Below are 54,969 nucleotides of genomic sequence, written 5' to 3'. Positions count from 1 at the left end.
AACTCAGAGCGGACCTACGACCGGAACCAAAATGACGATCTGTCTGCACTTCCGGCAAATGGCAGTATTACTGAGGTAGCGATTGGTCCGTCCAAGCTCTCAAAAGCTACCGTATCTGATCCGATCTATCAGAACGGCATACTTCGCTTTAGCGTGACCTCGCAAAGACGGTGTGCCTGACGCTCGTCATGGGTCAGCGATGGCGCTGAGGGTTAGTCCAGTTTCCAGTCTGTGAGCATACCTAGCACGGCTTCCAGCCGCGCCCTGACTTCACTTTCCAGTCCACCATTCCACCATGCGCGCTGCCGGGACCGACCACGTCCCTCCCGCCGGTAGGCGGCCGATTTCAGGGACATTTCCCTATAAGTATTCCGTATAGGGATTTGTCCCCGATATGCCCCTCGCTGGAAGGCTTTCTTCGCCTGCTCGACATTTGGGAACAAACTGGGATGCAGCGCTGCCGCATCTGCCTGACTATCCACCGCAAGACCCGCGAGCAGCATCTCTTGCATCACATCCGGAACCAAGCTTTCCCATGGAACCACACGATCACAGACCATCGGCAGTGCCTCGTCGGCCAGCACCTGGAATTCGAGTGAATTCGCTTCAGTCCGGTTGACCCCGTGACCCCGACCGATGGCCTGGATCGAAGAACCACCGGGGGCGGTCATGAACGCACAGACCAAACCCCTCGCCCGCAAGCTCCGCTGCGGTGTCTACACCCGGAAGTCAACCGAGGAAGGGCTGGAGCAGGAGTTCAACAGCCTCCACGCCCAGTGGGAAGCCTGCGAGGCCTACATCGCCAGCCAGCGCTCCGAGGGCTGGGTGCTGGTCCGGGATCAGTATGACGACGGCGGCGTGTCGGGCGGCACGCTGGAGCGCCCCGGCCTGAAGCGGTTGATGGCCGATATCGAGGACGGGTTGGTCGATGTGGTGGTGGTCTACAAGATCGACCGCCTCAGCCGCTCGCTGGCGGACTTCGCCAAGCTGGTCGAGGTGTTCGACCGGAATGGCGTGACCTTTGTCTCGGTGACGCAGTCGTTCAACACCACGACGTCCATGGGGCGACTGACGTTGAATATCCTTCTGTCCTTCGCCCAGTTCGAGCGGGAGGTGACGGCCGAGCGGATTCGCGACAAGGTCGCCGCCTCGCGGCGCAAGGGGATGTGGATGGGCGGGGTGCCGCCCTTCGGCTACTGGGTGGAGAACCGGAAGCTGCTGGTCGACGAGACCGCCGCTGAGCATGTGCGCTGGATCTTCGCCCGCTTCCTCGAGATCGGCTCCTGCACGCTGTTGGCGCGGGAGGTTGAGGCCAAAGGTCTGCGCACGTCCCGCGGCAACCGGATCGACAAGAAGTACCTCTACCGGATGCTGTCGAACCGGGCCTACATCGGCGAGGCGGTCCACAAGGGCGACAGCTACCCCGGCGAGCACGACGCGATCATCGACCGCGCACTCTGGGACAAGGTTCACCTGATCCTGAAGGAGAGCCCTCGTGCAAGGGGAACTCGCACGAGGGCCCAGACGCCTGCACTTCTCAAGGGCCTGGTCTTTGGCCCTGATGGTGCAGCCTTCTCGCCCACCCACACGCGGAAGGACGGTCGTCTGTATCGCTAATACGTTAGCCAGACTGTCTTGAAGTTCGGTAAAGGCGCGTGCCCGATCGGGCGGGTGCCCGCGGGTGATCTGGAAACTGCGGTGGTCCAGCAGCTGCGGGCGGTGTTCCGGCAGCCGGAGATCGTCGCAGGGACGTGGAAGGCGGCGCGGGCGCATGACGCCACCATCACCGAGGCCGACGCCCGCGCGGCCCTGCAGCAGCTCGACCCGCTGTGGGACGAACTCTTTCCCGCCGAGCAGGCACGGATCGTCGCGCTGCTGGTCGAGCGCGTGGACATCGGCACGGATGGGCTGAACGTCCGACTGCGCGTCGATGGTCTTGGCGGCCTAGCGAGAAAGCTGCTGGCAGATGGTCATGGCAAGGCAGCCTAGAAATGGGAAACGTTCACCATCAGCTAACCATTCTGAGGTCTACTCAACCTTGGCGCGAGTCGCCCAATAATGACATCAACTTGCTCCCAATCCCAGCAATGCTCACTTCACGACCGACGTACAAGACCGACCGAAACGCACAAACAGGCACCTACAAGCAGCAATCGAACAGTGAATGGTGGCCACGATGAAGGCCACCCCAAAGCGCACAGAGTATCCCGACACCATCTCCATCCTGATCCCATTCTGCCTTGCCAAACGCGGTGGTCGGAAGGAAATGCAGCTGCCCGAGGACGCACCTAGGCCGCACCGGACTGCACCAAATAACAAGGCGCTGGCGCGCGCGTTTCGATGGAAGCGGATGCTGGAAACGGGCGAGTTCGCCAACCCTGCCGCACTGTCCGAGCACGAAGGGATCGCGAGCTCCTATATGACCAGTGTCCTACGCCTCACGTTGCTTTCGCCTGAGAAGGTCGCGGCAATCCTAGGGAGAAAGCAGGAACGCAACATAACACTCCTACAAGTTCTGAAAGTCAGTTCTGTTGAGTGGGACCAACAAAGCTGGTAGACTGTATTCTTGCCACTTCTGCAATTAGATGAGACCGCATGATGCTATTTGAAAGAAGATACATGCCCGCGTGAGATTATTGGACGACCTCGCGCCCCAAGTGAATAGAAACAAGAGAGTAATTCGAGTACAATTACGGCGTCATTTATTCTGCTTTGGCTCTAACGATAGGTGACCAGTCGCTCGAAGCGTTCAGCCGGATAGTCTGAGAACGACGGTTGGGTGACGGTCGGGCGTTGGCCGATCTCCATCGCGGACATGAGGGCGTGGCAGTCAGCCTCTATGCGCCGAACCTCCGCAATCCGCCGCCGCAGAGCTGACACCTGCAAGTCGTCAGTGTCAGCCGTGGCAGATGCGAGTGCTCGGATTAGGTGGTTTGCGTGGTCAACGAACTGGTTCTCGGAGGTGTCTGTTTGGAATGTTATGATGCTGCCCACGCCCTGGAAGCTGTATACTCCACCAGTCACCCGGATTGCGGCGGATCGCGCCAAGTCACAGCTCCGCCGTGTACGTTCGACCGAGGTCCGCAATTCACCGATCAACTTGATCTGCTTGGACGTCGAACCCGATGCGAAGCTTAGGCACACAATCGCCAGTGAGGACCACACCAAGGTCAAGACAGTGTAATAGGTGTAGAGTTGCAGAGTATCCATGTCCATTAACCCGCAAGATCTATTTGTTTTTCGCTAGCTCCGAAAATCAGGCGCGTTTGGTAGGCGTAATCTCTAAGGTCACGGGGCACCTGCCCTCCCTCCATGACCATGGCTTGAATCGCTCTGGCACAGGCCAGGTGCAGGTTCTTGTCAGAAGTCTCTGTCGCATGGGCGCGGGCTATGCGGATGACTGACAGCGCGTCCCTTTGCCAAGCCTTCATTGTTCGCAATCTCCAAGTGGTCTGTGCCCCCCGAAGAAAACTGCATTTCAGTTAAAGTTTACTTAATTGGCCGCCTCAAGCAGGTGGAGGCCGCCGCCGGCCGCGTACGGCAGGTCCTTTCTGACTCCTACGGACGTTGGAAGCAGGAGCTGACGCGCTTCTTCCGCACAGGCAATCGCCAGGAGTTTGAAGGCTTCGGCAGTCGCGGCAAACCCGTTGTGCTCCGCTATCGCGGCGGCGACCAGGGCTTGGTTCTGGAGGTCTCTGGGATGCATGGGACACCTAAGATTCGATCAACTTTAGCCCACGTTATGCCGCGACGGTTAATCGGGGGTTAATCGATTCCATGTGGTGGACAATGAACCCTGCGTTAACGGATGCAACCTGCAGACCACTTCAACATCTTGCGGTTGACCCTCACTGGACTACCACAGTGTGCTCAAGAAAGAGTTTGGCAAGCTGCGTCTGGGCACGATGCTGAAGTCAAAGGATGCATTAGTGCTTAAGTTATCCACAGTCGTTAGAACGGAAAGTGTCGTCACTGGCGGGTGGCTATCGTTCTCCCAGGCTGCCTGCCACAGATTTGGCCAACCCATGCTGAGCGGTTCGTGATTCCAGGAAGCCGAGTGCCGCACGGAGACTGGTTGTCGCAAACGCATCAGTCTCATTCCAGAGCCCAAGAGCTTCTGCCCGGTGATTGTGCATACGTACCGTTCCGTAATCGACCAAGTCCTTCAACAAGAATGCGAGTGGCTCAGCTGGACGGTCCGCCATTTGAGTTTTCCGTAGCACTACCGCTCGCTGACTGTCCGCAGCGGACAGCTTGGAAACATCGACTGGTCGAAGGTCTACCAAGATGCCAAGGTGTTCTCCTGCTCCCGAGCCGGGAACGCCTATCTCGCGCGCGACGTCGACAATGACAGTGCCTGTGAATGGTTCCCTGTAGGTGACCACCAATAGGTGCCATTTCTCAATCAGCTTTAGTGAGTGCAAAGGATCAAACCCCAATGGCCACAGCGGGCTACTGAACTCACATCGAAGGCACTAGGCAACGGCCACCCAGAGCATTTATGAGGCTCACTCTACCATCGCCAAAGCGGAGGTACTCGCACCGATTGATCCGACGGGCATTTTCCCACCTAGACCATCAAGAGCAGCCCAGAAATCGTCTCCAGCGTATTGTTTGGTGCATTGAAGGGAACGATACCCGCCCCAAGTCCAATAAGAGAGGTGGCCTCAGAGGCGCACGTTCTGGCGATTTCTGCCCAGGTCTCTGCCGTGCCGGGGAAGCCATCGCGCTCAACCCGGCCTGGTGCTCCTTGGACTTGCCCGGAAAAAGTGGAGAGCACCAACTGAGGAACCAGGAGGTGTTCTATGGGAAACGGGAACAGACCGACGCCGGAGTTTCGGCGTGAAGCGGTGCGGCTGGCACTGACCAGCGGTCGGACGCGACGGGAGATCGCGGAGGATCTGGGCATCGGGCTGTCAACGCTGACGCGGTGGCTCGGGCAGGAACGGGATGGCAGGGAGCCGAGTGAGGTCCCGGTCGATCTGCATGCCGAGTTGAAGCGGTTGCGGCGAGAGAATGCGGTTCTGAAGCAGGAGCGCGACATTCAAAAAAAAGCCGCGGCCTTCTTCGCGAGGGAGGGAAGTCGGTGAAGTTCGCCTTCATCGATGCAGAGAAGGCCCGTTTCCCGATCAGCCGGATGTGCAGCGTCCTCGGGGTCAGCCAGAGCGGCTTCTTCGCCTGGCAGGAACGGCCAGCTTGCCTGCGCCAGCAACAGGACATGGTCTATCTGGCGCATATCCGGACGGCCTTCGCGCTGTCGAACGGGACCTATGGCAGCCCCCGAATGCACCGCGATCTCGTCGACGAGGGCCATGAGATCGGGCGGCATCGCACGGCACGCCTGATGCGCGAGAACCAGTTGATCGCGCGGCAGAAGCGACGGTTCAAGCGCACGACGGACAGTGAACATGCTTGGCCTGCCGCGCCCAATCTTGTGGCGCAGGACTTCACGGCGGATGGCCCGGACCGGAAGTGGGGGGCAGACATCTCCTACATCTGGACGGCAGAGGGTTGGCTCTACCTCGCCGTCGTGCTGGATATCTTCTCTCGGCGCGTCGTCGGTTGGGCCACGAGTGGTCGCCTGAAGCGCGATCTCGCGGTCGAAGCCCTGCGCCGTGCTCTGGTGGCTCGCAACCCTGCACCGGGGCTGGTCCACCATTCCGACCGCGGATCACAATACTGCTCGGTCGACTATCAGGCGCTGCTCCGCAGACGTGGCATCCTGATCTCTATGAGCGGGCGCGGAAACTGCTACGACAACTCGATGGTGGAAACCTTCTTCAAGACCATCAAGTCGGAGCTGATTTGGCCCGTCGCATGGCAGACGCGCGTCCAGGCAGAAAACGCCGTCGCCAGATACATCGACGGGTTCTACAACCCCGTCACGCGACATTCATCGCTCGGCTTCCAGAGCCCCATCGCCTTCGAACGAAAGGCCCGGGAAGTGAGCTAAACGCTCTCCACCAAAGCAGGGCAAGTCCACCTTCAGCACGCCGATGATCTGCTCTTCCGTGAACCTGCTGCGCTTCATGTCCGTCTCCCTCACTGGAGAACAGACTAACCTCAAAGTGCGGACGTTTCAGGGGAGCAGGTCAGGGAAGGCCGTGGCACGCCAAGAGTAGGTCGACAGCAATCCTACACTTCCGGTGTCACCTTGCCGCGCCGATCGGTCGAGTTCATGTCGACCTAGTGGCAGCATCGTGGTCTCCGCTCAGTCAGTTGGAGACAATCCGTTCACGAGTATCAGTGCCGTGGACGCGTATGCAGTTCTCGAGCATCGTCACTGTTGCAGGACTGGCTGCAATGGCGCGCCGGCGCACAGCGACTCGGGCAGAAGCCAGTCAGGAGCTTGATCGTGTGCCGCGTTTTCACTGACTACATCATGGGGCTACGGTTAGGTTCCATCCCAATATGTGCTAGGGGTGCTATTTTGTTCTCACGCAGGGCTCGGATCGACGTGGTTAACTGAACGTGGATTGTTGCCTCGTTTGACGCGCTTAACGCTCTGTTAAGGGGCGGGGCATAACGTTGTCTAAAGTTCATCGAATCTGAGGTCCAACATGCATCCGAGTGAGATGAAGAACTCCGCCCTCGTCGCCGCAGCCAGAGCTGAGCAGAATGGCTTTGTAGAGACGGCAAAAGCGTTCCTGCTGCTCGCTGATGTCTGCGCCGGGGACGCTCGAGAACTCGCGCATGACGTCCTTGGAGGTCGCACGGCTGAAGCTCAGAGAACTCCCAGAGGTAGAGTACGGCTATCTTTGGTATCGCATTAAGGGTGCGTTAACCAACCTCTGCTCTTCTCTGGGACATTGAGTTCCCGGAGTTTAAGCAAGATGAGTACCTGGCAGCAAGACGCCAATGACCTGTTTCGCGAAGCAAGAGCCCGAGCGACGGAAACCTCCAACATCGCACTGCACCAGGCCTGCGGCCGTGCCATTGAAGCGATGGTTGCAGAAGGAGGGCCCGTACCAGAAGACTTAAGGATCTATGCGCGCACGGTCCGTATCCTTCATGGAATCCCGACATCACGCGCCGTTTCAACGGTAGCCGATGCTTATGTGGGGCAATGAGATGCTCGAAGCTTTTCACATCCTCAATCACCTGTACTTTCTCACCCTTGTGGGCTCGCTGCTCTCGATGCTCACACTGCGGATTCTGACTGGATCTTCCACCCAGCAGATCAGTCTGAGCGCCGAGTACCGGACTGCTGCCGAGCGCGCGGCCCGGAACTGTCTCAATGCCCGGGCTGTGGCTTTGTCCCTGGAGAGTACCATCGCGAGGCGGCCTCAGACGGACCAGGACGGAACCATCGTCTCGATCCATGATCCGAGCCTACTGATACGACCGACGGTCGAAGAGGTCGATCAACTCATGCGCACTCTTTCAGCCCTGCCGAAGCGCTGCTCTGAAATGCGGGCTTTGCAGCTCCGCCGCAACCTTCGGAAACTTAAGCAGGTCGAGCGCGAGAGCGTGAAGCTGCTCGCCAGGCTTGAAACTGCCAATCGCTGGTGCGCGGTTTAAGCAAAGACGCCTGGCGTCATTGACCTTCAGATCAGTATCAAGAATGGCGGCAGCTTCGATTGACGTCAGATCGCCATTGACTCAGGCGCCTTGCCTGCCTCGATTGCAGCCGTAAACCAGCCGGGCTTCCGGCCCCGACCAGACCAGGTTACTTCCGGATTTTCTGGATGGCGGTACTTCGCCGCACCGGATCCTGCTCGGGCTTTACTGGCCTTTACGCCAGTCAGTTCTGCCAGGCTGAACCCAAGGGCCTTGGCATGCTCTTCCAGAGCACTGAGCGCCTCCACCTTCTTCCTGTTGCCGAAGTCAGCGATTGCCTTGGCAACATCCTTTTGCAGGGATTTCAGCTCGGCAAGGGAGAGCTTGTCGAGATCGATCGCAGCCATGTTGGTACCTCTTTCTTTGGTTGCGGGACGCTAGGGTCAGGGCCCATTGATCTTGCTGTTGCAGCATGATTCAGGCTCTGCGAGGAGACTGACCCATGAGCAACCTTTTCTGGTTTACGGAAGCCCAGATGGCTCGTCTTGGGCCCTTCTTTCCCAAGAGCCGTGGCAAGCCGCGCGTCGATGACCGTCGTGTGCTGAGCGGCAAAATCTTCATCAGTCGCGACAGCTTGCGGTGGCGCAACGCTCCTAGGGAGTATGGCCCCGCGAAGACGCTCTACACTCGCTGGAAGCAGTAGGGCGAGAAGGGCATCTTCGCCCGGATGATGCGCGGCCTCGCGTCCGAGGCGGCTGTCCTGAAGACTGTGATGATTGACGCGACTTACTTCAAGGCGCATCGCACGGCGAGCAGCCTGCGGTCGAAAAAGGGGGCGAAGGAGACCAAAGGAGGAGCGCGATCTGCCGAACCAAAGGGGGCATGAACACCAAGTTGCATACTGTCGTAGAAGCCGATGGCAGGCCGATCCGCTTCTTCATGACCGCAGGCCAGGTCAGTGACTACACGGGTGGCGCAGCCCTGCTGGGCAGCTAGCCAAAGGCGGACTGGCTGCTGTCGGACCGCGGCCATGACGCCGACTGGTTCAGAGAAGCTTTGAAAGACAAGGGGATAAAGCCCTGCATCCCAGGACGGAATTCGAGCGGCAAACCAATCAAACACTACAAGCGGCGCTACAAACGCCGAAACAGGATCGAGATCATGTTCGGGCGGTTGAAGGACTGGCGACTGATCGCTACCCGCTACGACCGATGCCCCAAGGTCTTCCTATCCGCCATAGCCCTTGCTGCCACCGTCATGTTCTGTCTATGAAACGAGAACGAATCCTAAGCCTAGATGGCTGCGTCACTCATCTAGAGCGGCGGCGAGCACATCGGAAGGGGGCGATAGGTCATACGCTTTCGTTGGAGAAGCGCCTCACTCGCAAGCCCGCTAAGATCCACCAGAAAGTGTATTCGGGCGGATTTACATCGCGGCAGGCAAGAACATTGCAACCACTGTACCCCTTTTGTCAGACTGAATTTCTAAACCTCCGCCCATTTGCATCGTGAAGCCCGAAACCATCGAAAGTCCAAGTCCCGACCCTTTACCTACCGCCTTTGTAGTGAAGAATGGATCTGCAACTCGGTCCACAACATCAGGTGGAATGCCCATTCCCGTGTCGGTAACTGCAAATTCAACATAGCTCCCTGCAGGTAGAAGCTGACCTGAAACACATTTCATGGGCTTAGCAACGAGCCGAGCGTTGGCAGATAGGGTGACCTGGCCAGTCTTGTCTATCGCATCTACGCTGTTCTTGATCAAATTTAACATCGCGGTCACAAAAAGTGCGTCGTCTACGACGACGGCCATCCTTTTGCTCGGCAACGAAACCACTAGTGAAATTGACTCTGGAACTAATGTCCTACACATAGTCTCAACAGATCTCAACAGATCGATGGCATCTAGAGCTCTTGGCGTACCTTCAGCCTGTCTCGCATACGTAAGCAACTGTCGAACTACTGTTGATCCACGCAGTGCGGCTGACTTCGCATCTTCCAGAAGTTCGGCCCGCACCTTCGCGTCTTCGACTTCATTGATCAGATCAAGGTTACCCATTATGACAGTAAGCAGGTTGTTGAAATCATGTGCAACACCCCCTGCGAGCTTGCCGATTGCTTCCAGCTTCTGCGCCTGGCCTGTCCGGACTGCAATCTCATCAGCCCGAATCCGCTGCTGTCGAACTATGATCGCTGCCTGCGTCACATAGAATACGAGTGTCAATGCCCCAAAGATCAGTCCCAGCCAAGCCAATGGGTTTTCGTAGCGGGCCAAGATTACCGCAACACCAACCCCTAGACAAACAGCCAAGACTGCAATCTGGAAGAGCATCATCTTGAGATACTCTTCGGCTCTTCTGACCACAAAGACGATGACGCCGGACATTATCGTGAAACCAGACACTGAAAGAACGTCGTCAGGCGACGTTATCATCAGGATCGGCATCCAAATGAAGCTTACCAACAATAGCGGGAAAATTAAGTGCGCTAGCATAACATCAGTCCGTGATGCGCACTTGAGTTTGGCTCGCAGAAATAGGAAGAAGGCAAGTTGAAGCGTTGCATAAACGCCCACCCATACCCAGGCAAGTATCCAGCCTGTATACAGCCATATTATGCACGCTCCGAGCAGGCTCCCAATCATGCGAAACCAGAATTCGCCCACGTCTCCATAGTCCAGGCGGTAAAGCCGCTCGATGTCTTTGTGGTTTTCGGAGGGCATTCTTTGTTTCGTATCGAAGTCCATGAAGAAGCCTTGGCAACCTCGCCCTTGATCAGTTGGAGTGAAACCCGTTACACGGTTTAAGGGCTGTTCGGACGGGTTCGGTGAACAGCAGACATTCATGATCTATCGAGAAACTGCGCTTCTGTGAACTTGTCGGTTTCGACAGGTGCCTGTCTTGGAAAGCGGAACAGAAACCAAGTTCTGGCGATTCAGTTCAGCGACGGGAAAGTACTCAGGTCGCTTGTTTGATGACCTCTAGCTGTCGGATTCCAAAAGCTTTTTGCGGTCACCCGAGTTCTCGTTGCTCCTCTTGGTTCGGTCGCTGCTGTTCGTGGGCCACTCACGACTGGTAAGTCCGGTTAGGGGGACTATCGGCGCGTTGTGCTCTGCTCGGAACTCCGCACAACGCAGTCTATGCAAGATCGTACGCCATGCGGATGTGGGGTTATGCAACCGGACAGTACTGTCCACCCCAGCGGTCATCGTGCAAGTAATCGCCTCACGTTCCCTACGCCCCACTTCCCACCTCGCCGCGTCATTAGCCCGCGCGCCGTCAGTTCCGCAGCGATTGCACGAAGCGACGTATGTCCCGCAGCCCGGATGTCTGCGAGCACCGGCGCCAGGTCAGCCGCAAAGGCTGCAGCATTCGCCGACACAGCCGCCCTGAGCGCCCTACCGCCCTTACCGGCCCGCCGCAGGCTCGCAGCCCCGTTGGGGTTCCCGAGCTTCACCCCACGCGCCTTGACGACTGCCAGTGCCTCCTTGGTCCTCCGGGAGATCGCCTCCCGCTCGGCTTGGGCGACCAGAGCCATTATCCCGACCGTCAGGTCGTTCGTCTCTGGCATGTCCACGGCCACGAACCGCACCCCACTGTCCCGCAGGGCGAGGAGGAACGCCGCGTCGCGCGAGAGCCGATCCTGCTTGACGATCACCAGCGTCGCCCCGGTGACCTTCGCGAGGTGCAGCGCCTTGGCCAGTTCCGGCCGGTCGGCCTTCCGCCAGCTCTCGACCTCGGTGAACCGCGCCAGGACCTCCGCCCCGCGCGACGCAGCGAAGTCCTCAATCACCTTGCGCTGCGCTTCGAGTCCAAGCCCGCTTGCTCCCTGCCGCGCCGTCGAGACCCGCTCGTATCCCACAAGACGTAGTCCTGCCGCCGTCTTGCCCCCCGTCCACACCTGCCTAACGTTGGTTAGGCAGGTGTGGACTCCGTGGAGATGAGACGGGATATGGCCGCTGGTATAGATTGAAGCGCAAAGCGGCCATTCGTCCACATCGGCCTGTGTCCGCTTTCCGCCCTTAGCTGCCGCTTTCGACGGTTCTGAGGACCTTTCACTCCGGCTTGCTTTTCTGTCGCGCCTTGACGAAGCGATCCGGTCCGAATACCTACCGAGAGCAGCGCGGGCGTTGTGTAATGGTAAGACCTCTGCCTTCCACGCAGAAGACGCGGGTTCGATTCCCGCCGCCCGCTCCAAGAAATCATCTCCGACAAATTGCCGACACAACTTCTGCATCTTTCAGTGCAAGTTATTGATTTTGCTTGAGTAGTATTCACTATAGCGTTAGCCTTCCAAGCTAAAGACGCGGGTTCGATTCCCGCCGCCCGCTCCATCCTTCCATTGCTGTGCCAACGGGTCTGTCCACGCTGGACAGGTCTCAAGCGTCCTTTTGTATCAATGCCTTGCGCGTGGGCGTTTACGAAGCGGCAATCCTGTTTCGGGGGGCGGAAGCGGCGGGGCGCTGGTCGCGACGGAATGGCGACATACCATCGTATCAAACCGCACTGGCACAGGAGCATTGCGGATGACCGACAACGATGACCACGGACCGGAGGGGCTGGCGGCCGATCTGCCGCATCTGACACGACGGAGGCTGGTGCTGACCGGTCTGGCGATGGGCGGTGCGGCGCTCGCACTTTGGGGTGCGCGCGGCGGTGCGCAGACCGTGACGGGCACCGCCGCCGATGGGTCGGTCTGCGTTGCCGTTCCCGCCGAGACGGCAGGGCCGTTTCCGGCGGACGGAACCAATGTCCGGGCCGGTCAGACGGTCAACATCCTGACCGAGGCGGGCGTGATCCGCGAGGATATCCGGACCAGCATCGGTGGGCTGACCCCGGTGGCCGAAGGTGTGCCGCTGGTGCTTGAGATCACGCTGGTCGACGTCCGGAGCGCCTGCCGTCCCTTGCAGGGCATGGCCGTCTACGCCTGGCAATGCGATGCCGAGGGGGTCTATTCGATCTACGGCGCTGCCGACCGCAACTATCTGCGCGGGGTCGGGATCAGCGATGCGGACGGAAAGGTGCGGCTGACCACGGTCTTTCCGGGTTGCTATCCCGGGCGCTGGCCGCACATCCATTTCGAAGTCTTCTCCAGCACTGAGATGGCGGTGTCCGGCAAGGCGGCTTTGTTGACCTCGCAGTTCGCCTTTCCCGAGGCAGAGTGCCGCGCGGTCTATTCCGGAGCCCCGCTCTATGCCGCAAGTCTGCAGGCCTTGGACGGGGTCAGCCTGCGGCGAGACCGGATCTTCCGGGACGGGACCGAGGCAGAGCTTGCGGCGCAGACGCTGGCACAGGCGGGTGATCCCGCGGTCGGCTATCGCGCCACCGCGCGGGTCGGACTGGTGCTGTAGGGCGCAGGTCGACCGGCCCGCCCGGCACAGGCGTGAGTACTCGCGACGTCAGTCTTCCTTCGGGGGATCGGGCGGACCGAGGTCAACGAAGCCGTTCACCGTGTTCAGTGTCCGCTTCGGGAAGTACTTCTGGTACTTGTGGACAAAGCGACGCCGGACGGACCGATACTTGCCGCCCGCGACGCCCTGGCCCGTATGGCGAAGGTGGAAGTCGATGGCCCAGGCGCTGCCGCCCAGAAGCTCTGCCTGCATGCAGAGATCGGCGCCGTAAAGGTGAAAGCCGCCGATGTCGTAAGAGCTGATGACCGGGCGCGACCGCCGCATCAGCATGAAGCATTCGTCAAGGCTTTCGACGCGGGCAGGCAAGGTCCCCCGGCGGCGATTTCCGCCGAACTTGTCGGTGATGTGCAGTGCCAGGGCCGGTCTCGGATGGCTTTCGGTATGCCAGATGCCCCCAGCGATCCCGGCAACAAGCCACTTCGGATCAGTCTCGTCCAGCCAGCGTGTCCAGCCCAGAAGCTCGGCAAAGCCGTCATCGATCAGTTCGATGTCGTCATGGGAAAAGATGACGAAGCGGCCGCGGGCGTGGGGCAGGAGCGCCTTGTGCCAGGAAAAGCCGTCAAATCGGTTCGTTTCGCGGTTGTCGGCGGCAAGGAATTCGGCGTTCTCCGGCGTGAAGCCCGCCCGTGAAAAGGAAGCAAGCAGGCGGTCGTACTTTTCCTGGCTGTGCACCAGCGAGCAGACGGAAAAGACCGGACCTGAGGCCTCGGTGCCATCGATGTAGCGCAGGTCAAGGGTCATCTGGTCTCCGCCGAACCGGTTTGGTCCCGTGATACCGCACCTGACGTTGCGTGCAACTGCCGAAGGGGAGGGGGCAGCAGTCGTCAGGTGCCGGGTGCGTCGACTGGGCCGAGAAGGACAAGCCCGGTGGTGCAATGCAGAGTCCTGCCGGGAAAGATGCTGGCATATTTGGCGACAAAGCGGTGACGGCAATCGGCAAAGCTGTCGCCCTTGGTGCCGCGGCCGTGGTGGCGCAGGTGGAAGTCGATGGCCCAGGCGCTGCCTCCGGCCAGTTCGGCCTGCAGGCAGAGGTCGGGGCCGTAGAAGTGAAAGCCGGACAAGTCGGTCGAGGGCAGGACGGGACGCGAGCGGCGCATCAGGATGAAGCATTCGTCCAGCGTCTCGACCCGGGCCGGCATTGCGCCGCGTCTGCGGTCGGCACCGTAGATGTCGCTGATATGGAAGGTCAGCATCTGCCGGGTGTTGGTGTTCGGGCGGAACCGGCCCCCGGCGACCCCAGCCAGCAGCCAGGCCGGGTCGCGGCCGGTCAGGTCGTCGAGCAGGGCCAGCAGGTCGTCATGGCCCTGGTCGATCAGCTCGATATCGTCATGGCAGAAGATGACGTATCTGCCCCGCGCCTGGGCCAGAAGAGGCCCCTGCCAGGAATACCCGTCGAACAGGTTGCCCGCGCGGTTGTCGGCGGCAAGGAACTCCGCCCGGTCAGGCGTGAAGCCAAGCCGGACAAAGGACGCGATCAGGCGGTCGAAACGGTCCTGCGATTGGACCAGCGCGCAGACCGAGAAGGTCGGGCCGGGAGAGGGCTCCGCCGTGATGTAGGCGGGCCGCAGTTCGGTCAAAGGTTGTCGGCCTGCGGCATGCCGAGGACGTGGTAGCCGCCGTCGACATGGATGATCTCACCGCTTGTGCAGGCGCCATAGTCCGAGCAAAGCCAGACCGCAGTGCCACCGATCGCTTCAAGCGTCGCGTTCGACCGCAGGGGGGTGTTCGCCTCGGTATGGCGGTAGGTCGCGCGCGCCCCGCCGATGGCCGCCCCGGCGAGGGTCTTCATCGGGCCGGGCGAGATGGCGTTGACCCGGATGCCCTGAGGCCCAAGGTCGTTGGCCAGATAGCGCGTCGCCGATTCCAGCGCGGCCTTGGCCACACCCATCACGTTGTAGTTAGGCACCACCTTGTTGGAGCCCTGGAAGGTCAGCGTGATCAGCGTCCCGCCGTTCGGCATCAGGGGTTCCGCCCGGCGGGCGACGTCGATGAACGAAAAGCAAGAGATGTTCAGCGAATTCAGGAAGTTGCCCTTGGTCGTATTGATGAAGCGACCCGTCAGCTCGTTCTTGTCGGAAAACGCGATGGCGTGGATGACGAAGTCCAGTGACCCCCAGCGACGGCCGATTTCGCCAAAGCAGGCGTCCAGGCTGTCTTCGTTGGTCACGTCGACATCGATCAGGAAGTCCGAACCGACGCTGGCGGCGAGCGGCTCGACCCGCTTGCCAAAGGCCTCGCCCTGGTAGCTGAACGCCAGTTCCGCGCCCTCTGCCGCCAGCGCCGAGGCGATGCCCCAGGCGATGGAGCGGTCGTTCGCCACGCCCATGACAAGCCCGCGCTTGCCCTTCATGAGGTCAGCCATGATGCGTTACCCGAGATACTTGGACATGACGAGGGTGGCGTTGGTGCCGCCGAAGCCGAAGCTGTTCGACAGGACCGAGTCGATCTGCACGTTGTCGCGCATCGTGGTCACGATTTCCGACGGATCAAGACCGGGGTCCAGCGTTTCCACGTTGGCCGAAGCGGCGATGAAGTTGCCGTTCATCATGATCAGCGAGTAGATCGCCTCCCACACGCCCGCGCCGCCCAGGCAGTGGCCGGTCAGCGACTTGGTCGAGGCGATGGGGGGCGTGGAGCCCTGGCCGAAGACGCGGCGGATCGCTTCGACTTCGGTCACATCGCCGACGACCGTCGAGGTGCCGTGGGAGTTGATGTAGTCGATCTTGCGGTCCTTGGGCAGGGTGGAAAGCGCCAGCCGCATCGCCCGTTCGCCACCTTCGCCCGAGGGGGCGACCATGTCGTAGCCGTCCGAGGTGGCACCATAGCCGGTGACTTCGGCATAGATCTTCGCGCCACGGGCTTTCGCGTGCTCTAACTCCTCCAGCACCACGATCCCGCCGCCGCCCGCGATGACGAATCCGTCGCGGTTGGCGTCGTAGGTGCGGCTCGCGCGTTCGGGGGTGTCGTTGTACTTGGACGACATCGCGCCCATCGCGTCGAAGAGGCAGGAGAGGGTCCAGTCAAGCTCCTCGCCGCCACCGGCAAAGACGATGTCCTGCTTGCCCATCTGGATCAGTTCGGTCCCGTTGCCGATGCAGTGGGCCGAGGTGGAGCAGGCCGAGGTGATTGAATAGTTCACGCCCTTGATCTTGAAGGGCGTCGCCAGGCAGGCCGAAACGGTCGAGGACATGCCCTTGGTCACACCGAAGGGGCCAATGCGCTTGGGCGCGCCGGTTTCGCGGACGATGTTGTGGGCCTTGAAGAAGGATTTGGTCGAGGGGCCACCCGAGCCGACGATGATCCCGGTGCGGTCGTTCGAGATGTCGGCCTCGGAGAGCCCTGAGTCCTTCACCGCCTGGTCCATCGCGATGAAGGTATAGGCCGCCCCGTCGCCCATGAAGCGCAGGTCGCGCTTGTCGATCATGTCTTCCAGCACGATGTTCGGAGCCCCATGGACGCGGCAGCGGAAGCCGTGTTCGGCGTAATCCGGCGCGAAGACGATGCCGGATTTCCCGGCGCGCAGGGACGCTTCGACCTCGGCGGCATTGTTGCCGATGGACGAGACGATCCCGATCCCGGTGATGACGACGCGGCGCATGAGGCCTCCCTTGCTGGCTTGACGCCTGTTTAGGGCAGAGGGGGGGAGGGGGCAAGCGGGTTGGGATGGGAAGCGGGGATCAGTCGGTAATCCTGACTGTCATTGTTCGGGATTTGATGCTAATCTTTCGACATTGTTCGACGTTCATTTAGCACCAAGCAAGGAGCCTGTTGATGGCCTCATCTGTTCCCAAGGGCATGTTCACCGCGGCGGAAATCCGCAAGCACCGCGACACGCTGGATGCCTTCACCGATGCTGCGGCAGATTTCCTGGACTGGGTCTATGACGACCACCTGAAGTTCTACGCGAAATGGGGGGTGTCGAAGTACTACGGCAACCGCAAGCCGGAGCATAAGACGCGGGAAAAGCGGATGGCGCAGCTGCGCAAGTTCGGCAAGCCCGAATTCCTGGTGGACCAGCAGGTATCGACTGCCTGCATCCTGCTGGCCATGCAGGCCTGCGAGCGCGGCTTCAATGCGACGGGGATGGCCAACACCTGGAAGAAGATCAATGCGCAGCTGAAGATCGACCAGAAGTTCTTTGGCACAGACCTGCAGATCATGCTGCAGCAGCTGGGGTGGAAGCTGTATTACTGGAACCCCGATCCCAGCCAGAATGCGGCCTGGGATGCCGAGGATCAGGCGCTGAACCCGCTGCGACCCGGGCGGAAGTGGATGCCGGTCTGGGGTGGGCATGCCCTGCGCCATGCAAGCGCGGTGAACCGTGGGATCTATTATGACTCGACGGTCGACAATGTGACCAAGCTCGTGGGGTTCAAGAAGACGCAGCCCCCCGCCTTCAAGACGGTTCCCTTCTTCGTCGGCATTGCCCATGCCGGATACCACGTCTTCCCGGGCCGGAAGGGCGATGTGATCGAGGCGCATTCGATGCGCGAGATGATCGCCAAGGACAATATCGAGGTCGCGCCTTTCAACCCGCTGGCCCAGGGCGGAGCGCCGCGCTGGACGAGGGTAGAGAAGTACCGCTCTGGCCTGATCGCAGTGCCAACGGACTTCTGACTTCGTTTTCATTATCGAACATTCTTCAGGGAGAATAAGATGCTGAAACGCGCCGTTCTTGTCGTTCAGACACATCTGAAGGGGTTGGGGCTGTTCCCGGGCGCGGTCGATGGGGCGGGCTCGGCTGCGTATGACGCCGCGGTCCTGTCCGCCCTGCAGCGCCGGACTGCGGAAATCCCGGCCGGTGCCACAGGCTTTCCGCCGCGGCGGCGCGAGGTGATGCTGTTCCAGCTGATCTGCAAGGACAAGGGGATCGATTGCGACCCGGTCGACGGCTTCTGGGGCCCGGTTACGCAAGAGGCTTACGACCAGCTCGTCCAGCTTTTGGACACCGGAAGCCGACCGCGGCCCTGGCGGGATGACGAGCCGTCGGATGCCAACCCGCAGAACTGGCCGCGCGACACGGGCGACCAGTCGGCAATGCGGGCATTCTACGGACCCCCTGGCTCGCCCCCGATCACCCGGGTGCCGGTCCCGTGGCGGATGCGTCTGGCCTGGGACAAGAGCCAGAGCGTCAGCCACATCGGCTGCCACACGAAGGTCGCGCCGAGCCTTGGCCGCGTGTTCCAGAAGGTGCACGCCCATTATGGCGAGGCCGAGTTGAAACGGCTGCGGCTGGACCTGTTCGGCGGCTGTTTCGCGAACCGGAAAAAGCGCGGCGGGACCACCTGGTCGACCCATGCCTGGGCCGTTGCGCTGGACTTCGACCCCGAACGCAACCAGTTGAAATGGGGCCGCGACCGCGCCTCGCTGGCACATCCAGACTACGACTTCTGGTGGCACACCTGGGAAGCCGAGGGCTGGGTCAGCCTGGGCCGCTCGCGCAACTTCGACTGGATGCATGTGCAGGCGGCGCGGTTGTAGTGGGGGAGCGCAGGGAGCGTGGATCAGTTCACCTGGTTTGCCGCTTCTGCTGCTGCAATCGCGGCGATTAATTCGGCTTCCTTACGGTTGGCCATTGCAGTTCGTTCTAGGGTCAGCCCGACCGCTATGAAGTACCAGCGGAAGAACCATGGTATCGCGAAGAGGGCAAAGACCATGTTGCAAAGCATTGCGGCTCCAAACACCGCAGTCCCAAGGTTCGACCCAATTCCGCCTTGGCTTTCCATCAGAGCCAGACCGGCCATTAGGAAGACAAACACTGGAAATCCAAGAACAAAATACCAAGTCAAAATGACGTATAGGATCGGCAAGATCTTATGGCGCCGAGCGGCCTTCGCACTCCGAAGCGCGTTGATCTCGCTGCGAAGGCGCTTCTCGTTTAGCCGTCGACCAAAAGCGATGACCCTTTCGATGAAGAAAGAGTTCATCTTATCTCATGCCTCGCTCAGCGCTACCTTCATGTCCTTCACGAGGTAGATCGTCTCGCCATCCGCCTCGACCCGGCCATCGGCCACGCCCATCGTCAGGCGGCGGGTCTGCAGGGCCTTGGTGAAATCGACGTAGGAGGTCAGCCGCTTGCGGTCAGGGTAGACCAGGCCCGCTCTGTCTTTTCTGGCCATCGTCGTTCCTAATCGTCCTCGGAAATCTGCGGGCTCAGGCGCGTGAATGGAAACTCCACGACACCCAGCGGACCCATCCGCATGCTTGTCGACATTGTGGCATCCGAACAGGTGTAGTCAACGATACCCTCTTCTCCGCCAGACCCCGGCAGGAAATGCGGATAGGTCTTGTCGACTTCAGGCGACGTGGCGTGCAGGGTGACCGAGGTGCTGCTGTTCAGATCGGCACATCCGGCAAGTTGGCCCGGGCCTGCGATGGCCCATCTGCCCAAGGAGGCGCCCGCAACTCCCGCCACATCGACCTGTGTCCAGTCTTCGGGGTTGATCGTGCTTTGGGTGAAGGTCTGAAAATCGATCTCGGACGTGGTGGTGCGGTAGGTCCCGTCTTCGGAAATGACGATGTACATCGGCCCCAGCGCGTTGCGGGTGATCGGCGCGCCACGAGCGGCGAGTTTGTCGAGAATGACCCGCGGGTCCATTTCCCAACTGCCGACGACGCACATATCCACCTGGCTATACCCCTGACAGGGTTCGCACTGTTCAAGCCGGGTGAATCGCAGTTTGAGCGGGAGCGTCCCTTCGCGCGTCTCCATCGCGACAAAGCGGTAAAGCCGCTGTTCCTCTTCGCGGGCATCTGTTTCCCCCGCCCAAGGCTGCCAGTCATCGCCAAGCACCTTGCGGATCGCGATATTGGCGTCCTCGGGGGTCAGTCGGTTTGACCATTTGGCGCAGACATACCGGGCGGACCCGGGGAATAGCACAAAGGGTTCAAGGTCCAGCCCCTGACTTCCGGTCTCGCTTACCTCGACCACCTGCCGGTCCCATGTGCCGTCCAGAAACATGTCATGGCCGCCGGGGTGCAGGATGGTCTGATCGACATAGGCCTGCGCAAAGCGGAGCCATTCCTGCGGACCGAGGATGCGGCGCATGGCGTCGTGCTGGGGCCCGGCCCCGGACACGCTGGGCATGGTGCGCATCAGGTCGACGATCGTCCCGATCCCCTTTTCCTGATGCCACCAGAAAAAGAATACAGCCGCCCCATAGCCCATGTCGTTAAGCGCCGTGCCTGACTGGACCGAAGCATTGAAAAGCTCGGCATTCTGCGTGGTCAGCGTGCTTTCGGGCACTGCGACAGCGGAAAATAGCTCGGCGGTGCCTTCGATCCACCAGGTGCCGCCTTTGCCATGGGTGTCCATCTGCGCGGGGCTGAGCGTGGCCAATTGCAGGCAATGAAACACTTCGTGGGCGATGGTGGCGGTGGCATCGACATCGGTTACCCCTGCCAAAAGGAGGCCGATCCGGCATTCCTTGCGCCCGTCATCGGCAAAGGTGTCATCCGTCATGGCAGCCAGACTCTGCGAGCCGTCAGCCTCGGTTTCGACGGTCAGCGAGTCGTTCAGCATCAGCACGGTGATGTCGTGCACATCCCAGGCAGTCCCGGTCTGGTGCAGCGCCTCGACCGCGCGCTTGAGCGCAGCTTCGACCATCTCCTTTGCGCCGGGCGCCAATGCCACCCCGGAACCGTCAAGTGCAACCCCGCGTGCGATCCGCGGCCCTTCGGGCGTGTTGAAGGTGAACCGGAAGGCCTCGTCGCAGGTTGTCCCCTCAAGCCCGGTGAGCGAGAATTCCGATGTGTAGCCGGGCGCGCTGCAGTCGCCGGGATCTGCGGCGGCCGATTGCGCGAACAGAAGAGCCAAAAGAGCCACTAGCCATCGCATCGCGCGCACTCCTGTGACGGGCTTTGCGGCAGTCTGCGCGCGATTGGCCGAGCCGTCAACGAACCCGTCCGGGCCTCGATCCCGAACGGGGAGGGGCGTTCAGCTTTCGCTCAGCGCGACCTTCATGTCCTTTACGAGGTAGATCGTCTCGCCATCCGCCTCGACCCGGCCATCGGCCACGCCCATCGTCAGGCGGCGGGTCTGGAGCGCCTTGGTGAAATCGACGTAGTAGGTGAGCCGCTTGCGGTCGGGGCGGACCATGCCGGTCAGCTTCACCTCGCCCACGCCAAGCGCATAGCCGCGCCCCTGCCAGCCGCGCCAGCCGAGGTTGAAGCCGGTGAGTTGCCAGAGCCCGTCCAGCCCAAGGCAGCCGGGCATGATCGGGTTGCCGGGGAAGTGGCATTCGAAGAACCAGAGGTCCGGAGTGATGTCGAACTCGGCCACCACATGGCCCTTGCCATGTTCGCCGCGGTCGTCCGAGATGTCGGTGATCCGGTCCATCATCAGCATGGGCGGCGCGGGCAGCTGGGCGTTGCCGGGGCCGAAAAGTTCGCCGCGCGCGCAGGCCAGCAGGGCCTCTTTGTCGAAGCTGGTCGGATACGCCATACCTTGTGTCTCCCCGTGATCCCCTGGACACTCCCTAGCATTCACCGGCGAAGACTGGCAAGTCTTGGCGCCCTGGAGACGGACATGACGGCATTGCAGCGGTTCATCACGGCCAGCGGGATGACGAACCTTGCGGACGGGATCGCGGTGGTGGCCTGGGGCTGGGTCGCCTCACTTCTGACGCGGGATGCTCTGCTGGTCGCGCTGGTGCCGGTGGCGCTGCGGCTGCCTTGGGCGCTTCTGGCGCTGCCGGCGGGGCTGGTGACCGACCGGGTCGACCGACGGCGGCTGATCCTGGCGATGGACGCGGTGCGGGCGGGGGCGTTCCTGTTTGCGGCGCTGGCCATCTGGGCGGCCTTGCCCCTGGGGGTTGCACCCGCAGAGGGCGTCTCGTCGCCGGGTCTTTACGCGGCGTTGCTGGTGGCGGCGCTGGTCGTCGGCGGGGCCGAAGTCTTCCGGGACAATGCCGCGCAGACCATGCTGCCCGCCCTGGTCCCGTCCGAGCGGCTGGAGCGGGCGAATGGCCAGCTGTGGAGTGCCGAGCTTCTGACCAACGCGCTGATCGGCCCGGCGCTGGGGGCGTTCCTGATCGGGCTCTGGCTGCCCTTGGCCTTCGGACTGAACGCGGTGGCCTATGGGGTGGCGCTGTGGCTTGTCGCGGGGCTGGCGGGGACATTCCGGGCCGAGAGGGTTGATCGGCGGGGGTGGCGGGCCGAACTGGGCGAGGGCTTCGCCTTCCTGCGGGGGGTACCGCTTTTGCGGACGCTGGCCTGGACCACGGGGTTCTGGAACATGTTCCACCAGATGATCGTGATCGCCGTCGTCCTGCACGCGCAAGAGAACCTGCAGCTTTCGGCCCAGGCCTATGGTCTGACGCTGGCGGGCGGCGCCGTGGGCGGGATCGCGGGCAGCCTGATGGGCGAAAGGATCGGCCGGGCGCTGGGACCTGCACAAACAATGCAGTGGATGCTGCTCGCCTCAGGCCCCTGCTTCATCGGCATGGCTTTGGCTCCGGGACCCTGGACTCTGGGGTTGTGCTTTGCGGCGATGGAGTTTTCCGGCTTTGTCTGGAACGTCGTCTCTGTCAGCACCCGCCAGCGTCTGATCCCGGATGCGCTTCTGGGTCGGGTGAACAGTCTTTACCGCCTCTTGGCCTGGGGGATGATGCCCGTGGGGCTGGTCCTGTCGGGACTAGTGGTGTCATTTGGAGAACCGGTGGCCACCCGCGGGACGGCGCTGGTTCTGCCGTTCTGGGCGGCTGGGTTGGGGTCTCTGGTCGTCACCGGGCTGGTCTGGGGCCGGATTCGGCAGGGTTTTGCGGGTATTTCCCGCTGAATGCCACGATTCCGCATTGAAATGGTCAGGTTTGGGGCCCTATATCGCAAGTAGCAACGTCAGAGGCGGCATTTGACCAGCACGGAACGCAGCGCGGAATGGCTGAAGGCGGGGGGCCTGCGTCCCACGCGCCAGCGGCTTGCCTTGGCGGAACTTCTGGTCGGCGACGGGATGAACCGGCATGTGACGGCGGAAAGCCTTTATGCCCTGTCGTCGGACGCGGGCGAGAAGGTGAGCCTTGCCACCGTCTACAACACCCTGCGCGCCTTCTGTGATGCCGGCCTGATGAACGAGGTGGTGGTCGACGGCTCGAAAAGCTATTTCGACACCCGCACCGATGACCACCCGCATTTCTACTGGGAAGACAGCCACAGCCTGACCGATGCCCCGGCCGAAGAGCTGGAAATCGCGTCGCTGCCGCAGGTGCCCGATGGCATGGCCGTCAGCCGCGTGGACGTGGTGATCCGCCTGCGGAAGGCGTGAAAAAGGGCGGGGTTGCCCCCGCCCGACGGTGATGAAATCCCTTACTTCGGGACGAGGACGGTATCCACCACGTGGATCACGCCGTTCGACTGATCGACATCGGCGATCGTGATGGTGCCGATGTTCTTCGATTCCGAATAGATCATCGCCTTGTCGCCCTTGAACTTCACCGACAGCGCATCACCCGACAGGGTCTGCAGGTTGGCAAAGCCGTCTGCGCCGACCTTGGCACGCAGATCGGCCAGCTTCAGGTCTCCGGCCACGACATGGGCGGTCAGGACCTTGGTCAGCATGTCCTTGTTTTCGGGTTTCAGCAGCGTGTCGACGGTGCCAGCGGGAAGGGCGGCAAAGGCGTCGTTCACCGGGGCGAAGACGGTGAAGGGGCCGGGGCCCATCAGCGCATCGACGAGGCCCGCGGCCTTGACGGCGGCGACCAGCGTGGTGTGGTCGGCCGAGTTGACGGCATTCTCGACGATGTTCTTCGTTTCGAACATCGGCGCACCGCCGACGTCGGGGTTGGCAGCAAAGGCCTGGGTGGCAAGGGCGGACAGCGCGACGGCGCCAAGGATCGACTTCAGGGACATGGGGTTCTCCGTTCCAGGACCAGCCGGACCATCCGGCTGTCATGGTTCGAAGAACGGGGCGGTCAGCGCCGAAGTTTCGGCGCCGGCTTCACGGCTGCGTGAGCGTCTAGAACCACTGGCCCGGTTCGATCAGCCCCAGGTCCATCAGCTGCTGGCTGTGCCAGTCGAATTTTACGGAATTGGGCCAGCGGAAGCGGTGGATCGCATGGCGCGACCCGGGGTTCGTGCGCAGCGCCTTTGCGGTACGGAAGGAACAGACTGCCGCCGTCAGGTTGTTGTGCCAGCGGCAGGAGTAGGTGTTCATCTCTTCATCCGACAGGGTGAAGTCGGGCAGAAGCCGCAAGCCCGGGCTGGCGCGGAACAAGGAGATGCGGTCGATCCGGCGGCGGGCGTAGGGGATATGTTCCTCGAACCGCCAACGCAGGCCGCCGTAGAAATCCAGCTGCCGGTCCTTGGGTTGCCAGTCGTTCTTCGGGTCCTTGCGGGCCAGGGCGTAATAGCCCGACCGGTCCAGCCAGGCGTCGTCAAGCGCCACCGCATCGGGATGCGCGCCCAGGTCCCCGGCATAGAGGTCGATCACGTTGGTCAGCATCGCCGTGCGGCGTTCCTCGGCGTGGAAGGCCACCAGCTCGCCCACGGTGCGCGTCTCGCAGAACGGGTAGAACAGGTATTCGGCGTTGTGGCAGTAGTGGATCCAGGCGCCGGGAAAGCGGTCGATCGCGGCATTGACGGCCGCGACAAGTGCGCCTTCGGCGTAGACATCATGGTGGACGATATGGACCTGGCTCTCCTGCTCGGGCGGAACCTCGACGCCGTCGGGGGTCAACAGGATGACATCGCGGAACCCGTGCGAAAGGTGATGGGCGAGGGTGGAGACGATCTCGACCTCGTCCTCGGCGAGGATCAGGGACAGGGGGCCCTTGCCGAAGCCGGGGGTCGAGCGGTCCAGAAGGGCGGAAAGGCTGGGATAGCGCATGAAGGGTCCGGGTGGATGGCGGCCTAAGGTCCGCGATCCTTGGGTCCGACGCAAGAGAGCATCCGGCAGGGGCGTCGCGGCGGTTGAGGCGGGGCCACGCTTGCGCTAGAAGCCCCGCAACTCCCAAGGGGCCCGCCCGATGACCGAAGCCAAGAAGCTTTTCGTCAAGACCTATGGCTGTCAGATGAACGTCTATGACAGCGAGCGCATGGCGGAAGCTTTGGGCGCGAAGGGCTATGTCACGACCGAGGTGGTCGAAGACGCGGACATGGTGCTGTTGAACACCTGCCATATCCGGGAAAAGGCGTCGGAAAAGCTCTATTCCGACCTGGGCCGGTTGCGCGCGCTGAAGGTGGCGAAGCCGGGGCTGAAGGTCGGGGTCGCGGGCTGCGTCGCGCAGGCCGAGGGCGAGGAGATCCTGCGCCGGTCCCCCGTGGTGGACTTGGTCGTCGGCCCGCAGGCCTATCACCGCCTGCCCGAGATGGTCGAGGCCGAGGGGCGCCAGGTCGACACCGAGTTTCCGGTCGAGGACAAGTTTTCCCATCTGCCCGAACGCAAGGCGCTGCGGGGGCCGACAGCGTTTCTGACGGTGCAGGAAGGCTGCGACAAGTTCTGCGCCTTCTGCGTGGTGCCCTATACCCGGGGGGCCGAGGTGAGCCGTCCGGTTGCGCGGCTGCTGGAGGAGGCACGGGGATTGGTGCGTCAGGGCGTGCGCGAGATCACGCTTCTGGGCCAGAACGTCAATGCCTACCACGGCGAGGGTCCGGGGGGCACCTGGGGCCTCGCCCGGCTGGTGCGGGAACTGGCGGGGATCGATGGCCTGTCGCGCATCCGGTACACCACGAGCCACCCGAACGACATGGACGACGACCTCATCGCCGCGCATGGCGAGGTCCCGCAGCTGATGCCCTACCTGCATCTGCCGGTGCAGTCGGGGTCGGACCGCATCCTGAAGGCGATGAACCGCAAGCACACCGCCGAGGCCTACCTGCGGCTGGTCGAGCGCATCCGTGCGGCGCGGCCGGATATCCTGTTGTCCTCGGACTTCATCGTCGGGTTCCCCGGCGAGACGGACACGGATTTCCAGGCGACGATGGACCTGATCCGGGCGGTGGGCTACGGAGCGGCGTTCAGCTTCAAGTATTCCGCCCGCCCCGGTACGCCCGCGGCCGAAAAGACCCCGGTTGCGACCGAGATCGCCGATGCCCGCCTGCAAGAGCTGCAGGCATTGATCACCAGCCAGCAACATTCGGCGCAGGAGGCCATGGTCGGCCGCGAGGTCGAGGTGCTGTACGAAAAGCCGGGCCGACTGCCTGGCCAAATGGTCGGCAAGTCGGGTCATCTGCATGCCGTGCACATCGTCGATCCGGTCGGGCGAATCGGCGAATTGGTCCGGGCGCGCGTTTCAGCTTCGTCCTCCAACTCTCTGGCGGCAGAACTGATTTCCCGGATTGCTTAACCAATTCTGACCTGCACGGCATGGCAGGAAAGCTGCAGAACAGTGACAATGGCCGCGATTTTCGAATTATGCCCGATGAATTCCTTCTCTATGACAGGTTTCGGCGGCATTATCGCCCGCAATACGAACAATGACTCGGCCGGGTCAGCTACGAGGAGTGGGGCATTGATGAGACAGGGAAGCATGCTTCGGCAGGCGCTTTCGGTTGCGGCGGCGGGCCTTTGCCTGATGTCGGCACCCATGGCCATGGCACAAGATGAGGCTGTGACAGGCAAGATCGAATGGGGCGTTTGGATCGACCGCGACGGCTGCCAGCACTGGTGGGCGGACGGCGGAACCGAGGGCTACATGGTGCCGCGGCGCGATCCGAAGACCGGCAAGCCGGTCTGCCTGAAGCAGGTCAGCTGCCTGACCGACAGCACCGACACCTACTTTGCGACCGCCAGCGCAACGCTCACGGCATCCGGTCGGTCGAAGCTGGAAGAGTACTTCCGCCAGACCGGGGCTTTCTCGTATTCAATTGCGGGCCATACCGACAGTCGCGGCTCGGATGCCTACAACCAGGGTCTGTCCGAAGCCCGTGCAGCCGCAGTTGCGGCGGTGGCGCAATCGGTCGGCGCAGTGGTCGACAGCGTGACGGGCTATGGCGAAAGCCAGCCGGTTGCGACGAACGGAACGGCTAAGGGCATGGCGAAGAACCGCCGTGTCGAAGTCTTCTGCAAGAAGGGCTGATGATGATGACGCTTGCAGGAACACTGGGAATGGACGCGAAGCTTCGTGCGATGCGGTCGGGGCTTTGTCTGGTGCTGGCATCGGGGCTTGCCGGGTGCGGCGCCTTTTATGAGTCCTCGGAAGGCGCGCAGCCTTACACCGGACCGGATTCGGTCATCGCCACGGCCGAGGATTATGGCCAGGACGATACCGGCCTGATCGATGGCCAGGCCGCGATCGCCTACGATCCGGACGGGTGCCAGGTCTGGATCATCGATGACGGCGTGGAAGGCTATTCCAGCCCGCGGTACAATCCGAAGACCGGTCTGCCGATTTGTGACGGCAAGTATCCTCCGGGCACGGTGATCGGCGCCTACGAGACGGACAGCGCGCCTGGGCCGGACCGTGTGTCGGGCCCGGCCAAGGCACCGGTCCGGACGACGCCTTAAGCCGCAGCGCGACCGCGCGACACAACCGCCTGACAGGGGCCCCGGCAGTGCCGGGGCCTTTTTCTTTGGCATCGGCGGGGAACTGTCACGAAATCGGCGTCATTTCCTACAAGAGTTTGTGCATGCATCGGGTTTCACTTGCCAGATGCCGTATCCGGCTGCAGACTTTCCCTTGTGGCCCCACATGAAGGAGACCCCTTTGGGCATCAGCGCGCTGACCCCCCCGTCCGCCGAGGATATCGTGGAAACCGTCCTCGAATTTCCCGACAACCGATTGCTGATCGATCTCTGCGGCGAATTTGACCGCAACCTTGCGCAGATCGAGCATCAGATGGGGGTGCACATCCTGCGGCGCGGCAACCGGCTGGCGGTGGTGGGCGACAAGACGGCGCGTGAACAGGCAGCGGCGGTGTTACGCTCCCTCTATGCCCGGCTGGAATCGGGGCGCAACGTGGCCGCAGGCGACATCGACGGCGCGATGCGGATGGGCCGCCCGGTGGATGCCGAAAGTGCCGAACAGATCGAGCTCTTCTCGACCGGGATGGAGTTACGGACTCGGAAAAAGCCGATCGAACCCCGGACCGAGGCGCAGAAGGCCTATGTGGCGAACCTGTTCAGCCATGAGCTGGGCTTCGGCATCGGGCCGGCGGGGACGGGGAAGACCTATCTTGCCGTGGCCGTGGGGGTGACGATGTTCATCTCGGGCGCGGTCGAGAAGATCATCCTGTCGCGCCCGGCGGTCGAGGCCGGGGAACGGCTGGGCTTTCTGCCAGGGGATGCCAAGGAAAAGGTCGATCCCTATATGCAGCCCTTGTATGACGCGCTGAACGATTTCCTGCCCGCCAAGCAGGTGGAAAAGCTGATGCAGGAAAAGCGGATCGAGATCGCACCGCTGGCCTTCATGCGCGGACGGACGCTGTCGAACGCCTTCATCGTGCTGGACGAGGCGCAGAACGCGACCTCCATGCAGATGAAGATGTTCCTGACCCGTCTGGGCGAAGGCAGCCGGATGGTCATTACTGGCGACCGTACCCAGGTCGACCTGCCGCGCGGCACGGCGTCTGGCCTGGCCGAGGCGGAGCGCATCCTGAAGGGCGTGCGCGGGGTCAGCTTCAACTACTTTACCTCGAAGGATGTGGTGCGCCACCCGCTGGTCGGCCGGATCATCGAGGCCTACGAGGCCGACGAAGCCCAGGGGTGAGGGGCGGTTTTCGAAATGAGCGCTGGCGCGCGAGGCTTTTGTCTCGTCGTCGGCCTGCGCCTCCTCCTCGGGCGATGGGGGCGCTGCCCCCAAACCCCCGGAGTATTTGACCAAGGGCAAGACCATTGCGGTGCCTGGGCCTTCGCGCTAGGCCCGGGGCATGGAACTGGTCGAGACGGTCATCGAGGATGCGCGGTGGGAGGCCTTCGGGCTGGCCGCGCTGGCGGAGCGGTCGGCGGCTGCGGCGCTGGCTGGGGTGGGGCTGCCGGCCCAGGGCTTTGCCGTCAGCCTGATGGGCTGCGACGACGCCCGGATCGCCACGCTGAACGCGGATTTCCGGGGCAAGCCGCAACCGACCAACGTGCTGAGCTGGCCATCCGAGGAGCGGGGCGCCGAGTTCGTCGGCGAGACGCCCGATCTGCCCGAACCGGGCGATCCGGAGGATCCCGAACCCCTGGGGGACATTGCCATCGCCTGGGAAACCTGCGCTCGCGAGGCCGAGGAGCAGGGCAAGCCGATGGCGGACCATGTCACCCATCTGCTGGTGCACGGCGTCCTGCATCTTCTGGGCTACGACCATGTAGAAGACGAGGATGCGACTCTGATGGAGGCCTTGGAGGTCAGGATACTTGCAAGCCTTGGGGTTTCTGACCCATATTGACCCTCGCACCCGCTGGACGGGTGTTTTCTGGACAAAGGACCGATGGGCAGTAGTAGCGACGGGTCTCCCGCAGCGCAGGGCGCGCAGCTTGAGACCGATGATTCCGTATCGGACCAAGGCCAACGTGGCTTTCTGGGCCGACTTCTTTCCGCGTTCAGCCCCTCTGCCGAACCTGCAGCCCCCCAGACCGAATCGGGCGCTACGGCCATGCCTCAGGGCCTGCATGCGCTGCGGCGGATGCGGGTGGACGATGTGGCGATTCCGAAGGCCGAGGTGGTGGCCGTGCCGCTGGACATCGGCAAGGATGAGCTGGTCGAGGTATTCCGCGAGCATGGGTTCAGCCGGGTGCCGGTCTACAAGGGCACTCTGGACCATCCCCAGGGACTGGTGCTCCTCAAGGACCTGGCCTTGCAGCACGGCTTTGGCGCCACGGGGCGGTTCAGCCTGAAGCGACTGCTCCGTCCGATCCTCTATGCGCCGCCGTCGATGCCCACGGGCGTCCTTTTGCAGAAGATGCAGAAGGACCGCGTGCACATGGCCCTGGTCATCGATGAATACGGCGGGGTCGACGGTCTGGTCACCATCGAGGACCTGATCGAGACGGTGATCGGCGAGATCGAGGACGAGCATGACGAGGACGAGGGCGCGCTGTGGAAGGAAGAGAAGCCGGGCGTGATCCTGGCGCAGTCCACCGCGCCGCTGGAAGAGATCGAGGCGGCGCTGGGCCTTGCGCTGCGGACGGGTGAGGACGACGAAGAGATCGACACGCTGGGCGGTCTGGTCTTTCTGCGCTCCGGCCGGGTGCCGGCGCGGGGTGAGGTGATCGAACACGAAAGCGGCGTCCAGTTCGAGATTGTCGATGCCGACCCGCGGCGGATCAAGCGGCTGCGGGTGCGCCTGCCAGCGACTGCGGCGGAGTGAGGCGTGACTGACGTCTGGCTGGTCGGAAAGCGCCGCCTGGTGCTGGCTTTTGCGCTGGGCGCGCTTACGGCACTGGGTCAGGCGCCGCTGGGCTTCTGGTGGGCGACCATCGCGGGACTGGCGGGGCTGATCTGGCTTCTGGGTCGGATTGCCGACTGGCGCGGGGCTTTCCTCGTCGGGCTTTTCGCCGGGGCCGGGTATTTCGGTCTGGCGCTGAACTGGATCGTCGAGCCCTTCCTGATCGACATCGCGCGCCACGGCTGGATGGCGCCTTTTGCGGTCGTGCTTCTGGCCTTTGGCCTGGGTCTGTTCTGGGCGGGCGCGGCAGTGGCGGCGCGGCTCTTTGCCAATCCGGTATTGGGCTTCGTGGTGGCCTTCACGGCGCTGGAGGCCCTGCGCGGAGTGGTCTTCACCGGTTTCCCCTGGGCCATGCTGGGCCATGTCTGGATCGGGACACCGGTGGACCAGCTGGCCGCGCTGGGTGGCGCGTCGGCGCTGGGTCTCTTGACCCTTCTGGCTGCGGCGCTGCCGATTGTCTACCGCTGGCTAGGCGTTGCAGTTGCCGCTGTGTTGCTGGCCTCCGCGCTGGGGTTCGGGCTTTGGCGTCTGGCGCAGCCCTTGCCCGAAGCGGGTGATCTGACGCTGCGCCTCGTGCAGCCCAACGCCGAGCAGTCGGAAAAGTGGGAGGCGGCGAAGGCGCGGGAGTTTCTGGACCGACTGCTTGCGATGACAGCCCAGGACACCCCGGCCGACCTGACGATCTGGCCGGAAACGGCGGTACCCTACATGCTGGAATATGCCCCGAGCGTCGCCGACATGGTCGTCTCGGCCTCGGACGGCAAGCCGGTCGCCCTGGGCATCCAGCGCGAGGAAGCCGGACGCTTCTACAACTCGCTGCGGGTCCTGGAAGGCGAGGGCGTCGAGACCGCGCGCTATGACAAGGCGCATCTGGTGCCCTTCGGCGAATACATTCCCTTCGGAGACCTGGCCTATGACTGGTTCGGTCTGCGTGCCTTTGCGGCGCAGGCGGGGAACACCTATACGGCAGGGCCTGGGCCACGCGTGCTGGACCTCGGGCGCTTTGGCAAGGTGCTGCCCTTGATCTGCTACGAGGCGATCTTTCCGCATGATGTGAACGCAGCACCCGAGCGGGCCGACTGGATGCTGCAGATCACCAACGACGCCTGGTTCGGCATCTGGACCGGCCCGTTCCAGCATTTCGCCCAGGCGCGGCTGCGTGCGGTGGAACAGGGGCTGCCACTGATCCGGGTGGCGAACACCGGGGTGACGGCGGTGGTCGATGCGCACGGCCGGGTGGTCGAGGCACTGCCCTTCGGCAAGATGGCGGCGCTGGACACCACCATCCCGGGCGCGCTGCCGCCGACGCCGTTCAACCGCTGGGGCGATGGTCCGGTCCTGTTGTTGCTGGCGGGTCTCGCGCTGGGGGCCATGGTGCGGCGGTTGCGACCTTCCCATTGACGACGCGGCGCGGGCCGTCTAGTCACGCGCAATCGCGACCCCCACAACGGCTTCCTGGCGTGGCGGGTGAACCCCAACGGAGCACTTTCCATGAGCCGCCTTGACTATGTCTTCACCTCGGAATCGGTGTCCGAGGGCCATCCCGACAAGGTCTGCGACCGAATCTCGGATGCTGTCCTCGATGCCTTCCTGAAGGAAGAGCCGAACGCCCGCGTCGCCTGCGAGACCTTTGCCACGACGAACCGCGTGGTCGTCGGCGGCGAGGTCGGCCTGTCCTCGAAAGAGGCGACGGCGGCGATGATGGCCCGCGTCGATGGCATCGTCCGCGACTGCGTCAAGGACATCGGCTACGAGCAGAAGAAGTTCCATTGGGACAAGATCAAGGTCCACAACTACATCCACGAACAGTCCGCGCACATCGCGCAGGGCGTCGACAAGGACGGTGCGGGCGACCAGGGCATCATGTTCGGTTATGCCACGCTTGAGACGCCGGAATACATGCCGGCGCCGATCCAGTACGCCCATGCGATCCTGCGCCGCCTGGCCGAGGCGCGGAAGTCGGGCGCGGAACCAACCCTTGGCCCGGACGCGAAAAGCCAGCTGACGCTGCGCTATGCCAACGGCAAGCCGGTGGAGGTCACCTCGATCGTGCTGTCCACCCAGCACACGTCCAAGCGCCAGACCTCGAAGGTCATCCGCAAGATCGTGGAGCCCTACATCCGCGAAGTGCTGCCCGACGGCTGGATCACCCGCAAGACCGAGTGGCACGTGAACCCGACGGGGACCTTCGTGATCGGTGGACCGGACGGGGACGCAGGGCTCACGGGCCGCAAGATCATCGTTGACACCTATGGTGGTGCGGCCCCGCATGGCGGCGGCGCATTCTCGGGCAAGGACCCGACCAAGGTTGACCGCTCGGCCGCCTATGCCGCGCGGTATCTGGCAAAGAACGTCGTCGCGGCTGGGCTGGCGGAACGCTGCACGCTGCAGGTCTCCTACGCCATTGGCGTGGCCAAGCCCTTGTCGATCTACGTCGATACCCACGGCACCGGCCAGGTCGATGCGGCCCGCATCGAGAAGGCCGTGGCCGAGGTCATGGACCTGACCCCGCGCGGCATCCGCACCCATCTTGATCTGAACAAGCCGATCTACGCCCGCACTTCGGCCTACGGTCACTTCGGCCGCGCGCCGGAAAAGGACGGCGGCTTCTCCTGGGAGCGGACCGACCTGGTCGAAGCGCTGAAGAAGGCGGTGTGATCCGGGGAGCCGTCCTTGTGGCATCGAGCCACGCGGACGGCGTCGCCAGTTCCGGCTCCGGTCGCGCTTGACCCTTGCGTGGTGCTCTGATTGAAGGCCCCGGATAAACTCCGGGGTCTTGTCATGTCCGAGGCGGGCGAACGCCGCAACTTCTATGGCCGCATCCACGGCAAGACGCTGCGGGCGCAGCAGAAGGCTGACCTGGAAGCCGGTCTGTCCGCGCTGTCGCTGCAGGGCGTGACGCGGGAGGAGAACCCGGGCCGCGCGAAGCTGGACCTCGCCTTCACCGGCGGGCGGCCCCTGTGGCTGGAGATAGGCTTCGGCGGCGGTGAGCACCTTGTCCACATGGCCGCGCGGAACCCGGGCATCTACCTGATCGGCTGCGAGCCCTTCGTGAACGGGGTTGCCATGCTGCTGGGCAAGCTGCGCGACGGGCGGATCGAGAATGTCGCGATCCATCCCGGCGATGTGCGCGACCTGTTCGATGTGCTGCCCGACGGCTGTCTGCAGAAGGTCTTCCTCAACTACCCCGACCCCTGGCCCAAGGCCCGCCATCACCGCCGCCGTTTCGTCACGCAAGGCTACCTGACCGCACTGGCGCGCTGCTGCGCTGTGGGGGCAGAGTTCAGGGTGGCGACCGACATCCCCGACTATGTGCGCCAGACGCTGGAGGAAGTGCCGCAGGCCGGGTTCACCTTGGTCTCGCAGGCAGGGCAGGGTGGGGCCTGGGACGACTGGCTGTCGACCCGTTACGAGCAGAAGGCGCTACGCGAGGGGCGTGAGCCGCATTACCTGACCTTCCGTCGCGGCTGACGCCAGAGTTCTCGAAAACTCCGTACCGATGTCTTCGAAGAAATCGGGGTCGCGCGGGCCGCAAGGTTGCGCTATCAGGCATCCCGAATGCGAAGGGGAGACGACGATGTCCGGCCACGGCGAAGCGCAACCGATGAAATCCCGCAAGTCCGGGCCCTTGAAGGGCGTGGCCGCCGTGCCGGGCGACAAGTCGATCTCGCACCGCTCGCTGATCTTCGGTGCGATGGCGGTGGGGGAGACGAAGATCTCCGGTTTGCTGGAAGGCCAGGACGTGCTGGACACCGCCAAGGCGATGCGCGCCTTCGGGGCGACTGTCACGCGGCATGGCGAGGGGTCCTGGACCGTGAACGGCGTGGGCGTCGGCGGGTTTCAGGAACCGGCGGATGTGCTGGATGTCGGCAACTCGGGCACCGGCGCGCGGCTGATCATGGGGACGATGGCGACGACGCCGATCACCGCGACCTTCACCGGGGATGCCAGTCTGCGGAAGCGACCGATGGGGCGTGTGACTGACCCGCTCAGCCTCTTCGGAGCCCGCGCCTATGGCCGTCAGGGCGGCCGTCTGCCGATGACCATTGTGGGCGCCGCGAACCCTGTTCCCGTGCGATACACGCTGCCCGTCGCCTCGGCGCAGGTGAAGTCGGCGGTGCTGCTGGCGGGGCTGAATGCTCCAGGCGAGACAGTGGTGATCGAGAAGGAGCCGACCCGCGACCATTCCGAGCGGATGCTGGTGGGCTTCGGGGCAGAGCTGTCGGTCGAGAAGACCGTCGAGGGCCATGTCATCACCCTGAAAGGCCAGCCGGAGCTGCGGCCGCAGACAGTGGCCGTCCCGCGCGACCCGTCCAGTGCCGCCTTCCCGGTCTGCGCGGCGCTGATCGTCGAAGGCTCGGACATCCTTGTCCCCGGCGTTTCCCAGAACCTGACCCGCAACGGGCTCTACCTGACGCTCGTCGAGATGGGGGCTGAGATCGAGTTCCAGAACCCGCGCGAAGAGGGCGGCGAGCCGGTGGCGGACCTGCGGGTGCGCTTCTCCGGCAACATGAAAGGGATCGAGGTCCCGCCGGAGCGTGCTCCCAGCATGATCGACGAATATCCGGTCCTGTCGGTCGTCGCGGCCTTCTCTACCGGCAAGACCGTGATGCGGGGGGTCAAGGAGCTGCGGGTCAAGGAAAGCGACCGGATCGACGCGATGGCGCGGGGGCTGGAGGCCTGCGGGGTGCGGGTTGAGGAGGACGAAGACACGCTGATCGTGCACGGCATGGGGCCGGGCGGGGTGCCGGGCGGGGCCACGGCCAAGACCCACATCGACCACCGGATCGCGATGTCCTTCCTGGTCTGCGGGCTGGCCTCGAAAGCCCCGGTCGCGGTGGATGACGGCTCGCCGATCCAGACCTCGTTCCCGATTTTCGAGGGCCTCATGAGGGGGCTGGGGGCCGAGATCGAGCGGGGCTGAGGCCGTCCGATCGAAAAGTGTCCACGGTGGACAAAACGAAGAAGCCCCATTCTTTCAATGGGTTGAGTTTCTGTTAGGGTGGTGTTAAGGATATGCCCGGCCTGGTTTCGGTCAGGCCGGAAGCACCCTGGCGGCGCTAGAACGGCCAGCGATCTTCCGCGAAGGCGGTGATCGTCGCGGTGATCCGGGCAAAGCTTTCGGTGGCGCGGGGGACGGAGTGCCGGGCGCGCAGGTAGCCGTGGACGAGGCCCTTTTCGGTGACTGAATGGGCGCGGCCTCCGGTTTGCTGGATCTTCCCGGCGTAGGCGGGGGCGTCGTCGGCGAGCGGGTCGCATTCGGCGGCGAGGGCCAGCGTCGGGGGCAGGCCGGTGAAGTCGGTGTCCTGCAGCGGGGTGACGGTAGGGTCACCTTGCGGCGCGGGGCCGTCGTGGCGGATGTCCTTGTAGAAGAGGACGTCGTCGCGGGTCAGCATCGGGGCCTGGGCGTGGGTGAGGTAGGAGCCCGCGTTCAGGTCGCCGCCGAGACCGGGGTAGATCAGGACCTGGCCTTTGATCATTGGGTGCCCTCGCAGGGCGTGGCAGGTGGCGGCGGCGAGGTTGGCTCCGGCGCTGTCGCCGACCAGGATCAGGGGGCCTTTCTGGGCGAGGGCGCGGGCCACGGCGCAGGCGTCGTCGAAGGCGGCGGGGTGCTTGTGTTCGGGAGAGAGGCGGTAGTCGGCGGAGACGACGGTCAGGCCGGTGGCGGCGCGGATGTCGGCGCAGACCCCGTCGTGGGAGTGGAGGCCGCCCACCACGTAGCCGCCGCCGTGGAGGTAGAGGACGGTGGGTTCCTTGCCCGAGTAGATGCGGCAGGGGACGCCGGCCAGGGGCGCGTCGTGGGAGGTGACGCCGGGCGGGTAGGGGGTGTCGAAGGCCGCGCACATCCGGTCGTAGATCGCCCGCTGGTCAGCGATGGAGAGGGTCGCGGTGTTCTCGGGGTAGGAGGCGTTGGTCTTCCGGATGAAGGCCCAGGTGGGGGTGTCGATGAGGGTCTGGTAGTCGGGCATGGCGGCCTCATGGTTCGGCGGGGAGTGTAGGGGCCGCAAGGGGGGCTGTCCACGGTGGACAGGATTTTGGGGTTAAGGAAATCAAGGGGTTGGGCGTGGGTGTTAGGGGGGTGTTAAGGATTTGGGGGGTGGGGGGGAGCAGATGTCCAGGCGTAGCCGCCTAGCGAAATCGTCCAACGTTTGGCTTTCATGCGCCATGTAGTAAGTTGATGGATAAGGCGTACTTCTAGCTGACATGCAGAAGCTTAAGGGACCCGATAATGGAAGATATTTGGTTAAAGCTCGTCCGCGACGGCCTGGGAACCATCAAACACATTGTCCAAGAAGGCTTTCAAGAGAATGTGTCATTAGAGTTCAAGCAAAAGAAGGACCCCACTACCGGCGAGTTCGATCGTGAGGATCAAAAGAACCTGGGTAGAGCGCTATCAGCTTTCAGCAATTCAGTTGGTGGATTGCTTATATGGGGTGTTATCTGCCGGAAAGAGGCGGACGGAGTAGACAGAGCGCGCGATTATATGCCAATCCAAGGACTCAATAGATTCTTGAACATAGCAAACGACTTGATTGGCCAGTATCTAAGCCCAAAGAATGAGCAAATTGAAGTTCTGCCGATCTTCTTAACAGAGAAAGCAGACACCGGATATTTGGCAATCAGAATTCCTCGATCAGAGCGGAGGCCGCATCGGAGCGAAGTTCAGGGAGACAAACACTACTATAAAAGAGCAGGTGCGAGTTCCTTCATCATGGAACACTACGATGTTGAGGATGCGTTCCGACGCAACTCAGACGCCGTTCTTGATCTGCGATATTCTGTTCATACTAACGGTGGTGGCAGTATTCAGGGGATATCCTACACCGGAGTAAAGATCATATTGAGTTTGGAGAATAGTTCTCGATCCAGCGCCATTTATCCCTATCTGTCGGTGGTTAGCCTAAAGGGCGCATTCTTGGATGATTACGGTCTCGACGGAAATGGAGCCGTGGGATTGGAGCGCCGAGTTACCCGAAACGTCGGTTCATTCTTTGGCGGAGCGGATACGGCAATACATCCAAACCAAGTACTGGATGTGGCTGCACTAAAGTTGAAGATCGCTCGCGACCCGATTCCGGATAACTTGAAGCAAGGCCATTTCCCCGATTTTGTTCAACTGGATGGACATCAGATTGAAGTGACTTGCGAAGTAGGCAGTCTAAATGCGCCCATCCAAGCATCATCTTTTAAGATCACAAACGAGTATCTGACCAAGCTAATGAGTTCGGGAAAGTAATCTCCCACTTACTTGCGAGGGCCTTTGCGGCGGTCACCCGAACTGCGGTGGGAGGGGGTGAGGGATAGAGCGCTTCGATCTGCCGTTGGTGCGCCCGCCCGAGGGAGGGGGCGGCACTCTTGTTGCGACGGGTGGTGGGCAGGGTGCCCACCCTACGCCCGGCGCGGGTGGGGAGGGTGGTTTGGGGTGGCTGGGGTGGTGCCCCCCACCCTTGCCCCTCTCCACGAGGGGGAGGGAGGCAAGGTGGTTGCGGGTGTGTGGGGCGGTGCGCAATGAATGCGCACCCTACGGGTGGTGCGCTGTAGCGCACCCTACGATGGGTGGGTGCGGGAGGTGGGTGGTGTCATCCCTGCGGTGGCGGGGATCGAGGGGGGTGGCCGGGGATGGGTCCCCGACTGCGCGGGGAGGACAGGTGGGGAGGGGTAGTCGGGCTGAAGCCCGACCTACGGGGGGCCGCAAGGGAGTCGGGGCAGGCCCCGACCTACGCGGTGGGGTGTCGGGGTGAACCCCGACCTACCGCGCGAACCGCTTGTACTTCACCCGCTTCGGCTCAAGTGCGTCGGGGCCGAGGCGGCGGACCTTGTCTTCCTCGTAGGCCTGGAAGTTGCCCTCGAACCATTCCACATGCGCGTCGCCCTCGAAGGCGAGGATGTGGGTGCAGAGGCGGTCGAGGAAGAAGCGGTCGTGGCTGATGATGATCGCGCAGCCGGCGAAGTCTTCGATGGCGGCTTCCAGCGCCTGCAGCGTTTCCACGTCCAGGTCGTTGGTCGGTTCGTCGAGGAGCAGAACGTTGCCGCCGGATTTCAACAGCTTGGCCATGTGGACGCGGTTGCGTTCCCCGCCTGAGAGCAACCCGACTTTCTTCTGCTGGTCGGTGCCCTTGAAGTTGAACGCGCCCGTGTAGACGCGGGAGTTCATCGCCATGTCGCCCAGGTGGATCACTTCGGCCCCGCCGGAGATTTCCTCCCACACGTTCTTGTTCGGGTCCAAGGCGTCGCGCGACTGGTCGACGTAGGCGAGCTTCACCGTCTCACCCAGCTTGATCGTGCCGGCATCCGGGGTCTCTTGGCCGGTGATCATGCGGAACAGGGTCGACTTGCCGGCGCCGTTCGGGCCGATGACGCCAACGATGGCGCCCGGCGGCACCACGAAGGACAGGTCCTCGATCAGAAGCTTGTCGCCCATCGCCTTCTTCAGGCCCTCGACCTCGATCACCTTGTTCCCCAGACGCTCGCCGTTCGGGATGATGATCTGCGCGGTGGTGGCGCGTTCGGTGACGGTCTGGCTCGCCATCTCGTTGTAGCGGTTGAGGCGGGCCTTGCCCTTGGCCTGACGCGCCTTGGCGCCGGAGCGGATCCACTCCAGTTCCTTTTCCAGCGCCTTCTGCTTGGACTTGTCCTCACGCGCCTCTTGCGCCATCCGCTTGGCCTTCTGGTCGAGCCAGGCGGAGTAGTTGCCTTCGTAGGGGATGCCCCGGCCGCGGTCGAGTTCCAGGATCCAGCCGGTGATGTCGTCGAGGAAATAGCGGTCGTGGGTGACGATCAGGATGGTGCCCTTGTAGTCGATCAGGTGCTTCTGCAGCCAGGCGATGGATTCGGCGTCCAGGTGGTTGGTCGGTTCGTCCAAGAGCAGCATGTCGGGCTTCTCGAGGAGGAGCTTGCAGAGCGCCACCCGGCGCCGTTCCCCGCCCGACAGCGTGGTCACATCGGCATCGTCCGGCGGGCAGCGGAGCGCGTCCATCGCGACGCCGACGGTCGCTTCAAGCTCCCACAGGTTCTGGGCGTCGATCTGGTCCTGCAGCTGGGCCATCTCGTCCGCGGTCTCGTCCGAGTAGTTCATGGCAAGCTCGTTGTAGCGGTCGAGGATCGCCTGCTGGGCGGCGACGCCGAGCATGACGTTTTCCTTGGCCGTGAGCGCGGGGTCCAGGTACGGCTCCTGCGCGAGGTAGCCTACTTTCGCCCCTTTCGCCGCCCAGGCCTCGCCTTTGAAGTCCTTGTCCATCCCGGCCATGATCTTCAGAAGCGTCGACTTGCCCGCGCCGTTGACGCCGACGACGCCGATCTTCACGCCGGGCAGGAAGTTCAGGTGGATGTTTTCAAAGCAGGTCTTGCCGCCCGGGTAGGTCTTGGAGACGTTCTCCATGTGATAGACGTATTGATAGCTGGCCATGACGTGCTCCGGGGATCCTTGGGGTTGGCGCGTATGTAGCGACTGTTCCCCGAAAGGGCAACGGCGGGCGGTCAGGGGAAGGCGGCGGCGAGGCGGGTGCGGAGGCGCTGGCCGCGTGCGGGGTTCACCTGTTCCACCCAGGCGATCTGGCCTTGCAGGCGGGCGAGGAAGGCGGGGTCGGTGCGGCGGGGGTCTTCGGGGTTTTGGAGGTGGTGGATCGTGGCCTTGAGGAGGTCATAAGTCGGGCGCGGGACATTGACGCGGCGGTTCACGACAAGGCCGGTGACGGTCTGGCGCTGGCCCTTGGTCGCTTGTCGGGTCTTGGCGGGGTTGAGGTGGAAGCGTTCGGCCCGCGCGATCTCGGGGACGGCGCGGATGAGGACGGGGGCGATGTGCGGGTCGCCGGAGAAGGTGAGGTCGTCGGCATAGCGGGTGTAGCGCGCGCCGAGGCGGTGGGCGAGGGCGGAGAGGCGGCGGTCGAGACGGAAGGCGGCGAGGTTGGCAAGCGCGGGGGAGGTGGGTGCACCTTGGGGCAGGTGGCGGGCCTTGAGATGGTCGCGGGCGGCGAGGGCTGGGGTTTGCAGCGTCTCGGGCGGGGTCAGGGCGGTGGTCAGGTGCGCCAGGGTGCGGGCGACGGCTTGCGGGTAACCCAGGGCGCGGAAAGTCGCATAGACGCGGGACCAGGGGATGGAGGGGAAGAAGTCCGCGAGGTCGAAGCTGATGACCACGGCCTCTCCGGCATGGGTGGCGGCGGCGGTGATGCAGTTGCGGCCTGGGACAAAGCCATGGGCGGCGGGGTGGGCCGGGACAAGGTCGAGAAGCCCGTGCAGGATGCGGCGTTGCAGGCGTTTCAGGACGGGTTTCGGTTCTTCGATCAGCCGCAGGGTGCCGTCGCGTTTCGGGATCAGGTGGCAATGGTAGTGCTGGGCGAAGTGCACGGGGTTTCGGGCGGAAAGGCCGTGCGGGTCGGCGAAGCGGACAAGCTGGTCGGGGGGCAGGGCAAGCCAGTCGGCGAGCTCATCCGGTGTGGTGAGGCGGGGCAGGGGCAGGTCGGCCAGTGCGGGGATCGGGCGGAAGTCGGGGGCGGCAAGCCAGGGGCGCGGCAGGCTGCGGGTCTTGCGGGCGTGAGCCAGAAGGCGGGCGGCATGCGGGGTCTCTTGCAGCGCATGGGCAATGCGCGGTGTGTCGGGCGCGGTCTGGCCGGGGAAGGCGGCGCGGAGGTCGCGCGCGATCACGGCCGGGATGCGGGACCAGCTGCGGGGCAGGCGCTGGCGGAGGTGCGCCTCAATCCCGTCAAGCGTCCAGTCGCATTGCGACAGGGAGGCGGCGAGCGGGAGGAGGACATCCCTGGCTTGCATGAAAGACGCGGCCCAACCTTTCTGCGTCCTGCAGGGCCGGAGGTGGGTACAGCCCACGGTCGGCCCTGCGCCGAATGTCACAACTGCTACTCATGCGGCCGGGGAAGCCTCGGCCCACTGGTTTCCCAGCATCTTGGGCCGCGTCTTGCAGGGCATTGTAATGGAAGGGCCTTTGCGGTCAACAGCCGCAAGGCGGGGCCGGAAGGTTCCGGCCCCCTGGCTCCGTTTACGCTAGACGCACTGGAAGAACACCTGGCGCGCGGTGCGCGGGCCGGAGGCGGTGTCGATGGTCGTCGTGCCGAGGTCCTTGCGGATCCCGACCTGGCCGTCGAAGCCCGGCGAGGGGGTACGGGCGCAGGCCCCCTGGACACGGCGGACGACCTCGCCCTGGGTCACCTCGCTTTCGAACCAGATGATCTCGATCGAGCCGAGGCCGCCGCCGCTTTCCAACGGGAAGGCGAGGAAGATGCCCTGGCGGTCGAGGGGGTCGGGGAAGATCTGGGCGATCAGGTTGCCGCGACGCTCGGCCGCGCCTTCTTCGCTGACACAGGCGGACAATGTCAGGCTGGCGGCAAGGGCGGCTGCGAGCAGGGGGCGGAACAGGGGCACGGTTTACTCTCCTTCGGGTTGAGGTGCGAAAGCGTAGCGGTAGCGAACCCCGATCAGGGACACAAGCGATACTGCGGGATTGGCACCTGTCCGGAATTGAGCGGAAGGGGCGTTGCTGGGCATTGTCATGCCGGGTGGCTTCGGATCAATTGGCGCGGAGGGACGGAGAGGCGCCAATGCGGCAGGGGTTTCCAGTGGCGACCAGGGGGATGGTCGTGGGGCTGCTCGGCGGGTCGTTCGATCCGGCGCATGAGGGGCATGTGCATATCACGCGGGAAGCCTTGAAGCGGATGGGGCTGGACCAGGTCTGGTGGCTGGTGACGCCAGCGAACCCGTTGAAGGCGCGGCAGCCGGCACCGATGGCGGATCGGCTTGCGCGGGCAAAGGCGGTGATGCGGGACCCGAGGGTGCGGATCACGGCGCTGGAGGCGGACCTGGGGACGCGGGCGACGGCGGATACCATCGACCGGCTGCAGGCGATCTATCCCGGTGTGACCTTCGTCTGGCTGATGGGGGCGGACAATCTGGTGCAGTTCCACCGCTGGGGGCGCTGGCGCGACATCCTGCGGGCGGTGCCGGTGGGGGTGCTGGCGCGCCCGGGGTCCGGGGTGCAAGCGCGGCTGTCGGTGGCGGCGCGGGCGTTCCGGGTGAACCAGGTCGACCGGGGTGAGACCCTGCGCGGGCGAAAGCCGCCGGTTTGGGCCTTCGTGAACCTGCCGATGAACGATGCGTCATCCACCGAGATCCGGGCGCGAGGCGGGTGGAGGTCGGGGCGCTAGGGGTAGCTCCTCGTTCGCCTTCGGCTTCTCGTCGCGGGGGCGTTCCGACGAGGAGACGAAGTCGAACGAGGAGGCTTCAGAGCACCTTTTCCATCCAGACATCCGCAGGCGCTGTGGTGTAGGGCGGGATGTCGGTCCAGCCCGTCGCACGGTAAAGCGCAATCGCCTCGGTCAGGGCCGAGTTGGTGTCGAGCCGCAGGCGCTGGTAGCCCATCGACCGCGCCTCGGCCTCGATCGCAGTCATCAGCCGGCGTGACAGGCCCTGGCCCCGGGCCGAGGCATCGACCCAGAGGCGCTTGACCTCTCCGGTGCGGTCATCCAGCGCGCGAAGCGCCACGCAGCCGACGGGCAGGTCGTCGGACCAGGCGACCAGGAAGCGGCCACGGGGCGGGCGATAACTGCCCGCGCCGGGGTCGGGCAGCGGGAAGTATTCGGGCTTCGCGATGGCCACCCGGGCGAGGATTTCGTCGAAATAGGCCCGCTGGCAGGCCAGCGCCTCGGGGCTGTCGGGGTCGGCCTCAAGGATCTGCAGCTGGTCGCGGTTCAGAAGCGTGGCGATCAGGTCCATTGCCGCGACAAGCTCGGTCGCCCGGGTGCCTGCTCGGGCGATGAGTTTCGCGGCGCGGTCGTAACCGATGGCCTCGTAGGCGGCCATTTCGGCCTGGCCCTTCGGGGTCAGGCGGGCGATGCGGCGGCGGCGGTCGTCAGGGTCGGTGGCGGTTTCGATCAGGCCTTCGCCTTCCAGGGACCGCAGGAAGCGGCTGGTGAGACCGGAGTCGAGGTCGAGCCGGTCGCGGATCAGGGCGACATCGGTGCCTTCGGGGCGCACCAGCTGCAGGACCCGCGCCATGCCGAGGGGGCGGCCCCGGCCGAGGAAGGAGGTGTCGAGCGCGCCTACCTCACGCGTGACGGCGCGGTTGAAGCGGCGGAGGCGGGCGATGGCGTCAAGCATTGTCGGACCTTGGTCAGATATTTTGCCTGACATTAGTCAGATATTAGCCTCACGCAAGTGGGATTCTCGGGCGGCATTGCAGACTGGCGGAATCGGCAGGCTTGCGGTTATGTCCCTGCCGACGCTTGCGTGGCGCTTGGAGGTGGGATGGTGATTTCGCGGCGGGCCATGCTGGCCGGGCTTCTGGCGGGGGCGGCCCTTCCGGCGGTGGCCGAGGTGATGGACAGCTCTCCCCGGCCGGTGGCGCGGGGCGGCAAGTCGGCACCTGCGGCACCGTCCGTCGCGCGCGGGACCGTCGATGCTGACGCGCTAATCACGGCGGCCAAGCTGGGCGGGGCGGTTACCTTCGTGGTGATGGATGCAAGGACCGGCGCGGTGCTGCAAAGCCGCCAGGCGGACCAGGCCATGCCGCCGGCCAGCGTGGCGAAGGCGGTGACCTCGCTTTATGCGCTGGACAAGCTAGGGCCGTCCTACCGCTTTGCCACGCGGGTGCTGGCGACCGGGCCGGTGCAGGGCGGGGTGGTCCAGGGCGATCTGGTGTTGGCCGGTGGCGGGGACCCGACGCTGCAGACCGACCAGCTGGGCGACCTGGTCGCACGGCTGGCGCAGTCGGGCCTGAAGGGCGCGACGGGGCGGTTCCTGTATTGGGACGGTGCCTTGCCCGCGCTTCGCGGCATTGCCGAGGATCAGCCGGACCATGTCGGCTACAACGCCGCGATTTCCGGCCTGTGCCTGAACTTCAACCGGGTGCACTTCGAGTGGAAGAAAGTGGACGGCCAGTGGCGCACCACCGTCGACGCGCGGGGTGAACGGTTTCTGCCCGCCGTCAACATGGTCCGGGTCGACGTGGCGCAGCGCGAGGCGCCGCTGTTCACCTATTCCCCCGGTCGCGTCGAGGAATGGACCGTCGCCTCGGGCGCCCTGGGCAAGGGCGGCAGCCGCTGGTTGCCGGTCCGCGATCCCGGGGCCTATGTGGCCGAGGTGTTCCGGACGCTCGCCCGGGCGCAGGGCATCCGGCTGGACGCGGGTGAGCGGGTGGGCGCGCTGCCGGTGGGCACGGAACTGGGCCGTGTCGAAAGCGAACCCCTGACCGAGGTCCTGCGCGACATGCTGCGCTATTCGACCAACCTCACGGCGGAATGCGTGGGGCTGACGGCATCCGGCCAGGCCTCGCTGGAGGCCTCGGGCCGGGCGATGTCGGACTGGGTCGCGGCGACGTTCAGCGAGCGCTTCGATTTGCGCGATCATTCCGGCCTTGGCGGGCGGTCCCGGGTCACGGCGCTGGGCATGGCGCGGGTGCTGCAGCGCGCTGACCTGGACCGGCGGGGCCTGCGCGACATCCTGCGCAATGTGGGCATGCGGGACGATGCCGGGAAAGAGATCAAGGGCCACCCGGTCACCGTGCTTGCCAAGTCGGGGACGCTGAATTTCGTCTCGGGCCTGGCTGGGCATGTGCTGGTGCCCGCGCCGGGGCGCGAGCTGGTTTTTGCGATCTTCTCGGGCGATCCCGAACGACGCGATGCGGTGCCGGTGGCCTTGCGCGAGGACCCGGAAGGGTCGGGCGCTTGGACCAAGCGGGCGCGGCGGCTGCAAGGCCAGCTGATCAGCCGCTGGGCCGGGGCCTTCGGCTGATACAAGGCGGGTGCGCAGCCACGCCTGCACGAATCCACTTGAAAACCGGACCTGTCGGGGGCATACGGCGCCCCGGACGCCTGCGGGACCTCCCCGTGGGCCCATCTGCAATGGAGAGACCATGGCCAAGGAAGACACTCTCGAATTCCCCGGCGTCGTGAAGGAACTCCTGCCAAACGCGACATTCCGGGTCGAACTCGAGAACGGCCATGAACTGATCGCAACGATGGCAGGCAAGATGCGCAAGAACCGCATCCGGGTTCTGGCGGGCGACAAGGTACAGGTCGAGATGACCCCCTACGACCTGTCGAAGGGTCGCATCAACTATCGCTTCAAGTGAGCGCAGCGCGAAACGTGGGCACCGGCTTTCGGGTCAAGATGCGCGTGGCTGACTGATGCGGCTTATCCTGGGATCAGGCAGCCCGCGTCGCAAGGAACTGCTGGCGGGGCTTGGCATCGTGCCCGACCTGATCCTGCCCCCTGACATCGACGAGGACCCGCGGAAGGGTGAATTGCCGCGCCCCTATGCCCTGCGACTGGCGCGGGAAAAGGCTCTGGCCGTGCCTGCGGGTCCGGATGACGTGGTGTTGTGCGCCGATACCACGGTTGCGCTGGGCCGCCGGATCCTTGGCAAGCCCGAGGATGCTGGCGAGGCGGCCGCCTTCCTGACGGCGCTGGCCGGGCGACGGCATCAGGTGATCACGGGCATCGCGGTGCGGCGGGGCGACCGCGTGCTGGTGCGGGATAGCGTCAGCACGGTCAAGATGAAGCGGCTGTCGGATGCCGAGCTGAACGCCTATCTCGCAAGCGGTGAATGGCAAGGCAAGGCCGGGGGCTATGGCATCCAGGGGCTGGCGGGGGCGCTGATCCCGTGGATTTCCGGGTCCTTCACCGGCATCATGGGTCTGCCGGTGGCAGAGACGGCCGCATTGTTGACGGCTGTCGGCTATCCGGTCTGGAGGCAGGAATGAAGGGACGGCTGCTGGTTCTGGACGAGTTGGGAGGGCGGCAGGCGGCGGCGCTCATGGTGGACGGACGGCTGGAAGAGCTGGCCATCGACCCCGCGGACGACGTGGCTCTGCCCGGCGCGATCTACCGAGCGGTGGCGGATCGTCCGGTGAAGGGGCAGGGCGGCATCTTCGTCAAGTTGCCGGGTGGGTCGGGCTTTCTGCGCCAGATTTCCGGCGTTGCCCCTGGCCAGCGGCTGCTGGTGCAGGTCACTGGCCCGGCGGAAGCCGGCAAGGCCGTGCCGGTCACCACGCGGCTTCTGTTCAAGTCGCGCTTTGCGATCATTACCCCCGATGCGCCGGGGCTGAACATCAGCCGCCGGATCAAGGACGAGGAGCGCCGGGCCGAACTGTCGGCCATGGCCGAGGCCGGGATGGCAGGGGCTGCGGCGGGGCTGGGGCTGATCCTGCGCTCGGGCTGCCTTGAGGCCGAGGATCAGGCGGTGGTCGAGGACATCGCCGCGATGCGGGGCCTCGCGGAGGCGGTGCTGGCCGATGTCACGGGCGGGCCGGAATTGCTGGTCGACGGGCCGTCGGCGCATGACCTGGCCTTCCGCGACTGGCTGGACCCGGCGGTGGATGATGCCGACACCGAACCGGAAAGCTTCGAACGCCATGGTGTGACCGAGGCGCTGGAGGCCCTGCGCAGCGCCCGTGTGACGCTGGAGGGCGGGGCACATATGGCAATCGAACCAACCCGCGCGCTTGTGGCCGTCGATGTGAACACCGGCCCTGACACCTCCCCGGCCGCAAGCCTGAAGGCCAATGTCGCCGCCGCCCGCGACCTGCCTCGCCAGCTGCGCCTGCGAGGCCTCGGCGGCCAGGTGGTGGTGGACTTCGCGCCGATGCCGAAACGCGACCGTCACATCCTGGACCAGGTCCTGAAGGCGGCGTTCAAGACCGACGGCGAGGCGAACCTGGCGGGCTGGACGGCGCTTGGACTTTACGAACTGACCCGCAAGCGCGACCGCCTGCCCTTGACGGAGCTTCTGCCATGACCTGTCCGATCTGCGGCAAGCCCACGGTGGCCGACTACCGCCCGTTCTGCAGCCGCCGCTGCGCCGATGTGGACCTTGGCCGCTGGCTGACCGAGGGCTACCGCATCCCCGCCGAGACCGAAGACGAGGCCGAGGACCCGGTCGAGACCGACGCTCCACCCAAGGCGCACTAGGGGCGTTTTCCCTCTGGACAGCCCCCGGCCGCTTGGGTATCACCCGCCCACCAAACGGTGCCCAGATAGCTCAGTTGGTAGAGCAGCGGATTGAAAATCCGCGTGTCGCTGGTTCGATTCCGGCTCTGGGCACCACTTGATCTCCTAAGTAGCTGAAAACTAAGCGTCCTATTGATCGCCGGAAATCTGGCCCACCTTTTGGGCCACCTTTAATTGATCGATGAACTGGGATGTCCAGGCGCGGCACGCCCGCGCCCGGAAGAGACCTAAAGGCGCGGGTCTACACAGCAAGCGATTCCGGCGAGATACCCTTCGCGATTGCGTCGGAGAACCAGTGGGGCTTCCTCCCACGGCCAGACCAGGTGATCGAAGCATTCTCGGGGTGGCGGTACTTCGCAGTGGCAGGTGAGCGGGTCTTTCCGCCGCCAACTCCGAGTAGCTCACCCAGGGTGAACCCGAGCTCCTTAGCTTGAGCTTCGAGGGCAGCGCGAGCCTCAGACTTCTTTCTATCCTCAAACCCTGAGATCGCTTTTGCCACGTCCTTCGAAAGCTGTTTTAGTTCAGCCAAGTTCAGAGAGTTCAAGTCAATACTGCCCATTTGTACCTCCATGTCATGCGACAGATTCTAGTCGAAAACCGTGCCGGGGTTCAATCATCGTGCCTTTCGGTCCTGTTTGAGACCATCACGCAGCGCTACAACACTATGGCACGGCAAGAACTATCGCTCTATTCTGCACAAACCTAGGAACGTCGTAACCTGGGCATCGCGATGCTCTTCACCATGGAGAGATCGTGATGAGGATACTTTCAAAGCGCCAGCTCAAGGAGTTGGTCCTGTACTCGCCGCAACACGTCGCGAGGCTGGAGAAGGCCGGAGAATTCCCCAAGCGGGTCAACCTCGGGCCGAACCGGGTCGGATGGGTAGAGAGTGAAGTGCTAGACTGGCTTCAAGACAGGCTCAAGCGCCGCGATACCTGACGACACTCCCCGAGTGGGAGCGCGGGTGACCGGGTCTGCAGAATCCGGTCACCCGTTTTAAGAACTGTTGTGAATGCCTTTTCACCGAGAAGGATCATTTAATTGTTCCAGAATCGGTTGCTTTGTGTCTTACTGAAGAATGTTAATTCTAGTTTGGAGGCAACATGCGCTTTCCGAATGCGTTAACTGATGCTCTCTTTCTTGCTGCACTCCTAAACACTTGCGCAATCGATTCGTCGGATGCTGCTGATTTGGCCTGCTTGATCACAAAGACCGATACAAATCCCTTTTTTATAGCTATGAGACAAGGCGCCGAAGCCGCCGCCGAAACTGCCGGCCTTGACTTCAAGGCTTTTGCCGGTCAAGTCGATGGCGACGCCGATTCGCAAATCTTCGCGATTGAGAACTGTGTTGCCGCTGACGCGAAGGGCATCCTAATCACGCCGACGAACGACTCAGTCGGGTCGGCTCTAAAGGTCGCCCGCGATGCCGGGATTCTGGTCATCACACTGGACACGCCACTCGCAGACCCGGAAGCGCAGGACTATTCGATATCAACCGATGATTTCGAAGCGGGCTTTAAAATTGGACAGTGGGCAAAGGCCCGAATGGGTGAAAATGCGTCAAACGCAAAGATTGCCCTTTTGGGACTGAATGAAGACTCCCTTTGGGTAGACGTGCTGCGTCAAGAAGGCTTCCTGTCGGGTTTCGGAGTTCTCGACCTTTCGGACCCGCGCATTGTTGGTCGGGAATCATCGTTCGGGAACGCCGAGGGCGGCCTCCATGCCATGGAAACTCTACTTGCCAAGGACTCAGACATCGACGTCGTCTTTACGATCAATGAACCAGCCGCCGAAGGCGCCTTCCAGGCCCTCAAGAATGCACAAAAGGAGGATCAGGCAGTCATCGTTTCAATTGATGGCGGCTGCCCGGGCGTGTCTTCGGTCAGGTCAGGCGTGATCGGCGCGACCGCGCAGCAATATCCTCGGACCATGGCGTCACGTGGAATTGAAGTAATAGCGGCATTTGCCAAAGACGGCACCAGGCCAGAAGACGCCCGGGTGGAATGCCCGAAAGTGGGCAATTTTCGCCCAGACACCACTGAAGTCCCAGCTTGCTGTAAAGATCCAAAGACCTGCATGCCTGTTCCTACGGAACTAGTGACGGACCTGCCATTGGAAGCCATGCCGTCTATTAGTTCAGACGAAGGATTACGAATGTGCTGGGGCTAGTGGCACTCAGCTGTAGCTAATCACCGATTGAATTGGCTATCGCTCCGCAGAACCTGCTGACGTAAGTCAGCCTAGAGGATTAGTTAGGAGAATGCCGCATGTTCTTGCCTCGACTGCTACAGCTGCTTGCTGCATCTATCTCCAGTATTGTACTCTCTATCGTACTCATGCCGACGCTCGCCCAGGCCGAAGTGCCTGAATCGAAGACGGCGGAAGAGCCTGCTGAAGCGCCAGAGGTTGGCACAGAGTACACTGTCCTAATCAGTCTCTTCGGCGAGAAGACAATGATAACTTACCAGAAGGTTGGCGAAAATGCCATGGTAGGGGGAGATACAATACTCGGACTTCACAAAGACATTCAGCGCGAAAGCAACATAAATGCCCTAGACCTAATTCTGGGGTCGGACGAGGAAGTAGGCAGCGACATAGCGTTCTGGAGGTCACTAGTGCTAAACGGTCTTGACGATCCGGGATCCGAGTCGGCCATACCTCCGAGAGTGGAACTTTGGCCTAACGGTCGGATTCCGTTTAAGATCGACGCAAGCATCACAGATCAGGGCCTCATAAAGAAGATTAACGACGCTATCGAACTCTGGAATAGCTACAATATTGTAGAAATTGTCCCGGCAGAACAGGGCGAGCTAGACATTCTTTCAATCGTTGATGCTCCTGGCGACGGCTGGCACTGCGCCGCAACAGTGGGCTATAGAAAATCTCCTAAGAATTTCATGGAGTTGAACGCGGAGTGTAGTTTGGGGGCGGTGGTTCATGAATTTGCGCACGTGCTTGGACTAATGCATGAACACCAGCGTCCTGATCGAGACCAGTTCCTAGCAGTCGAAGCGTTTGCAAGAGAACAGAGCAACTACAAGACAACCCCTATTTCAAGGCTCGCGACAGTCTACGATCTTTGCTCAATTGTCCACTATAGTGAGTGGCAAACTCCGGAGTCCGGGAGGGCTTGGTTCAAATTGACGGCGGAAGGAATGAGGAGATTCTCTGCATGTGCTAAGGATTTACCTAAAGAAAGCAGATGTCAGAAAGTTGGCCAACGCTGCCAGCCGAGTGCGCTTGACCTCGAACTACTTTCGCGCGCCTATTCGAGAAACTAGTATTGGAGTTGAGGGATGAAATCATGAGGCGACCCTACGCCGCTGAGTATATCTTCTGGATGGTTCTTTCCGCAAGCGCGATTCTTCCGATTGGCAGTGATGCTCAGGACCTACCGGAATGTGAAGTTTTGCCCGATAGGGTTCCAGATGCCGCGTTTGATTTAATAAGAGTAGATCAGAGTGTGGACTTTGTTTCCAGCGCCGAAAGGTTTTTGGATCGTGCGTCCGCGGCCTGTGCCTCGATTGATCTGAAGCCGGAGGACTATTGGCGGCAATCTCTATTCTCTCGCAAGAAAGAGCAGTCTTGCTCTGACGCCACGTTGATGTTGCATGACGTTTTTCGGCCGATTAGAGAGGGGCAGCCGGATATTGACTGGACTGACCCGAAGCAGGCAACCGCCGTTCGCAACTATGTTGATTCTTGCGTGACAAGCTTAGCCTCCGTCACAGACCCTAATGGTGGTTATGGTGCATGCCTTAACCCGGAGACGACAAACATTCTAACCTACATGCTTCTGCCTGGAGAAGTAGATCGAATTCTTCAGTCGGTCGGTGACCTACGTGCATCTGGCGAAGCGGCGAGTTGTGCTGCCGCAATTATGACGGATACTGCAGGGTCCCATTTCTTGGTAACGGCAGCTCACTGTGCGATTAGTGAGAAGGAGCGAGTGGACAATTCGCAGAATTGGAGAATCAAGAAGGTGCACCAAAGTTTGGTGTTTTCCAGTTTTGCGGGCGGGACGATAGAAATTGATCTTGCTGACACTATTGGTAGTTTAGAGGGTCGCGCGATCAATTCTACAAATGAGGATATAGCGGTGTTTTCTATTGATGGCGGAGCGAAGCTGCCGGAAGAGGTTGGCATTCCGGCGGCGTCTACGAGCCTCGAGCCTTATTCTCCTCTCTACTTGGTAGGAAGGAATCCCTATCTGAAGCCGCTATTGCTGCATGATGGTGTTTCTGAGCAGCAGCTGTTGAAGAGGTTCATCTCAATTACTTTCGATAGGTCGTGTGTATTGCTCGGCAGAAGTGACGGTCGTATCTTCCACAATTGTCAAACCCAGGGTGGATTATCCGGGGCTCCGATTCTAGTTTTTCAGGATGGAAAAGTTCGTATTGCTGGAGTACATACCGGAGGCAAGAGAAATCTCAACGCTCTGTGCGATGGGGAATCTGTACCTGCTGATAACTATGGAATTGCTCTAAGGAATTAGTTCTTCGCGTGAGTATGTGGTCCCGAGGAAAGCTGTTTTCGATGGAAGGTTTTTCAAGAAGTCTAGGTCTGAATGTGCATTTCATCATCCATTTGTCTTTGTAAGTCCAGCGCTTACACTTTAGTCTCGTTGCGATTTTTTTTATTGGATGTCTCATAGCTATTTCCCTTGGGCCATTTGGGTCGGATGGGTGTGCGTGGTGTCATACTACCAATCCGCATTCAAAAGAAGCAGGAAGCCGTTGGAGGCTTCCTGTTGTGTTTAGGCGATCTCAGCACAAACCTCATTGATAACGTTGTGGAGAACCCGCGTTGCAGTTGGGTGCTCTGCTACTTTTCCTGCCAGCGTATAGGTCGCCGCGTTGAACAGTCGCCACGGGGTCTTGTCGCCCCAATCGTGCGGCGGCCTTTCATAGGCAGTCAGTACGTCAGCAATCCTAGTGAGGTTGATCACCCCAAGCCGATACATGGCCATTATGGCTTGATCGGCGAGCGGATCGGGCAGGGGTATGGCTTTGTACCGCTCGATCGTTGCCGCCTGTTCCTGTCGCGCTGACTGCAGAGGCTCGATCACTTCGCTTACAAGCCCTGGAAGGTCTCGTTTGGCGTTCGCCGTGTGCTTTCGCCTGATCACGTGGTCGGCGTGGAAGGCCAGGTTGTCACACACGAACACCCGGCTGCCGATGGCGATGCCAATCGGAAACTGCTTCTTATGACTGTTCCGAAGGCCGACCATGTCCGTATAGTCGCCGTAGGGTGATCTCAGGGACAACACCCCGAAATAGTTCATGCCATCGGGTGTGACGGCATGATGCTCTTCGAGCAGTTCGTGCCCGAAGAACCCGAGTGCATAGCGGACCATATCCACCACGGAATGATGGGGGATTGGGACATGGCTAGCGGTGGGGTCTGGAGTCGGGAGGTTGCGGAGGTCATCGAAATCGATGGCCTGGCCGCCTGTGTGGAGCATCAGGGTCATGGGTATCTCCATTGATGTAGGGAAGGACGCATGCCGACTAAGCAGGCTACTTGTTGCAGCCCTCGAAGGAACGGTCCGAAGTCAGGTTACCGCCATGCCGTTGACGTCCATAGACAGCGAAACTTCAGTCCGGGCGAAGTTCCAGGTTCACCTAGGAGCGAAGCAGCTCGAACGTTCCACCGGATGCGCGTTGCCACGGCTCCGCGACGACTTCGCTGGCTCGCAATAGCAGTGGATCGCGAGGGTTCAGAATCGCGAAAACTATAGAGGATATCAGTACAGGGTATTTTGTCGTCACGAGGTCGAGGAACCGTGCAGCCCGCGCTCTTGAAGCAAACGTAAACATCAGACCGAGCGGGCACTTCAGGGCGTAGTGTCTGCGATGCATGTCGGTGGCAGTCACCAGTGCGTAGCGGTGCAGTTTTCGATCAAGGCTCTCGCGTGCAGCTTTCGAGGCCAGAGGCTCTGAACCACGATCATGTTCCAAAAGAAACGCGCGGAATGTGCCCCCATAATCGAGGGCAAATAGCTGATCGGGAACTACAGCGCCGGCTGGCGTCTGAAGTGCGACGTCTGACTTCGTTCGATCCAGGATCGTTTGTGGGGGAATGTACTTGATGCCGCTTAGAGCACCGCAGCGCTCGATGGCTGCTGTGATCGCACCAACGCCGTACGCGTGCCACCAGTGCCCGGCTGGCCGAAGCGCTGGCTCAAGCAGATCGTGATTTTCCAGATGGCCCCGACCCAGATCGGTAAGGTCGTAGACGTACGGATTGAACTCCGCCCGCTCGATCATTCGCTGCTGTAGCGGGAGAGACAGGATACCGCCTGCCCGTAGGCGCTGTAGCGCGCGGAGACTCGTGTCGCGGCAACGGTGTGTGGCAACGGTCAGTTCAAAGAGGGCAGTAGATGGTTGCGGCCCATGTCGGTTGATGTGTGCGAGCCACAAAAGCTCTCGATTCGTCACTCGCACAGCTGAATGTGCAGCTATGTGATGGAATGTTGCACGTCCGAGAGCATCCTGCTTTCCCATGCGGAAATTCTAGCAAAATCAGAGCTCTGTGGAAGGAGAAAGTGGATCGTCGTCGCCATTCTTTGGCTTTTCGGATGGCGGCTCTTCGCTTGGGTCAAGTGATCCTGCTTGGTCGTCAGGTGACTGCCATTCGTGCGCGTAGGTCTTGCGGCTGTACGCCCGAATAGCTTCCCGCTCTTCAGCTGTGGTCTTGGGGGATTTCTCCAGGACAAAGAACGGAAAGGAAATCGGAACCGCGCGTTCGGTGACACCACGGATGTAGGCTGCAAACGTCCCCTTGGGTTGTCTCGCTATCATGTCGGGGTCTGCCCCCATTTGTCCCGCGAGAGCGCGGGAGTCCCGAACTGAGACACCGCCTGCCAGTTTGACCGCCGTGTTGGCCTCGACGCCCTCCTGCAGGGACGAAGAAAGCTGCCCGAGGTATTGGTGCGCCAGCGTCATGCCAACACGATACTTGCGCGCCTGACTGAGGATGATCCCGATGTTTTCGTCGAAGTAGTCCTGAGCCTCATCCACTAAAACCATACAAGGAAGCCGGTCGTATTCGGGCAAGGTTGCGCGCTCTTGGGCGGCCTGAGCGATCAAGGCAATGAAGAAGCGGCCGAAGATTTCCGTGCCTTGTTCTTTCAGCAGCGACTTGGCCGTGTTGATCAAAATGAGCTTCCCGGCGTTCATCTCCGTAAACATGTCGAAGCGAGAGGTCGGGTGCGAAAACATCCGTTCGAAGGTGCGGTTCTCAAGCACGCCGTAGAGCCGCCGAAGCACTTGTCCCTTGGTGTTGGTGAATTCTTTGCCATCAAACTCGTTGGCGAAGAACTTGCGTGCCGTGCCGTCTAGCTGGTCGATGGCTACCTGGTACTTCGCCGTTCCACCCGGCTCCATGAGGTCGCGCAGCGTGTGGATGGTTGCGTTTGGTATGTGGAGCATAAGCCGGGTCACATACCGGAAGACCACGTTCTGTTTGGACGTCATCCCGGAGCCCAAGAGTGATCCGAGCACGAAATCGTAGAGCTCAAGGATCGAGTTGGTAAGGCGTTCTTGGTCCACCGCACTGTAGCCCGAGAGGCGCTCCTGACCCACTGAAAAAAGGTTCAGTGCAACCGGGTAGGCAATGTCCTCGGGATCGATCAACACGATCCGTTCTGGGGGAAGATGCTTGGCAGCGAGAATTGTACTAGGGTCAGGACCCATTGATCTTGCGTCTGCGGCGTGATTCAGCCTCCGTAAGGAGACTGAGCGATGAGCAACCTTTTCTGGCTGACGGAGGCGCAGATGGCGCGGCTGCAGCCTTTCTTTCC

Annotated in this window: 52 protein-coding genes, 2 tRNA genes, 3 pseudogenes and 1 riboswitch; of the genes and pseudogenes, 33 read left to right on the top strand and 24 right to left on the bottom strand. The window is 62.5% G+C overall.

Annotated features, from left to right (window positions below; genetic code table 11):
- Positions 1 to 212 precede the first annotated feature (212 nt).
- Positions 213 to 671 (bottom strand): hypothetical protein, encoded by a 459-nt coding sequence (locus AC2EAL_RS21020; protein WP_484726198.1) that lies wholly within the window; start codon positions 669 to 671, stop codon positions 213 to 215.
- Between AC2EAL_RS21020 and AC2EAL_RS21015 the strand changes: the two are divergent.
- From AC2EAL_RS21015 to AC2EAL_RS21000, 4 genes and pseudogenes are all read left to right on the top strand, one after another.
- Positions 670 to 1,989: pseudogene (locus AC2EAL_RS21015) on the top strand (recombinase family protein). The gene AC2EAL_RS21020 and the pseudogene AC2EAL_RS21015 sit on opposite strands and share 2 nt — an antisense overlap.
- A 187-nt stretch (positions 1,990 to 2,176) precedes the next feature.
- On the top strand, positions 2,177 to 2,557 hold the full coding sequence (locus AC2EAL_RS21010) for a hypothetical protein (protein WP_484726197.1): 381 nt from the start codon (positions 2,177 to 2,179) through the stop codon (positions 2,555 to 2,557).
- Positions 2,558 to 4,805: 2,248 nt separating this feature from the next.
- A protein-coding gene (locus tag AC2EAL_RS21005) for an IS3 family transposase (RefSeq protein ID WP_484726196.1) occupies positions 4,806 to 5,953 on the top strand; the annotation gives its coding sequence in 2 pieces (ribosomal slippage) (positions 4,806 to 5,072 and positions 5,075 to 5,953; 1,146 coding nt in all).
- A 1,118-nt stretch (positions 5,954 to 7,071) separates the two neighbouring features.
- The gene (locus tag AC2EAL_RS21000; RefSeq protein WP_484726195.1) at positions 7,072 to 7,521 is read left to right on the top strand and encodes a hypothetical protein; all 450 of its coding nucleotides are present in this window, start codon (positions 7,072 to 7,074) and stop codon (positions 7,519 to 7,521) included.
- A gap of 65 nt (positions 7,522 to 7,586) precedes the next feature.
- On the opposite strand, the gene AC2EAL_RS20995 is transcribed toward AC2EAL_RS21000, so the two are convergent.
- A complete protein-coding gene (locus AC2EAL_RS20995; protein WP_484726194.1) occupies positions 7,587 to 7,907 on the bottom strand; it encodes an H-NS histone family protein in 321 nt (106 codons plus the stop codon).
- Positions 7,908 to 8,002: 95 nt separating this feature from the next.
- Between AC2EAL_RS20995 and AC2EAL_RS20990 the strand changes: the two are divergent.
- A pseudogene (locus tag AC2EAL_RS20990) lies at positions 8,003 to 8,772 on the top strand (IS5 family transposase).
- 153 nt (positions 8,773 to 8,925) lie between these two features.
- Here the strand turns inward: AC2EAL_RS20990 and AC2EAL_RS20985 are convergent.
- Together AC2EAL_RS20985 and AC2EAL_RS20980 are read right to left on the bottom strand one after the other, a co-directional pair.
- The gene (locus tag AC2EAL_RS20985; RefSeq protein WP_484726193.1) at positions 8,926 to 10,245 is read right to left on the bottom strand and encodes a sensor histidine kinase; all 1,320 of its coding nucleotides are present in this window, start codon (positions 10,243 to 10,245) and stop codon (positions 8,926 to 8,928) included.
- A 458-nt stretch (positions 10,246 to 10,703) separates the two neighbouring features.
- A complete protein-coding gene (locus tag AC2EAL_RS20980; protein WP_484726192.1) occupies positions 10,704 to 11,360 on the bottom strand; it encodes a recombinase family protein in 657 nt (218 codons plus the stop codon).
- Positions 11,361 to 11,621: 261 nt separating this feature from the next.
- On the opposite strand from AC2EAL_RS20980, the gene AC2EAL_RS20975 reads away from it, so the two are divergent.
- Both AC2EAL_RS20975 and AC2EAL_RS20970 read left to right on the top strand, forming a co-directional pair.
- Positions 11,622 to 11,695 (top strand) — tRNA-Gly (locus AC2EAL_RS20975).
- 329 nt (positions 11,696 to 12,024) lie between these two features.
- Positions 12,025 to 12,849, top strand: a complete 825-nt coding sequence (locus tag AC2EAL_RS20970; protein ID WP_484726191.1) for a dioxygenase family protein — start codon at positions 12,025 to 12,027, stop codon at positions 12,847 to 12,849.
- 48 nt (positions 12,850 to 12,897) lie between these two features.
- Here the strand turns inward: AC2EAL_RS20970 and AC2EAL_RS20965 are convergent, their stop codons facing one another.
- The 4 genes from AC2EAL_RS20965 to fabB all read right to left on the bottom strand — a co-directional run bounded on the left by AC2EAL_RS20965 (position 12,898) and on the right by fabB (position 16,507).
- Entirely contained in the window at positions 12,898 to 13,650 is a 753-nt protein-coding gene (locus AC2EAL_RS20965) for a hypothetical protein (protein WP_484726190.1), read from the bottom strand.
- Positions 13,651 to 13,733: 83 nt separating this feature from the next.
- Positions 13,734 to 14,486 carry a hypothetical protein gene (locus AC2EAL_RS20960; protein WP_484726189.1) on the bottom strand — a complete coding sequence of 251 codons (753 nt, stop codon included), beginning with the start codon at positions 14,484 to 14,486 and terminating at the stop codon, positions 13,734 to 13,736.
- Positions 14,483 to 15,271 carry an enoyl-ACP reductase FabI gene (locus tag AC2EAL_RS20955; RefSeq protein WP_484726188.1) on the bottom strand — a complete coding sequence of 263 codons (789 nt, stop codon included), beginning with the start codon at positions 15,269 to 15,271 and terminating at the stop codon, positions 14,483 to 14,485. Before AC2EAL_RS20955 ends, AC2EAL_RS20960 begins: the two co-directional genes overlap by 4 nt.
- 6 nt (positions 15,272 to 15,277) lie before the next feature.
- Complete coding sequence (gene fabB, locus AC2EAL_RS20950; protein ID WP_484726187.1) at positions 15,278 to 16,507, bottom strand: beta-ketoacyl-ACP synthase I; 1,230 nt, start codon at positions 16,505 to 16,507, stop codon at positions 15,278 to 15,280.
- Between the two features lie 173 nt (positions 16,508 to 16,680).
- On the opposite strand from fabB, the gene AC2EAL_RS20945 reads away from it, so the two are divergent.
- On the top strand, positions 16,681 to 17,526 hold the full coding sequence (locus tag AC2EAL_RS20945) for a hypothetical protein (RefSeq protein ID WP_484726186.1): 846 nt from the start codon (positions 16,681 to 16,683) through the stop codon (positions 17,524 to 17,526).
- 39 nt (positions 17,527 to 17,565) lie between these two features.
- Positions 17,566 to 18,390, top strand: a complete 825-nt coding sequence (locus tag AC2EAL_RS20940) for a hypothetical protein (RefSeq protein WP_484726185.1) — start codon at positions 17,566 to 17,568, stop codon at positions 18,388 to 18,390.
- 23 nt (positions 18,391 to 18,413) lie between these two features.
- On the opposite strand, the gene AC2EAL_RS20935 is transcribed toward AC2EAL_RS20940, so the two are convergent.
- From AC2EAL_RS20935 to fabA, 4 genes and pseudogenes are all read right to left on the bottom strand, one after another.
- On the bottom strand, positions 18,414 to 18,836 hold the full coding sequence (locus AC2EAL_RS20935) for a hypothetical protein (protein ID WP_484726184.1): 423 nt from the start codon (positions 18,834 to 18,836) through the stop codon (positions 18,414 to 18,416).
- 6 nt (positions 18,837 to 18,842) lie between these two features.
- Positions 18,843 to 19,007: pseudogene (locus tag AC2EAL_RS20930) on the bottom strand (beta-hydroxydecanoyl-ACP dehydratase); the annotation flags it as partial.
- A 29-nt stretch (positions 19,008 to 19,036) separates the two neighbouring features.
- Entirely contained in the window at positions 19,037 to 20,746 is a 1,710-nt protein-coding gene (locus tag AC2EAL_RS20925; protein WP_484726183.1) for a DUF6055 domain-containing protein, read from the bottom strand.
- Positions 20,747 to 20,845: 99 nt separating this feature from the next.
- Positions 20,846 to 21,352, bottom strand: coding sequence for a bifunctional 3-hydroxydecanoyl-ACP dehydratase/trans-2-decenoyl-ACP isomerase (gene fabA, locus AC2EAL_RS20920; RefSeq protein ID WP_484726182.1), 507 nt, complete (start codon positions 21,350 to 21,352; stop codon positions 20,846 to 20,848).
- 84 nt (positions 21,353 to 21,436) lie between these two features.
- Between fabA and AC2EAL_RS20915 the strand changes: the two genes are divergently transcribed.
- Together AC2EAL_RS20915 and irrA are read left to right on the top strand one after the other, a co-directional pair.
- Positions 21,437 to 22,687 (top strand): MFS transporter, encoded by a 1,251-nt coding sequence (locus tag AC2EAL_RS20915; RefSeq protein WP_484726181.1) that lies wholly within the window; start codon positions 21,437 to 21,439, stop codon positions 22,685 to 22,687.
- A 72-nt stretch (positions 22,688 to 22,759) separates the two neighbouring features.
- Positions 22,760 to 23,170, top strand: a complete 411-nt coding sequence (irrA, locus tag AC2EAL_RS20910; RefSeq protein ID WP_484726180.1) for an iron response transcriptional regulator IrrA — start codon at positions 22,760 to 22,762, stop codon at positions 23,168 to 23,170.
- 41 nt (positions 23,171 to 23,211) lie between these two features.
- Here the strand turns inward: irrA and AC2EAL_RS20905 are convergent, their stop codons facing one another.
- Complete coding sequence (locus AC2EAL_RS20905) at positions 23,212 to 23,754, bottom strand: fasciclin domain-containing protein (RefSeq protein ID WP_484726179.1); 543 nt, start codon at positions 23,752 to 23,754, stop codon at positions 23,212 to 23,214.
- 106 nt (positions 23,755 to 23,860) lie between these two features.
- Positions 23,861 to 24,730 (bottom strand): hypothetical protein, encoded by an 870-nt coding sequence (locus AC2EAL_RS20900; protein WP_484726178.1) that lies wholly within the window; start codon positions 24,728 to 24,730, stop codon positions 23,861 to 23,863.
- A gap of 139 nt (positions 24,731 to 24,869) precedes the next feature.
- On the opposite strand from AC2EAL_RS20900, the gene miaB reads away from it, so the two are divergent.
- Complete coding sequence (gene miaB / locus AC2EAL_RS20895; RefSeq protein WP_484726177.1) at positions 24,870 to 26,189, top strand: tRNA (N6-isopentenyl adenosine(37)-C2)-methylthiotransferase MiaB; 1,320 nt, start codon at positions 24,870 to 24,872, stop codon at positions 26,187 to 26,189.
- Here the strand turns inward: miaB and AC2EAL_RS20890 are convergent.
- A complete protein-coding gene (locus AC2EAL_RS20890; protein WP_484726176.1) occupies positions 26,186 to 26,431 on the bottom strand; it encodes a hypothetical protein in 246 nt (81 codons plus the stop codon). The two genes, miaB and AC2EAL_RS20890, sit on opposite strands and share 4 nt — an antisense overlap.
- Between AC2EAL_RS20890 and AC2EAL_RS20885 the strand changes: the two genes are divergently transcribed.
- From AC2EAL_RS20885 to aroA, 9 genes are all read left to right on the top strand, one after another.
- On the top strand, positions 26,430 to 26,921 hold the full coding sequence (locus AC2EAL_RS20885; protein ID WP_484726175.1) for an OmpA family protein: 492 nt from the start codon (positions 26,430 to 26,432) through the stop codon (positions 26,919 to 26,921). The two genes, AC2EAL_RS20890 and AC2EAL_RS20885, sit on opposite strands and share 2 nt — an antisense overlap.
- A gap of 29 nt (positions 26,922 to 26,950) precedes the next feature.
- The gene (locus AC2EAL_RS20880) at positions 26,951 to 27,349 is read left to right on the top strand and encodes a hypothetical protein (RefSeq protein ID WP_484726174.1); all 399 of its coding nucleotides are present in this window, start codon (positions 26,951 to 26,953) and stop codon (positions 27,347 to 27,349) included.
- Between the two features lie 184 nt (positions 27,350 to 27,533).
- Positions 27,534 to 28,550 carry a PhoH family protein gene (locus tag AC2EAL_RS20875; RefSeq protein ID WP_484726173.1) on the top strand — a complete coding sequence of 339 codons (1,017 nt, stop codon included), beginning with the start codon at positions 27,534 to 27,536 and terminating at the stop codon, positions 28,548 to 28,550.
- A 160-nt stretch (positions 28,551 to 28,710) separates the two neighbouring features.
- Positions 28,711 to 29,211, top strand: coding sequence for an rRNA maturation RNase YbeY (ybeY, locus tag AC2EAL_RS20870; RefSeq protein ID WP_484726172.1), 501 nt, complete (start codon positions 28,711 to 28,713; stop codon positions 29,209 to 29,211).
- Between the two features lie 207 nt (positions 29,212 to 29,418).
- Positions 29,419 to 30,132: a transporter associated domain-containing protein gene (locus tag AC2EAL_RS20865; protein ID WP_484726171.1), complete on the top strand. Its 714-nt coding sequence runs from the start codon at positions 29,419 to 29,421 to the stop codon at positions 30,130 to 30,132.
- A gap of 3 nt (positions 30,133 to 30,135) precedes the next feature.
- A complete protein-coding gene (gene lnt / locus AC2EAL_RS20860; protein WP_484726170.1) occupies positions 30,136 to 31,611 on the top strand; it encodes an apolipoprotein N-acyltransferase in 1,476 nt (491 codons plus the stop codon).
- Between the two features lie 35 nt (positions 31,612 to 31,646).
- A riboswitch (SAM-SAH riboswitch) is annotated at positions 31,647 to 31,695 on the top strand.
- 6 nt (positions 31,696 to 31,701) lie between these two features.
- Entirely contained in the window at positions 31,702 to 32,868 is a 1,167-nt protein-coding gene (metK, locus tag AC2EAL_RS20855) for a methionine adenosyltransferase (RefSeq protein WP_484726169.1), read from the top strand.
- A 123-nt stretch (positions 32,869 to 32,991) separates the two neighbouring features.
- On the top strand, positions 32,992 to 33,681 hold the full coding sequence (gene trmB / locus AC2EAL_RS20850; RefSeq protein WP_484726168.1) for a tRNA (guanine(46)-N(7))-methyltransferase TrmB: 690 nt from the start codon (positions 32,992 to 32,994) through the stop codon (positions 33,679 to 33,681).
- Between the two features lie 106 nt (positions 33,682 to 33,787).
- Positions 33,788 to 35,134 carry a 3-phosphoshikimate 1-carboxyvinyltransferase gene (aroA, locus tag AC2EAL_RS20845; RefSeq protein WP_484726167.1) on the top strand — a complete coding sequence of 449 codons (1,347 nt, stop codon included), beginning with the start codon at positions 33,788 to 33,790 and terminating at the stop codon, positions 35,132 to 35,134.
- A 136-nt stretch (positions 35,135 to 35,270) separates the two neighbouring features.
- Here the strand turns inward: aroA and AC2EAL_RS20840 are convergent, their stop codons facing one another.
- Positions 35,271 to 36,179, bottom strand: coding sequence for an alpha/beta hydrolase (locus AC2EAL_RS20840; protein WP_484726166.1), 909 nt, complete (start codon positions 36,177 to 36,179; stop codon positions 35,271 to 35,273).
- Positions 36,180 to 36,439: 260 nt separating this feature from the next.
- Between AC2EAL_RS20840 and AC2EAL_RS20835 the strand changes: the two genes are divergently transcribed.
- Positions 36,440 to 37,447, top strand: coding sequence for an AlbA family DNA-binding domain-containing protein (locus AC2EAL_RS20835; RefSeq protein WP_484726165.1), 1,008 nt, complete (start codon positions 36,440 to 36,442; stop codon positions 37,445 to 37,447).
- A 513-nt stretch (positions 37,448 to 37,960) separates the two neighbouring features.
- Here the strand turns inward: AC2EAL_RS20835 and ettA are convergent.
- From ettA to AC2EAL_RS20820, 3 genes are all read right to left on the bottom strand, one after another.
- The gene (ettA, locus tag AC2EAL_RS20830) at positions 37,961 to 39,616 is read right to left on the bottom strand and encodes an energy-dependent translational throttle protein EttA (protein ID WP_484726164.1); all 1,656 of its coding nucleotides are present in this window, start codon (positions 39,614 to 39,616) and stop codon (positions 37,961 to 37,963) included.
- A gap of 71 nt (positions 39,617 to 39,687) precedes the next feature.
- Positions 39,688 to 40,974, bottom strand: a complete 1,287-nt coding sequence (locus AC2EAL_RS20825; protein ID WP_484726163.1) for a reverse transcriptase family protein — start codon at positions 40,972 to 40,974, stop codon at positions 39,688 to 39,690.
- 231 nt (positions 40,975 to 41,205) lie between these two features.
- Positions 41,206 to 41,583: a hypothetical protein gene (locus tag AC2EAL_RS20820; RefSeq protein WP_484726162.1), complete on the bottom strand. Its 378-nt coding sequence runs from the start codon at positions 41,581 to 41,583 to the stop codon at positions 41,206 to 41,208.
- Positions 41,584 to 41,759: 176 nt separating this feature from the next.
- On the opposite strand from AC2EAL_RS20820, the gene AC2EAL_RS20815 reads away from it, so the two are divergent.
- Positions 41,760 to 42,362, top strand: coding sequence for a nicotinate-nucleotide adenylyltransferase (locus AC2EAL_RS20815; RefSeq protein ID WP_484726161.1), 603 nt, complete (start codon positions 41,760 to 41,762; stop codon positions 42,360 to 42,362).
- Between the two features lie 76 nt (positions 42,363 to 42,438).
- On the opposite strand, the gene AC2EAL_RS20810 is transcribed toward AC2EAL_RS20815, so the two are convergent.
- Complete coding sequence (locus tag AC2EAL_RS20810) at positions 42,439 to 43,314, bottom strand: bifunctional helix-turn-helix transcriptional regulator/GNAT family N-acetyltransferase (protein WP_484726160.1); 876 nt, start codon at positions 43,312 to 43,314, stop codon at positions 42,439 to 42,441.
- A gap of 147 nt (positions 43,315 to 43,461) precedes the next feature.
- On the opposite strand from AC2EAL_RS20810, the gene dacB reads away from it, so the two are divergent.
- From dacB to AC2EAL_RS20780, 6 genes are all read left to right on the top strand, one after another.
- Positions 43,462 to 44,946, top strand: a complete 1,485-nt coding sequence (dacB, locus tag AC2EAL_RS20805; protein WP_484726159.1) for a D-alanyl-D-alanine carboxypeptidase/D-alanyl-D-alanine endopeptidase — start codon at positions 43,462 to 43,464, stop codon at positions 44,944 to 44,946.
- Positions 44,947 to 45,067: 121 nt separating this feature from the next.
- The gene (infA, locus tag AC2EAL_RS20800) at positions 45,068 to 45,286 is read left to right on the top strand and encodes a translation initiation factor IF-1 (protein ID WP_484726158.1); all 219 of its coding nucleotides are present in this window, start codon (positions 45,068 to 45,070) and stop codon (positions 45,284 to 45,286) included.
- A gap of 55 nt (positions 45,287 to 45,341) precedes the next feature.
- Positions 45,342 to 45,917, top strand: coding sequence for a Maf family protein (locus AC2EAL_RS20795; RefSeq protein WP_484726157.1), 576 nt, complete (start codon positions 45,342 to 45,344; stop codon positions 45,915 to 45,917).
- Positions 45,914 to 46,951, top strand: a complete 1,038-nt coding sequence (locus AC2EAL_RS20790) for a ribonuclease E/G (RefSeq protein WP_484726156.1) — start codon at positions 45,914 to 45,916, stop codon at positions 46,949 to 46,951. The genes AC2EAL_RS20795 and AC2EAL_RS20790 overlap by 4 nt, the downstream gene beginning before the upstream one ends.
- Complete coding sequence (locus tag AC2EAL_RS20785; RefSeq protein ID WP_484726155.1) at positions 46,948 to 47,124, top strand: DNA gyrase inhibitor YacG; 177 nt, start codon at positions 46,948 to 46,950, stop codon at positions 47,122 to 47,124. The genes AC2EAL_RS20790 and AC2EAL_RS20785 overlap by 4 nt, the downstream gene beginning before the upstream one ends.
- Before the next feature lie 59 nt (positions 47,125 to 47,183).
- Positions 47,184 to 47,259, top strand: a tRNA-Phe gene (locus AC2EAL_RS20780).
- Positions 47,260 to 47,404: 145 nt separating this feature from the next.
- Here the strand turns inward: AC2EAL_RS20780 and AC2EAL_RS20775 are convergent.
- Positions 47,405 to 47,722, bottom strand: coding sequence for an H-NS histone family protein (locus AC2EAL_RS20775; protein ID WP_484726154.1), 318 nt, complete (start codon positions 47,720 to 47,722; stop codon positions 47,405 to 47,407).
- Positions 47,723 to 47,919: 197 nt separating this feature from the next.
- Here AC2EAL_RS20775 and AC2EAL_RS20770 point away from each other — a divergent pair, with 197 nt between their 5' ends.
- The 4 genes from AC2EAL_RS20770 to AC2EAL_RS20755 all read left to right on the top strand — a co-directional run bounded on the left by AC2EAL_RS20770 (position 47,920) and on the right by AC2EAL_RS20755 (position 51,660).
- On the top strand, positions 47,920 to 48,102 hold the full coding sequence (locus tag AC2EAL_RS20770) for a helix-turn-helix transcriptional regulator (protein ID WP_484726153.1): 183 nt from the start codon (positions 47,920 to 47,922) through the stop codon (positions 48,100 to 48,102).
- Positions 48,103 to 48,266: 164 nt separating this feature from the next.
- Complete coding sequence (locus tag AC2EAL_RS20765) at positions 48,267 to 49,334, top strand: substrate-binding domain-containing protein (protein WP_484726152.1); 1,068 nt, start codon at positions 48,267 to 48,269, stop codon at positions 49,332 to 49,334.
- Positions 49,335 to 49,501: 167 nt separating this feature from the next.
- Complete coding sequence (locus AC2EAL_RS20760) at positions 49,502 to 50,446, top strand: M12 family metallopeptidase (RefSeq protein WP_484726151.1); 945 nt, start codon at positions 49,502 to 49,504, stop codon at positions 50,444 to 50,446.
- 23 nt (positions 50,447 to 50,469) lie between these two features.
- Positions 50,470 to 51,660 (top strand): trypsin-like serine peptidase, encoded by a 1,191-nt coding sequence (locus AC2EAL_RS20755; protein WP_484726150.1) that lies wholly within the window; start codon positions 50,470 to 50,472, stop codon positions 51,658 to 51,660.
- A 261-nt stretch (positions 51,661 to 51,921) separates the two neighbouring features.
- Here the strand turns inward: AC2EAL_RS20755 and AC2EAL_RS20750 are convergent, their stop codons facing one another.
- The 3 genes from AC2EAL_RS20750 to AC2EAL_RS20740 form a co-directional block, all read right to left on the bottom strand.
- Positions 51,922 to 52,638: a DUF932 domain-containing protein gene (locus AC2EAL_RS20750; RefSeq protein WP_484726149.1), complete on the bottom strand. Its 717-nt coding sequence runs from the start codon at positions 52,636 to 52,638 to the stop codon at positions 51,922 to 51,924.
- A gap of 151 nt (positions 52,639 to 52,789) precedes the next feature.
- A complete protein-coding gene (locus AC2EAL_RS20745; RefSeq protein WP_484726148.1) occupies positions 52,790 to 53,671 on the bottom strand; it encodes a replication-relaxation family protein in 882 nt (293 codons plus the stop codon).
- A gap of 18 nt (positions 53,672 to 53,689) precedes the next feature.
- The coding region (locus AC2EAL_RS20740) for a type IV secretory system conjugative DNA transfer family protein (protein ID WP_484726147.1) at positions 53,690 to 54,969 on the bottom strand (1,280 nt) is incomplete at its 5' end.

The sequence above is a fragment of the Tabrizicola sp. T74 genome (genome assembly GCF_057219935.1).
The sequence above is the reverse complement of the archived record's forward strand: the minus strand, read 5'-3'. Positions and strand labels throughout refer to the sequence as shown.

What these genes read in the sequence shown, in the direction of transcription:
- AC2EAL_RS20995 (WP_484726194.1), bottom strand. Translation starts at nt 7,907, where the DNA reads ATGGCTGCGATCGATCTCGACAAGCTCTCCCTTGCCGAGCTGAAATCC.
- AC2EAL_RS21000 (WP_484726195.1), top strand. Translation starts at nt 7,072, where the DNA reads ATGCTCGAAGCTTTTCACATCCTCAATCACCTGTACTTTCTCACCCTT.
- AC2EAL_RS21020 (WP_484726198.1), bottom strand. Translation starts at nt 671, where the DNA reads ATGACCGCCCCCGGTGGTTCTTCGATCCAGGCCATCGGTCGGGGTCAC.
- AC2EAL_RS20825 (WP_484726163.1), bottom strand. Translation starts at nt 40,974, where the DNA reads ATGCAAGCCAGGGATGTCCTCCTCCCGCTCGCCGCCTCCCTGTCGCAA.
- AC2EAL_RS20935 (WP_484726184.1), bottom strand. Translation starts at nt 18,836, where the DNA reads ATGAACTCTTTCTTCATCGAAAGGGTCATCGCTTTTGGTCGACGGCTA.
- AC2EAL_RS20755 (WP_484726150.1), top strand. Translation starts at nt 50,470, where the DNA reads ATGAGGCGACCCTACGCCGCTGAGTATATCTTCTGGATGGTTCTTTCC.
- AC2EAL_RS20785 (WP_484726155.1), top strand. Translation starts at nt 46,948, where the DNA reads ATGACCTGTCCGATCTGCGGCAAGCCCACGGTGGCCGACTACCGCCCG.
- dacB (WP_484726159.1), top strand. Translation starts at nt 43,462, where the DNA reads ATGGTGATTTCGCGGCGGGCCATGCTGGCCGGGCTTCTGGCGGGGGCG.
- AC2EAL_RS20875 (WP_484726173.1), top strand. Translation starts at nt 27,534, where the DNA reads ATGAAGGAGACCCCTTTGGGCATCAGCGCGCTGACCCCCCCGTCCGCC.
- AC2EAL_RS20905 (WP_484726179.1), bottom strand. Translation starts at nt 23,754, where the DNA reads ATGTCCCTGAAGTCGATCCTTGGCGCCGTCGCGCTGTCCGCCCTTGCC.
- AC2EAL_RS20760 (WP_484726151.1), top strand. Translation starts at nt 49,502, where the DNA reads ATGCCGACGCTCGCCCAGGCCGAAGTGCCTGAATCGAAGACGGCGGAA.
- AC2EAL_RS20790 (WP_484726156.1), top strand. Translation starts at nt 45,914, where the DNA reads ATGAAGGGACGGCTGCTGGTTCTGGACGAGTTGGGAGGGCGGCAGGCG.
- AC2EAL_RS20890 (WP_484726176.1), bottom strand. Translation starts at nt 26,431, where the DNA reads ATGGGTGCCGACATCAGGCAAAGGCCCGCCGCCGCAACCGAAAGCGCC.
- AC2EAL_RS20775 (WP_484726154.1), bottom strand. Translation starts at nt 47,722, where the DNA reads ATGGGCAGTATTGACTTGAACTCTCTGAACTTGGCTGAACTAAAACAG.
- fabA (WP_484726182.1), bottom strand. Translation starts at nt 21,352, where the DNA reads ATGGCGTATCCGACCAGCTTCGACAAAGAGGCCCTGCTGGCCTGCGCG.
- miaB (WP_484726177.1), top strand. Translation starts at nt 24,870, where the DNA reads ATGACCGAAGCCAAGAAGCTTTTCGTCAAGACCTATGGCTGTCAGATG.
- AC2EAL_RS20985 (WP_484726193.1), bottom strand. Translation starts at nt 10,245, where the DNA reads ATGGACTTCGATACGAAACAAAGAATGCCCTCCGAAAACCACAAAGAC.
- AC2EAL_RS20955 (WP_484726188.1), bottom strand. Translation starts at nt 15,271, where the DNA reads ATGGCTGACCTCATGAAGGGCAAGCGCGGGCTTGTCATGGGCGTGGCG.
- AC2EAL_RS20865 (WP_484726171.1), top strand. Translation starts at nt 29,419, where the DNA reads ATGCCTCAGGGCCTGCATGCGCTGCGGCGGATGCGGGTGGACGATGTG.
- fabB (WP_484726187.1), bottom strand. Translation starts at nt 16,507, where the DNA reads ATGCGCCGCGTCGTCATCACCGGGATCGGGATCGTCTCGTCCATCGGC.
- AC2EAL_RS20940 (WP_484726185.1), top strand. Translation starts at nt 17,566, where the DNA reads ATGCTGAAACGCGCCGTTCTTGTCGTTCAGACACATCTGAAGGGGTTG.
- metK (WP_484726169.1), top strand. Translation starts at nt 31,702, where the DNA reads ATGAGCCGCCTTGACTATGTCTTCACCTCGGAATCGGTGTCCGAGGGC.
- AC2EAL_RS20765 (WP_484726152.1), top strand. Translation starts at nt 48,267, where the DNA reads ATGCGCTTTCCGAATGCGTTAACTGATGCTCTCTTTCTTGCTGCACTC.
- AC2EAL_RS20770 (WP_484726153.1), top strand. Translation starts at nt 47,920, where the DNA reads ATGAGGATACTTTCAAAGCGCCAGCTCAAGGAGTTGGTCCTGTACTCG.
- AC2EAL_RS20835 (WP_484726165.1), top strand. Translation starts at nt 36,440, where the DNA reads ATGGAAGATATTTGGTTAAAGCTCGTCCGCGACGGCCTGGGAACCATC.
- AC2EAL_RS20745 (WP_484726148.1), bottom strand. Translation starts at nt 53,671, where the DNA reads ATGGGAAAGCAGGATGCTCTCGGACGTGCAACATTCCATCACATAGCT.
- AC2EAL_RS20915 (WP_484726181.1), top strand. Translation starts at nt 21,437, where the DNA reads ATGACGGCATTGCAGCGGTTCATCACGGCCAGCGGGATGACGAACCTT.
- AC2EAL_RS21010 (WP_484726197.1), top strand. Translation starts at nt 2,177, where the DNA reads ATGAAGGCCACCCCAAAGCGCACAGAGTATCCCGACACCATCTCCATC.
- aroA (WP_484726167.1), top strand. Translation starts at nt 33,788, where the DNA reads ATGTCCGGCCACGGCGAAGCGCAACCGATGAAATCCCGCAAGTCCGGG.
- AC2EAL_RS20795 (WP_484726157.1), top strand. Translation starts at nt 45,342, where the DNA reads ATGCGGCTTATCCTGGGATCAGGCAGCCCGCGTCGCAAGGAACTGCTG.
- AC2EAL_RS20970 (WP_484726191.1), top strand. Translation starts at nt 12,025, where the DNA reads ATGACCGACAACGATGACCACGGACCGGAGGGGCTGGCGGCCGATCTG.
- ybeY (WP_484726172.1), top strand. Translation starts at nt 28,711, where the DNA reads ATGGAACTGGTCGAGACGGTCATCGAGGATGCGCGGTGGGAGGCCTTC.
- AC2EAL_RS20945 (WP_484726186.1), top strand. Translation starts at nt 16,681, where the DNA reads ATGGCCTCATCTGTTCCCAAGGGCATGTTCACCGCGGCGGAAATCCGC.
- AC2EAL_RS20840 (WP_484726166.1), bottom strand. Translation starts at nt 36,179, where the DNA reads ATGCCCGACTACCAGACCCTCATCGACACCCCCACCTGGGCCTTCATC.
- infA (WP_484726158.1), top strand. Translation starts at nt 45,068, where the DNA reads ATGGCCAAGGAAGACACTCTCGAATTCCCCGGCGTCGTGAAGGAACTC.
- ettA (WP_484726164.1), bottom strand. Translation starts at nt 39,616, where the DNA reads ATGGCCAGCTATCAATACGTCTATCACATGGAGAACGTCTCCAAGACC.
- AC2EAL_RS20750 (WP_484726149.1), bottom strand. Translation starts at nt 52,638, where the DNA reads ATGACCCTGATGCTCCACACAGGCGGCCAGGCCATCGATTTCGATGAC.
- AC2EAL_RS20965 (WP_484726190.1), bottom strand. Translation starts at nt 13,650, where the DNA reads ATGACCCTTGACCTGCGCTACATCGATGGCACCGAGGCCTCAGGTCCG.
- AC2EAL_RS20815 (WP_484726161.1), top strand. Translation starts at nt 41,760, where the DNA reads ATGCGGCAGGGGTTTCCAGTGGCGACCAGGGGGATGGTCGTGGGGCTG.
- AC2EAL_RS20900 (WP_484726178.1), bottom strand. Translation starts at nt 24,730, where the DNA reads ATGCGCTATCCCAGCCTTTCCGCCCTTCTGGACCGCTCGACCCCCGGC.
- AC2EAL_RS20880 (WP_484726174.1), top strand. Translation starts at nt 26,951, where the DNA reads ATGGACGCGAAGCTTCGTGCGATGCGGTCGGGGCTTTGTCTGGTGCTG.
- AC2EAL_RS20885 (WP_484726175.1), top strand. Translation starts at nt 26,430, where the DNA reads ATGGCCATGGCACAAGATGAGGCTGTGACAGGCAAGATCGAATGGGGC.
- AC2EAL_RS20925 (WP_484726183.1), bottom strand. Translation starts at nt 20,746, where the DNA reads ATGCGATGGCTAGTGGCTCTTTTGGCTCTTCTGTTCGCGCAATCGGCC.
- AC2EAL_RS20810 (WP_484726160.1), bottom strand. Translation starts at nt 43,314, where the DNA reads ATGCTTGACGCCATCGCCCGCCTCCGCCGCTTCAACCGCGCCGTCACG.
- trmB (WP_484726168.1), top strand. Translation starts at nt 32,992, where the DNA reads ATGTCCGAGGCGGGCGAACGCCGCAACTTCTATGGCCGCATCCACGGC.